The following is a 57,671-nucleotide window of genomic DNA, read 5'->3' on the forward strand; positions in this document are numbered from 1 at the left end:
CAGAACAAATAAATGCGTATTGCCGGAGCCTGAAATAAATCCTGATTTTTAAAGAACATCACCCGTTGAGTTTCGGGAGCCGCGCTTTTGACGTTTCGCGGGAACCTGCTGCTGTATTCCCTGTGGTATGAACTTCACCCGTTTGAGAACCTTCGCCGCAAGGGGCATCACTGCCACGGCCTGACGCACCTGTCCTGGGCAGAACGCAAAATTTTTTACCGGGTTTTGGGTAAAAAATTTTGTGGGCTGTTCATTTACCCTGGACAGTCAGTGCGGCAGGTTGTGGCTGTATCAGCCCCCGGCGACAGGGACTCATACGGGTGTGTGGCACCCGGCAGGCAATGAGCAGGGACCCGCCGCAACGACGTGAAGCGCGTGCGCGAAACGGCGTTGCGCCTTACATCCCGGTGTCTTTTTGCCGGGATGCCGGGAGCGCAGGCCACGGCGCGACAGAGGCGGCGCGACCGGAACGGTCGCTGCAAGCCAGGGTTTCGCGTCAGGGGTGGAAGCCCGCCAGGGCGGAGACAGCTCCGCTGGCTCCGTTCACGACAGCCCGCCCCGCCAGGGGGACGCCCGGGAAAGCCATAAACAGGAGAGGAACGGAAATAAGAAGAGGAAGAAGAAGAACAGTAACAGGCACGGTAACCACAGAAAAATAACATCAGAAAAAAACATTCCGGACACATCACAAACGGGAAGGGTAACGGGCGACGCGTCAGCGTAGCCCGCTTCCCTTCCGGCAGGCGTCAGCCTGCCAGGGGTTTTCGCGCGGGCTGACAGGCGGCCTCCACCGCCTGCCCTGTATCACCTGTGTCTGCTGCCCTGAAGGATGTACTGACCGCCCAGGAAAACCGCCTGCTGATTCGCCACAAAATCGCAGATTTCATCAACAATCTGCGCGGTGGTGAGTGGTTTCTGCCCCATCTCACGACGCCGCGCATTAATCACAGCTTTGTAATTGCACAGAATTTCGCGGGTTTCTGTGCTGATATTCATGACATGTGCTCCCCATCCAGCGCCTGTAACACAACATCCATTGCTTCGCGTTCTTCCCTGACGAATGCGTCACCGTCGCCCCCGTTCTCACTCCCGACGGCATACAGGCGCTTCATTTCACTGCCCGCCAGCGCCATTACTTTTTCCAGCATCACCGCCGGGACTGTCACCTGACGGCTGGCGCGCTTTTCTTCCATCAGTTCACGAACAACGTCGTGAACAATGCTGACATCCGCACCATATTCAAAGGCATCGTCCAGCCGCTGCATGACGGTTTCCAGCTCATCGTCTGTCAGACTCCAGTCCTGGGCTATGTGACGCACATCCCCACGGGTCAGCACCACGGCAAAAACGCATTCACTGTCCGGCACGTCTGTATCCAGCACTTCGCGGATGATTTCTTTAACAGTACAGTACATGTTCTCGTCTCCTTTACAGGGACGGCATTGCCGCCCCGTCCGTTAATCAATCCAGTGCCGCGTAAATCGCGTTACATTCAGGATGAAATTCGATATGGCTCCACAACTGCGCATCACGCATCCGGTACAGGTGTGTCAGTCCCGCATCACCGCTGTCGTGGTACAGCCACAACTGGCGGTTAATCACAAGGGAGGTCAGAATAATGCCTGCGGCATCGGCGCTGACCGTGCGGTCAAACCAGTTTTCACCGTTGTTCAGATGAAAACGGTCGCCGTCCGGCATCATGTAACCGCCACCGTCCGGCAGGCGGATGAAGTGCCAGAAGCCGCCTTCATATTCCGGCATCATTTTTTTCGCCAGCGCGTACACAGATGCCTCGGCATACAGAAAATCGTTGCCAAACAGATACGGCAGAAAGGAAAGGCGGTCGCACTCTTCTACGTTCAGAGTGACAGGTTTCGCATACTGCATGATGTTTTCCTCCGTTGTTCACATATTCCGCGACACCGGGCGGTGCCGTGCCTCCATAAAAGCCGGGCGATAAGGCGGGGATGCACAGGGCGCAAGGGAAGCCGCAGCCTGACGCACACGGCTGGCGGGAGTTGGAGGGTGAGACCGCGAAATCTGAGCGGGTGAACGACCGGAAAATCACGGCAGACGGGAAGGAGGGACCGGGTGACCGCAGCGGCGAAGCGTACCCTTGCATCCCTGCCAGCCCGGCTAAGATGGAGGCACGGCACAGCCCGCACACGACGCTGAGGCCACATAACTGAAAAACCACAAGGCCATGCCCTGCATGGCCGGGTAAAGCGGAGCCGGCGGCGACTTCCTTTGTGCTCTGTCCGGGGACCGGCAGGAAAAAGGCGGGGATTTACCCCGCCAACGTCATCATTTCCGGATTTTTGCCAGGGCATCCGCCATGCTGCGGATTTCGGCCCGGGCTTCCCGGACCACCTCCCGCAGAACACCACGGTCAAACCAGCGGCGGGGCGGTTCATCCGGTATACGCAGCACATCGCAGGCCAGCCCACTGGACAGGATATGCTCAATACAATCGCTGACCAGGTACATTTCCACCGACGAAAAACGTGCTCCCCGGTTCACGATGGCATCGAGCACCACGGGCAGGTTTTCGTCATCTTCATCGAGCCAGCAGGGGTGATCGCTTTCCTTCACGACCAGGCGAAAGCGGCGCGTCTGGCGGATCAGCAACGTCTGACCGGTGGTGGTCAGCGCCGCCCGGATACGCCGCGCATCTTCTGCCACCTGGTAACAGATGCTTCGTACCGCATCGTGCACCGCATCAAGAACTGCCCTGATTTCGTCTTCGGTCAGCCATTCACCCGCATACGGGAAAGACACCTGCGTTCCGTCTGCCGGAAGTACCGGCAGCGACTGCCACTGACTGCCGGACAGTACCAGTTCCGCCCCGGTTCCGGTCAGTTTGTGAATGGCGGAGGCCAGGTGCGGCGGCAGCACGCCATCGTGGCGGTTAACGAGTAACGTCGCCAGCCGGGGCGCATCCAGCCGCACGTAAATGCTGATCCAGCCCGGATAGTTCGGATTTCGCTGGTCAACATCCGTCTCTTCCGGCCAGCCCTGCGCCAGCAGCAGGTTACGGGCGTGGCGACAAATCAGTGCATTCAGCGTTTCGTTCATGATTCATGGTCTCCCTGAATCGCCACCCGCAGGCGGCGATAACATCAGTCGTTTTCGTGTGTGTTGTTTTTCCGCAGGGCGCGGGCCTGAATAACCACCGTCTGACGGCGGGTAATGCATTCCGGGCGGCCCATTCACGTTTCCACAGTGCCTGTTCAGCGGTCTGAATCAGGGACGCCAGCAGTTCAGCAGGGACGGTCACCTGGCGGTTTTCGCTCACGTTGCTGATAATCTCCATCGCCGCACCGGAAGAAATACCGGACTCAATCCGCTGGTCTTCCGGGATGTCCTCCAGGCGCGCCAGGACAGTCCTGATTTCATGATCGGTCAGGGAAATATCCATTCCGTCAGCCAGTGCCTGAATCTCTTCCGGGGACCAGACAACCAGCATCAGCGGCGTGTCTCCCGGATACTTTGCTACCAGCTCCCGGCAGAGTATTTCGCATGTCCGTACATACTCTCTCCCCTCAATCTTTGAAGCAGGAATCCAGTTCCAGAATTTCGGTATATGCTTCCATCAAGAGGCGGTTTGCGCGAAACAGCGTCTGACGCACCAGACGTTCCGGCAGGGTGTCGGCATTAAAGCTGTACCGCTGCTCCATCTCATTCATGGTTGTACGCAGGTCGCACATGGCACTGGCCACCTCCGCCACTTCGGCGCGAAGTTTTTCGTGTCCGGCATAATTCATTTACGCAGCCTCCGGCATAAACCAGTCATCATTCGCGGCCCCCTGCTGCATGGCCCGTTGAACGGCAGCCAGTCGTTGCTGTCCGGCACGGTGATACTGCTCAAGCAGCTCGATACCGATATACCGGCGTCCGGACCGGAGGGCGGCAACGCAGGTTGAGCCGCTGCCTGCAAAAGGGTCCAGCACAATAGCGTTCGGGTGTGTGAAGCTCTCAATCAGCGGTTGCAGGCTGCTAACAGGCTTTTCCGTCGGGTGATGACGATTGCCTGAATATTTCCAGCCCTGCACATCCGGTAAGGGTTTCTGAGGCAGCGCCGGACGCCCTTTTGCCAGGATGTAGGCGCATTCGTGGCGGTACGCGACATACGCAGATTTGGATGTGTAGTTTTTGGTGAACACAAGGTGCCCTACCACGCTGAATCCGGCGCGTTTCCAGGCCGCCATAAAGCGGTCAATACGGTTCCAGCCGTAGAAGCTGACCATCAGCGCGTCTTTTTTGAGCACGCGGTACATTTCATTGCAGGCTGGTTGAAGCCACTCGTCAGTTCTGTCACCGGCAAGAGTACGGCCGGAACGGTCGCAGAAACCGACCAGATAAGGTGGGTCGGTGATGATGAAATCGACAACATTGTCCGGAAACGTGGCCATAACTCGCACGCAGTCACCCAGAATAAAACGGGACATAACAGCACTCTCCTTCTCTTACAGAGGGCACCAGGAGGGCCCCCCTGTGGTGCCCGTTCCCCGCTGCCTGTGGGCTGTTCACCGCGTCCGGTAACGGGTCAGGCCGACCGTGGAATATCGCAGCCGTCGTCTTTTTGACGGCGAGAATATGCCGCGAAAGCGGCTTGAAGGGCGTTCATCAGAAAAGGGCGACAGGCTGGCGTACACTGTCACCGACGCCAGCCGGGAGCGGTAAAAGCGCCCGTCCCGTGCCCGCCGGACGCGGGACACTGACCACAGGCAGCGTTCCTGCCGCGCCGCGTCAGCCGGCGCAGTAAAAAGAGGAGCCCGGCGACATCTTTTGTTACTTGCCAAGAAAACCCCAAAATAACCCACAACAACCCCAAATAAACACCAAAAAAACACCATAAGGAGTTTTATAAATGTTGGTATTCATTGATGACGGTTCAACAAACATCAAACTACAGTGGCAGGAAAGCGACGGAACAATTAAACAGCACATTAGCCCGAACAGCTTCAAACGCGAGTGGGCAGTCTCTTTTGGTGATAAAAAGGTCTTTAACTACACACTGAACGGCGAACAGTATTCATTTGATCCAATCAGCCCGGATGCTGTAGTCACAACCAATATCGCATGGCAATACAGCGACGTTAATGTCGTTGCGGTGCATCACGCCTTACTGACCAGTGGTCTGCCGGTAAGCGAAGTGGATATTGTTTGCACACTTCCTCTGACAGAATATTACGACAGGAATAACCAACCCAATACGGAAAATATTGAGCGTAAGAAAGCAAACTTCCGGAAAAAAATTACATTAAATGGTGGGGATACATTCACAATAAAAGATGTAAAAGTCATGCCTGAATCTATACCAGCAGGTTATGAAGTTCTACAAGAACTGGATGAGTTAGATTCTTTATTAATTATAGACCTCGGGGGCACCACATTAGATATTTCTCAGGTAATGGGGAAATTATCAGGGATCAGTAAAATATACGGAGACTCATCTCTTGGTGTATCTCTGGTCACATCGGCAGTAAAAGATGCCCTTTCTCTTGCGAGAACAAAAGGAAGTAGCTATCTTGCTGACGATATAATTATTCACAGAAAAGACAACAACTATCTGAAGCAACGAATTAATGATGAGAACAAAATATCAATAGTCACCGAAGCAATGAATGAAGCACTTCGTAAACTTGAGCAACGTGTATTAAATACGCTCAATGAATTTTCTGGTTATACGCATGTTATGGTTATAGGCGGTGGCGCAGAATTAATATGCGATGCAGTAAAAAAACACACACAGATTCGTGATGAACGTTTTTTCAAAACCAATAACTCTCAATATGATTTAGTTAACGGTATGTATCTCATAGGTAATTAATGATGGACAAGCGCAGAACCATTGCATTCAAACTAAATCCAGATGTAAATCAAACAGATAAAATTGTTTGTGATACACTGGACAGTATCCCCCAAGGAGAACGTAGCCGACTTAACCGGGCCGCACTGACTGCAGGTCTGGCCTTATACAGGCAAGACCCCAGGACCCCATTCCTTTTATGTGAACTACTGACGAAAGAAACCACATTTTCGGATATCGTGAATATATTGAGATCGCTATTTCCAAAAGAGATGGCCAATTTAAATTTTTCAACAATCATTCAGTCCTCTTCACAACCGGAGCAAAAAAGTGATGAGGAGACAAAAAAGAATGCGATGAAGTTAATAAACTAATTAAATTATGATTGCGTTTCCTTTATCCACTATCAGGCTGGATAAAGGGAACTTAATCAAGTTATTTTCTTGCCAGTCATTACATAAAATAAACAGGGTCGTTATTATGAAATTATTCCACGGAACTTATGAAAAAGTGGCTCCAATAATCAAAATTGGTGAGTTCGCAATGTCTGGCAATAACGTTTTTGATGGGTTATTTGCCAGCCCGGAGCGCGATATTGCTGCCAGTCACGGAAACACCGTATTCATATACCATGTTGATGATGATAAAATAGCCAAATCCCGTGATCTTGATGCTCATTTTCAAGAGGTTTATGCCTTCTTACATAACGAACTGGATACTGCTGACGTAGAGGAAATAGCAGATCACGTCATGTGGGATAACAATTCAGATATCGAGGATTTTGCAGATATTCTCTCGCCACGCCTCGGCAGCGATATTAGGGGAGCATACTCATGGTAATTGCAACGCCTGCGTGGTCGTGTAGCCACTTACCTTGGATTTGATGCCATAGAAATGAACGATGAACACGGCACAAGTTACCTCATTGTGAATCCACAAATTAAAGGTGAATAAAATGAATTCCCGCATTAAAGGGACCAGATATTCTCCAGTTCCTCCTGTCCTGCAAGGCTATACGGTCTGTACAGCAATGAAAATGAGCTGTACGCGGTTGAAGGATTTACCCGCAGTCGGGCCGTGAGGGCCGCTTACGAACATGTATGACAGAGTTACATTTATACAATGTCCTGCAGGGCATAGAAGGGGCGAAAGAAAATACCTGGGCGAAGCCGCTGAACATCATTCTGGCGATTCCAATAAAGGTACTTGCTCGCGCTCTGTCATTTTCTGAAACTCTTCATGTTGCATTTCGATTTTCCTTCTAAGATCATAACGCGCATACCTGTTCTTTTTATGTATATCTATATCTATTTTTGTGACGAGTTCAAACCACAATGTTCGCACTCCCCATGCAGCGTTATGAAACATTTCCGCAACGGCTATAGAGTCTGTATTAACTGCTTCAGTCATATAGTCGCTAATACGTTCAGCGGTAATTTTCGTTATTTCATCGTAATTCATTTTATCTCCTACAAGATTATTTAATGGAATACAAAATATCTGGCCTGATAATAATTTTCCAGAATTAATATCTGCAGGCTATGTTAAGTTGTCCTCACACACAATCTACCTGTTTTCTCGTGTGTGCCACAGGCGCAATACATAAATAGTCTGACCAGTAAGTTCGTAACGGATTTCGTACTCACCAGCAAAAATCCGTCTGACCTCCCTGGGTTCAAACTGAAACAACTGTTCTCCCATACGTGGATGAGTTAACAGAATGATCGGTGCCTGTGTCAGGGACTGCACCGTTCTGGCTGCAGCTGGTTTACTGGCCAGCGCCAGAAAATCATATAACCGCGCCAAATCAGAAAGCGCCTTACTGGTCCACTTCAGTTCCATCAGCGAGGCACCGGTAACGAATTGTCAGTATCGAGGCTGTCCGCCCAGGCCTGTACAGCCTGATGGTCGATAACCCGTCCGGATGTCACATCGTCCAGTGCTTCCAGCGTCAGGCGATTACGCTCCTCCTCCTGGGCAATCCATGCAGAAAGCGCCTGTTTGATAATCCAGCCCCGGGACCGTTCCAGTCTGGCGGCCATCTGGTCGACTTTATCAGCCATAAGTAATGGCACATGCGCGGTAATTACTTTTGTTGCTTGTGCGGTATTGTTTTTCATTTGCATATCCGATTAGTTGTTAATCACATTTAATCATAGTGATTACATTCAGGCGGAACAAGGCAAATAATGCGCGCCAACGCATGTAAGGCGGCACTCCGTTGTTTCATATGGCACAGAAATAAAACCGCCGAAGCCCGGCGTAAGCCGGTACTGATTGACAGATTTAACCTTACCCACCCCATCCTGTTAAGCCATACCCACTTTCAGCCATGACAGAGCCTCTGTACGCGGTCGGAGTGGTCCCGACAAGGGTTTCCCGCAGTCGGGGCGTATCTCCGCGTTAGCGGACCGTGAGGGCCGCTTACGAGCGTGTATGAGAGACGTTGTCAACGCCACGATGTTTGACCGTTATGGGGATGCAGACGATTTCCTAGACTGCTTTATCATTCCAGCCCGCATTGTTGGCGGTACATTTTGGGGCTGACGGCACCCAGCGATAATTTTATACGCCGCTCGTTATACCATCTGAGTAAGCATCCACTTACTGCATGAACTTTTCTGGCGTGATGTCTGACCATTTACGCCCATAATACATTTCCATTTTCAGTCTGCCGAAAAAGCCTTCACATGCGGCATTATCAGGTGAACATCCTTTACGGGACATTGAGCGAATAAGACCTGCTGCATTCACTCTTTCCAGCCAGCCTGGCCAGCGATAATGCCCACCTCTGTCACTGTGTGTCACCGGTCGTTCGCCAGCATTTAACGTTTCGACCGCATTATCCAGCATGGTGTTGACCAGTTCAGCGTCGGGACGTGTACTGAGAGACCAGCTCACAACTTTTCCATCGAAGCAGTCCACGAGCGGTGATAGCTAGACTTTACCTGCAGGGAGCTGGAAATCCGTGATATCTGTCAGCCATTTCTGTTTTGAGACAGTTATGGAAATTAAAATCCTGCACAAGCAGGGAATGAGTAGCCGGGCGATTGCCAGAGAACTGGGGATCTCCCGCAATACCGTTAAACGTTATTTGCAGGCAAAATCTGAGCCGCCAAAATATACGCCGCGACCTGCTGTTGCTTCACTCCTGGATGAATACCGGGATTATATTCGTCAACGCATCGCCGATGCTCATCCTTACAAAATCCCGGCAACGGTAATCACTCGCGAGATCAGATACCTAGGATATCGTGGCGGAATGACCATTCTCAGGGCGTTCATTCGTTCTCTCTCGGTTTCTCAGGAGCAGGAGCCTGTTGTTCGGTTCGAAACTGAACCCGGACGACAGATGCAGGTTGACTGGGGCACTATGCGTAATGGTCGCTCACCGCTTCACGTGTTCGTTGCTGTTCCCGGATACAGCCGAATGCTGTACATCGAATTCACTGACAATATGCGTTATGACACGCTGGAGACCTGCCATCGTAATGCGTTCGCTTCTTTGGTGGTGTGCCGCGCGAAGTGTTGTATGACAATATGAAAACTGTGGTTCTGCAACGTGACGCATATCAGACCGGTCAGCACCGGTTCCATCCTTCGCTGTGGCAGTTCGGCAAGGAGATGGACTTCTCTCCCCGACTGTGTCGTCCCTTCAGGGCACAGACTAAAGGTAAGGTGGAACGGATGGTGCAGTACACCCGTAGCAGTTTTTATATCCCACTAATGACTCGCCTGCGCCCGATGGGGATCACTGTCGATGTTGAAACAGCCAACCGCCACGGTCTGCGCTGGCTGCACGATGTCGCTAACCAACGAAAGCATGAAACAATCCAGGCCCGTCCCTGCGATCGCTGGCTCGAAGAGCAGCAGTCCATGCTGGCACTGCCTCCGGAGAAAAAAGAGTATGACGTGCATCCTGGTGAAAATCTGGTGAACTTCGACAAATCCCCCCTGCATCATCCACTCTCCATCTACGACTCATTCTGCAGAGGAGTGGCGTGATGATGGAACTGCAACATCAACGACTGATGGCGCTCGCCGGGCAGTTGCAACTGGAAAGCCTTATAAGCGCAGCGCCTGCGCTGTCACAACAGGCAGTAGACCAGGAATGGAGTTATATGGACTTCCTGGAGCATCTGCTTCATGAAGAAAAACTGGCACGTCATCAACGTAAACAGGCGATGTATACCCGAATGGCAGCCTTCCCGGCGGTGAAAACGTTCGAAGAGTATGACTTCACATTCGCCACCGGAGCACCGCAGAAGCAACTCCAGTCATTACACTCATAGAACGTAATGAAAATATCGTATTACTGGGGCCATCAGGTGTGGGGAAAGCCCATCTGGCAATAGCGATGGGCTATGAAGCAGTCCGTGCAGGTATCAAGGTTCGCTTCACAACAGCAGCAGATCTGTTACTTCAGTTATCTACGGCACAACGTCAGGGCCGTTATAAAACGCCGCTTCAGCGTGGAGTCATGGCCCCCCGGTTGTTCATCATTGATGAAATAGGCTATCTGCCGTTCAGTCAGGAAGAAGCAAAGCTGTTCTTCCAGGCCATCGCTAAACGTTACGAAAAAAGCGCAATGATCCTGACATCCAATCTGCTGTTCGGGCTGTGGGATCAAACGTTCGCCGGTGATGCAGCCCTGACCTCAGCGATGCTGGACCGTATCTTACACCACTCACATGTCGTTCAGATCAAAGGAGAAAGCTATCGACTCAGACAGAAACGAAAGGCCGGGGTTATAGCAGAAGCTAATCCTGAATAAAACGGTGGATCAATATTGGGTCGTTGGTGGAGATATAAGTGGATCACTTTTCATCCGTCGTTGACACAATGGAACAAATTGCTGCCCATTGTGAGTCATATTCGCCCTGATTTTCCAGCACCATACGGGTCGCCCGCTGACGGACTTCGGGGGAAAACCAGTATTTTTAGTCATCCTGTTTACCTCCTTCTCAGAGAGTTTCATCTCCAGGATTCCCGGGACAGTTCACAGGAATTCTGCACTTTGATAATTTTGACGATGCCGTTAAGTGCTGCGCAGACCTGAATATTTCGTTCTTTGTGGATGTGGGAAACAAAAAGATGGTCTTCTGGTTTGTTCGTGTTGATGACGAAGGCTATCCGGAAATTGCCCGCTGTACGGAGTGGGTGTTTGCGACCATTCTTGCCGGTATCAGCGCCGGCGGTATGTACTGTCCGGAGTGCGGCACGGTTCACTGGCCGGACGGAGTCCCCCCCTTCTGATGCTTCCCCTTTTTGCCGACATTTTTCAGCAGGGAAACCGCTTCGTCAGAGGGGGAAGTCGCAGTGGTCACCCGACTCAGTACTTTAGTGTCAACCTCCGGTATCTAGTTGCTTCTCCTCTGCTCTATAAAATAAATCAACTATCATCACACTGCGAGTTCATATGTACCGCCAGTGACGCATCTGAAAAACGCGTCAATATGAGTTCACCGGAATATTACTTACCCCCGGAACATCACCAAAGGGAATGGAGGGAGAGGGGAGACTGATTTTGGCTAAAAGTTAATTGCCCATAAAATAATTTAACATTAAAATAACCATATTTTTTCATGTCTTAAGTTTAAGCTGGAGAAAAAATGGAGTTCAATCGGAGACAGTTCTTTCGAATCTGCGCGGGCGGTATGGCAGGAACAACTGTTGCATCTCTCGGATTCTTATCATCTTTTTCCGTTCACGCGGAAACCCGTCAATACAAACTCTTAAAAGCAAAAGAGACACGTAATAACTGCACATACTGCTCAGTAGGGTGCGGCATGCTGATGTACAGTCTTGGCGATACAGCTAAAAACGTCAAAGAAAGTATCTACCATATTGAGGGCGATCCGGATCATCCGGTGAGCCGTGGCTCGTTGTGTCCTAAAGGCGCTGGCGTGTTGGATTATATTCATAGTAAAAACCGTCTGCAGTATCCCGAATATCGAGCACCTGGGGCAGATAAATGGCAGCGTATTAGCTGGGATGATGCGATTAATCGTATTGCCCGACTCATGAAAGATGATCGTGATGCCAACTTTATTGAGAAAAACGCACAGGGCGTTACTGTCAACCGATGGGCCACTACAGGCATGCTATGTTCCTCAGCGGCAAGCAATGAAACCGGGATCCTTGACGGTAAATTTGCTCGTGGACTAGGTATGGTCGCTATCGACTGTCAAGCACGATTATGTCATGGCCCCACCGTTGCTGCTCTTGCACCAACATTTGGACGTGGTGCTATGACCAACAATTGGGTCGATATTAAAAATGCCAACGTAATACTTATTATGGGCGGCAATGCTGCTGAGGCACATCCGGTAGGCTTTAAATGGGTGGTCGAAGCGCAAACTAAAAACGACGCGACCGTGGTGGTGGTAGACCCGCGCTTTAACCGTAGCGCCGCCGTCGCCGATCTGTATGCGCCAATACGCGCTGGTTCAGACACAGTATTCCTGCTCGGAGTAATCCGTTATCTGCTGAAGAACAACCGGGTGCAGCACGACTATGTGCGCCATTACACGAACGCCAGCCTTATAATACGTGATGACTATCAGTTCAATGACGGTCTGTTTAGCGGCTATGACGACAAGAAACGTCAGTATGATAAATCAAGTTGGTTCTATCAGCTTGACGAACAGGGTAATGCCCTGCGTGATGATTCATTGAATCACCCACGCTGCGTGTGGAATTTGTTGAAAACTCACGTCGAGCGTTATACGCCAGAAATGGTTAACCGACTGTGTGGGACTACCGTGGCGGATTTCAATCGAATCTGCGAAATTCTCGCTAGTACCTGTGTTCCTGATCGCACCGCCACCATCCTGTACGCACTGGGTTGGACACACCACTCCAACGGGGCACAGATTATTCGCGCCGCTGCTATGCTCCAGTTACTACTGGGTAATATAGGTATGGCAGGCGGTGGTGTTAACGCCCTACGTGGCCATTCCAATATTCAGGGATATACCGATCTTGGCTTATTGTCGACAAACCTGCCGGGCTATATGCCGCTGCCGTCGGAAAAACAGCCAGACTATCAGACCTATATTTCGCAAATCACGCCACCTGCGTTAGGTGTGAATGAGGTCAATTACTGGAAAAATACTCCGAAATTCTTTGTTAGCATGATGAAAAGTTTCTGGGGCAATAATGCAACAGTGGAAAATAACTGGGGCTACGACTGGCTACCTAAATGGGATCGCCTGTATGACGTAATGACTCAGACCGAATTGATGCTCGAAGGGAAGCTCAATGGTTACATCGTTCAGGGATTTAACCCACTGGCGGCGTTTCCCGATAAAAACAAATCAATTCGGGCACTTTCCAAACTGAAATATATGGTGGTTATCGATCCACTGGCCACTGAGTCTTCCAATTTTTGGCAGAATCATGGCGAGATGAACGATGTAACCCCGGCAGATATTCAGACCGAAGTTTTCCGCCTGCCATCTTCCTGCTTTGCTGAAGAAAATGGTTCAATAGCTAACTCCGGGCGTTGGTTGCAGTGGCACTGGGCTGCGGCAGAACCACCAGGTGAAGCCTGGCATGACGGAAAGATCCTTGGCCACCTGTTTATGCGACTGCGTGAACTATATCAGCAGGAAGGCGGAGCGAATCCTCAACCCTTGTTGAATATTGCCTGGAATTATAAAGATCCATATGACCCACACCCAGAAGAGATTGCTCGTGAAGCAAATGGCCAGGCACTTGAAGACATTTATGATGATAAAGGCCAGCTTATTGCCCAGAATGGTCAGCAGCTCAGCAATTTTGCACAGTTACGCGATGACGGCTCTACCAGTTGTTTCTGCTGGGTCTACTGTGGAAGCTGGACAGAGCAAGGTAACCAGATGGCAAATCGTGATAATAGTGATCCATATGGTTTGGGCTGCACACCGGGCTGGGCGTGGTCATGGCCAGCCAACCGCCGTATTCTCTACAATCGCGCTTCGGCAGATCCATCAGGAAAACCGTGGGATCCAAAACGAGCTCTGCTGCATTGGGATGGCAGAAAATGGCTCGGTATGGATGTCGCAGACTATGATAAGGCAGAACCGGGCAGCAGTGTTGGTCCGTTTATCATGAATCCGGAAGGTGTAGCGCGTTTGTTCTCCATCGACAAAATGAACGACGGGCCATTCCCGGAACATTACGAACCCATTGAGTCGCCTATTGGTACTAACCCGCTGCACCCGGATGTTGTATCCAGCCCAGTTGCACGTATCTACAATGACGATATCACCAATATGGGTAAAGCGGATGCCTTCCCGTACATCGCAACAACTTACTCCATTACGGAACTGTTTCGCCACTGGACCAAACATGCTCTGCTCAACGCCATCGTTCAACCCGATCAATTCATCGAAATCGGTGAGGCGCTGGCGAGCAAAAAAGGCATTAAAGCTGGTGATACGGTGAAAGTGATGTCGAAACGCGGCTTTATAAAAGCAAAGGCGGTGGTCACCAAACGTCTGCAAACGCTGATGATCGATGGTAAGCAGGTCGATACAATCGGTATTCCTTGTCACTGGGGCTTTGAAGGTGCTACACGCAAAGGGTTCCTCGCCAATACGTTAACGCCATCGGTGGGTGATGCGAACTCGCAAACACCGGAGTATAAAGCATTTCTGGTCAACATAGAGCGAGCGTAAGGAAGGTGACTCATGGCTATGCAATCACAAGATATTATAAAACGCTCTGCGACGAACAACATCACGCCGCCGCCTCAGGCGCGGAATTACCGTGCAGAAGTGGCGAAACTAATTGATGTAACCACCTGTATTGGGTGTAAAGGCTGTCAGGTAGCATGCTCAGAGTGGAACGATATTCGTGATGAAGTGGGTTACTGCAACGGAGTCTATGACAACCCGACAGATCTCAGCGCTAAGTCTTGGACAGTGATGCGCTTTAGCGAAACCACCCAGAACGATAAGCTGGAATGGCTGATCCGCAAAGACGGTTGCATGCACTGCGCCGATCCTGGTTGTTTGAAAGCCTGTCCATCACCTGGAGCAATCATTCAGTATGCCAACGGGATTGTCGACTTTCAGTCCGAGCACTGCATTGGCTGTGGCTACTGCATTGCTGGCTGCCCATTCAATATTCCCCGGCTTAATCCTGAAGATAATCGGGTCTATAAATGTACGTTGTGCGTTGACCGGGTCAGCGTGGGTCAGGAACCTGCCTGCGTGAAAACTTGTCCGACCGGTGCTATCCAGTTTGGAACCAAAAAAGAGATGCTTAATGTAGCTGAAACTCGTGTGGCACAGTTGAAAAAACGTGGCTATGTCAACGCGGGTATTTACAACCCTCAAGGGATTGGCGGCACCCACGTGATGTATGTACTTCATCACGCGGATCAACCATCTCTTTACCACAATCTGCCAGATGACCCCAAAATCGCCGTACCAGTAAACTTCTGGAAGGGAATTTTAAAACCACTCTCCGCAGCCGGATTTATCGCCACTTTTGCCGGGCTGATTTACCACTACGTGGGAGTAGGCCCAAACAAAGAGACGGATGATGATGAAAAGGAAAACGGTCATGAGTAAAAGCAACATGATTCTGCGTACCAAATTTATCGACCGTGCTTGTCACTGGACGGTGGTAATAAGCTTCTTCCTGGTGTCACTTTCCGGTATTGCGCTTTTCTTCCCAACATTGCAATGGCTTACTGAAACCTTCGGTACACCGCAAATGGGACGAATTCTACATCCGTTTATCGGAGTGATGATTTTCATCATGCTGATGTTTATGTTCGTTCGTTTTGTATACCACAATATTCCCGATAAACAGGATCTTCCTTGGATTAAAGGGATCGTTGATGTACTTAAAGGCAATGAGCATAACGTCGCTGATGTGGGGAAATACAACGCAGGGCAGAAAATGATGTTTTGGAGCATCATGAGCCTGATTCTGGTATTACTGGTTACCGGCGTTATTATCTGGAGGCCATACTTTGCCCATTATTTCTCAATTAACATAGTTCGTTGGTGTTTGTTAATCCACGCGACAGCAGCTATTGTACTGATTCACGCCATTCTGATTCATATATACATGGCGTTTTGGGTAAAAGGTTCAATTAAAGGTATGATTGAAGGGAAAGTTAGTCGACGCTGGGCGAAGAAACACCATCCTCGCTGGTATCGTGAGGTTGAATCTACTGAAAAAGAAACAACGGAATTACAGTCTAAGTAAAAGATCACCTCCTAAGGAGCTGGTTTCAGATTGCAGACAAAGTCCTAAATAACTGCTCCTAATACCGCTACACTGTAAGCGTCAACGGAGCACCGTATTGACGCTTATTTATTGGTGAGAACTACGTTCCATGGCAGGAGTTCGTCAACACGGTTGGAGGGCCATTCCGGCAGTACGCTCAGAATATGGCGCAGATACGCTTCCGGATCGATACCGTTCAGACGGCAGGTGTCGTTCAGCCCGTACAGCAGTGCACCACGCTCGCCGCCGTGATCGCTACCGAAGAACACGTAATTTTTCTTTCCGAGCCAGACAGCACGAAGCGCTCTTTCCGCTGTGTTATTGTCCGCCTCCGCCAGACCGTCATCACTGTAATAACAGAGGACGTCCCACTGATTCAGTACATAGCTGAACGCTTCGCCCAGTCTGGAGTTTTTCGACAGCGTGCCATTCTTCTCCACCATCCATTCATGCAGCGACGTCAGTAACGCTTTGCTTCGCTGCTGCCTGACTGCTATTTACCGGAAAGGGGCCAGTCAGTGAATACCTAGTGAAATCGCTTCACCAGAGAAAAAATAGCGGTTTTGCTGACACCAGTCTGCGCAGAAATGCGCGGGTACGACAGTGACTCGTCAAATCTCAGCTGTAGCACACGCGGGATTAATTCCGGATTATCTGCCAGTACCGCCTTTCGTGCATTCATCTTAAATGTCCTTTTACTGCGAAAATGGACATTGGTATCGGAAACAGGAAAGGGAGGCGAAAGACGGTGAAGCGCTTACCATCAAGGCCAAGGGCGGTTAAGATATCAAAGTGAAATGAGTGCCGCTCCGATTAAGTGAACGGTATTTCACTGGTATCATTTTTTATTGCCTCATCCGGCGAAAAGATGCTTGATAAAGAATTAATCTCGTGAATATATATCACGAGTATATACTTTATCTCTGACATCCATTAATTCATCTGTAATTCTGTTCGCGAGTATAATGTCTGACTTTTTTTTGAATACAGGCAATTCATTGACTAATATTAAATCACTTACTGTTTTATTTTGCAATATTGGTTCATATATAATAATAGATATGTCTCTTGACTTTAGTTGACGGATGATATCCATAACGGCAGACTCACGGAAGTTATCTGAACCATTTTTCATAATAATTCGATAAAAACCCACTACTTTATGTTTTTTTTCCAATACTCTCTGTACAATAAAAGATTTACGTGTATCGTTTGCTCTCACTGTAGCAGTAATAATATCGCAGTGTATATTTAGTTTATCATAGTTTGCTTTCAGTTGTTTCGTATCTTTTGGCAGACAATATCCACCATAACCAAATGATGGGTTATTATAATAATCACCAATTCTTCTATCCAGACAGACACCTCTGATTATATCTTTAGTGTTCAGCCCCGTAATTTCAGCATAGGTATCAAGTTCATTGAAAAATGCCACTCTTGTAGCGAGAAAAGCATTGGAAAATAGTTTTATTGCTTCAGCTTCTGCAGGCTCTGTGAACAAAACGGGTACATCCCTTTTCATTGCGGCATTTTTCATAATACTGGCAAAATGCCTCGCGCACTCTGAACGCTCTCCGATAATAATTCGAGATGGATAGAGATTATCATATAGTGCTTTCCCTTCACGTAAGAATTCTGGTGAAAATATTATTTTGTCAGTGCAATATTTATGTCTGACTTTTTTTGTAAATCCAACAGGGATCGTTGATTTAATGATTATCACTGCCTGTGGATTAAATTTTACCACATCTTCTATAACTGACTCCACAGAAGCAGTATCAAAGAATCCTGTATTAGGATCATAATCAGTTGGAGTAGCAATTATAACATAATCAGCATCTAGGTAAGCTTCACTTTTATGCGTGGTTGCTTTAAAACAAATATTCCCAGTTTGGAATACCTCCCGTATTTCATCATCATCAAGCGGTGAAATTCGTTTGTTCAACTGCTCAACCCTAATGGCATCAATATCAAATGCCGTCACATTATGATAACGTGCAAGAAGTAGTGCATTGGATAACCCAACGTATCCAGTTCCTGAAACGGTAATATTCATATTTCACACCATAAAAATAACGATTATTCAGTTAAATTTTTATTTCTACTTCTAGACCGACTGAATATGCAGGGGAACTGCGGGGAGAATTTTCAGTAGATGATGCCCGAAAACGCTCTGATGGCATAAACATCCCTAGCAATAGCTCAGTTTTTATATTTTTACTAAATTCGTAGCCCCATATAAGATCTATTTCACTCCCGAGATCCAGAGTAGAACTATTGTCATAACGGGACTTCAGGTCTGGATCATGAGAAGATAAAAAATCCCTGTCTGATTGTCTATAATAATGATATACAAGATCCAGTGAACTGCTTGGGGATATATCCATTCCAGTGCCAACCGTCAGGATACGTATATTTGTCAACTCTGGAGATAATGTATTACCATAAATACTGAATTTAGTATTTCCACCAAAGCTGGCTTCATTCGACTGCAATCCGGTCTGATGATATTTTTTACTGGCTATGGCGTAACCTAGAGTAAAGCGGCTGCGCGATGGACTGTTATGAATCCAAGTAAGCCCTGCATCAATTACCCTCCCCTGATATTTTTTTTCGGATTTTTCTGCATACATTCCTCCGACCTCCAGCCAGTGCCGCCATCCCGTATCCGATGTACTGTGGGAACGTATCCCGTAAAAAGACTGACGCTCATATACATCATGCGTGTTTTTATTTACAGCAAAATAAATACCGGTATCCCAGTCCTTTTCCACACTGTACTGCAAAAATGCAGATTGTACGGATATCACATTTTTGTTACGTGTTGTATCATCAAGCAAATCTCGCTGCCAGTAATTCACACGTCCTGCCACCATCTCCACCTGCCAGTCATCTTTTTTCCAGCGCCCCCATATACCATCAAGATTTTCATCAAAAAGCCATTCTCTGACATCGCGGTACAGCCACCGCCCGGCTCGAATTTCTGCTCCTACTTCACGCAAACTTCCCCCTATATATCCCTGAGTCAGTTCCAGTCGGGTTTTATGTTCTTCTGGTTTACCGGAATCCCTCCTAGTTTTGTTTTTCAGTTCAGCTTCCGCCACACCATACAGAGAAGACTTTCTGGCAATCTCAATTCTTAAACGATATTGTGGCTCAAATTCATGTCGGTTTTCCTGCTTTTGTCCCTTCCTTAATGTTCTGTTCCGCCAGCTCTCGCCTTCCAGCTTCATTGTAGAATGAAACCGTATCAGTTGTTCCCGGTTACTTCTGTCCCCGGACAGACTGTTTTTTTTCGGACGAAATAACTCATTGTCAACAGACTCTGAAGCCTGTACAGGAACTACTCCACAAACAAAAAACAGAAGAAAATAACCACAGAATCGACCGGAACCGTTTCTGAACATAATTAAAAATACTCCATGCACTTTTCACAATAAGCAAGCAAAAGTAGGGTGGTATGCTTCCGCCCCGGAATTCGGGTACTCAAAAAAATATGCCGGGCCAGTGATAACAACCGGAACCCTTCCGTTTCTTTCACTGTTACCCCGGACATGTGGCTGAGCCATGACTCCACAAATGCTGTTTCATGTGCATGGAATATCCGGTAATCCCCCTTATAGCGGATCCCCAGTTCACAGACATGGGCCAGCCAGTTACCAGCATCCAGAGCGGAAGGCCCGGTACAACTCAGGTCAAAATCAAGAAGGGTCAGACAGCGTCTGTCATTTCGGTTACTGATAATCTGATCAGGGTAAAAATCACGATGAAGGCAGCTTTTCCGTGTACCCGAAAGAACAGCAGCCACTTCACGCAGCCCTTTCATCAACGCATCGATACGTTTATAAAGGGCAACGTTTTCCTCTCCTGCTATTGTCAGTCCCTGCTCAAGTACAGACAGTTCATCTGTCAGAGTCCACTGCCGTCCATTCACGACCCGGGCCAGTTCACCATGCTGCTGAAGGGCAGAAAGTGCGTATCCGACAGCTGTGCCAATACTTATCTGCTCGTGCCTAGAAAACACATTTGAAATCAGTACGTCTGTCAGCAAAAGACCATCAACATGACGCTGCAGCCACATTCTCTTTTCCGGCAAAATCATCAACGGTTCCGGCACACTGATCCGGTTCTGCCGATGAAAACCATCAGACCACAATGCCTGCTGACAGCAGTATGAAAATTTATCAACCCCCTTTTCACGATACTTCCCAACAATCAGCAGAGGAGAAGAACTCCCTCGTCTCCCAAAATGGTATTCAATCAGAGCCCTACGCCCAGGCTTCTGCCGTAATAACCGGGTACTAATAAGTTGACTATCTGCTGTCACACAAGGGAGTTTGAGGAGAAAAGATTGCATTTCATGGACAGAACAAAGCTCCTGCAACGTTGCCTGCCACTCAGGAGATAGGTGTAGCTGACGCACAGATATCCTCCACTCTGTTCAGTAACAGTTCTGCTTTTTTCGGCCAGTAGGCATCCCGTTTACGAAAAGGCTCCACAACCAGACACATCAGCGCTTTTGCGGTATACCATTCGATATCAAAAGCATTGATCTTTCGTTCCATTTTGTATCCGGCAAGCAGTGCGTCATGAATTCCTCTTGCCTGAGCAGCGGTGAGCTCTCCGTTAATGACATCCATTTCAGTCCGGGCAATAAAGCTGCCGGGATCGCCAGCAGGATGACCATATACACAACGATCCCAGTCGATGATATTCACACTCCGGCCATCCTCTGCAACGATAACCTGATCAGCAGAAAAATCTCCGTGCAAAAGAACCTGCTCATGGCTCAGCCATTCAGATAACGCCTTCAGACGAAGAATACAATGACTAAAACGTTCCGCGAGCTCTGGATAAAGTGCAGTCACCATGCCATGTTCCTGCCAGAGCTGCTGGAGCGCCTCCCGGCAGGTTTGTTTCTCTGGCAGGAAATAAGGCTCATTATGGATCTTGGCCAGTGACTTTCCAGTCAGCGTGACCAAACTGAGATATTCCTGACCATGCAGAAAATAATCCAGACTTTTTCCCGCTATCCATCGGGTAGCGATCAGTCTGTCTGTTTCATTCACCCCCAGAAGTTCAATATGAGCCAGAGAGGATCCGGCCTGGCTTCCCCGTAACTGACGAAAAAACTCTTTTTCTGCCGCACAACGAATGACCGCAAAAGGATGTTCATCTCTATAAACACCAATGACACAACGACGCCCGGGTTTGTAACGCAAAAAATGCCAGCGTTCCCGCCCTTGTCCGGTGACTGAGCCTCGTGCATTCTGCAGCAGTGCTGTATATTTATTATTATACAGTGCGGCCAGGCATAACTTGCGATCCAGTTGTGGTGAAGAAATAAATGCAGCCAGTTCATCAAGTAATACAGGGGTTTCAGGCCAGTCACTGGTGTTTTTCCCGTCAGAAACTAATCGACTGCGATAAGATATAAATCTGGAGCGCGTCAGCGCTCTGACAAAACAAAAATACGGTATCTCATCAGCAATATAGAGCGTCACCCCCACTACACAACTGGTTTTAGGTTTGTAACGGATGTAGGTAACGCTTACACGCTTCAGGGATAAAAAAGGCTTTTGCTGTCGCAGAACGCCAGTCAGCACCGTTTCGTCAAGTAGTGCAGCAAGCCCGGGCAGCATGGAATCCCGGCTAACAAGAGCGCGCTCAACATCATTCAGCATTCCCTTTTCCCTCCTTCTGCAGTAACCACAGTTCTGCATAGCGTCCCTGTCGTGCCATCAGAGAATGGTGATTGCCTCGCTCCGTTATTTTTCCCTGCTCCATGAAAATAACTTCATCAGCCTGAGCGGCCAGAGATAAATCATGTGTGATAATCAGTGCTGTTTTATTCTTGAGGAGTCTTTTCAGCTCTGTAAAGACCGCCAGTTCATTTATACTATCCAGCCCTACACCTGGTTCATCAAGCAGAATAAAAGGCGTATTCAGGAGAATCACCCGGGCAATTGCTATGCGCTGTCGCTGCCCTCCGGAAAGCGTATTTCCACGTTCTCCTACTATAGTATTATATCCCTGTGGTAGCCCGCTGATGAACTCATGTGCATTGGCCTGTCTGGCCGCTGCAATTATTTCATCATCACTGAAGGTCTTTCCTGCTCCCAGCGTAATATTATCCCGAATACTGTATCCGAATAACAGGGGCTCCTGAGGTAGATATCCAATCCTCTGACGCAGAGATGTCACACAAAACTCGTGCAACTCATTCTTTCCCAAAAGGATACGACCAGAATCCGGCTCATATAACCGTAACAATAAACGGCTGAGCGTGGATTTTCCAGCCCCCGAGGGTCCGGTCACTGCCAGAGTATGACCCGACGGGAGATGGAAACTGACATTATGAAGAGTTCTACCGCACTCTCCATTCTTTCCCTCTCGGTAAGTGAAACTAACATTTTCAAAGCGAATATCCGGCATCTCTGATAACGGCAGTTTTTTTCCCTCAACAGAGTATTCTACTGGCAGATAATGCAGTAACCCTGCAACCCTTTCTCCAGCTGTAAATGCCCTGATCAGACGCGTACTGTATCTTGCAAACTCACGTACAGGACGGAACATATTTTTCAGGTAGGATAAAAAAACCAGTAATTCTCCGGCTGACATTTTTCCGCTCAGAACACTTCTGGCTCCCAGCAGTAATACCATAGCTGTGATCCCCGCAATCAACAGTTCAATCAGACACTCTAGCCCAACAGCCTGTTTTCTGGCTTTCACATTCTGTTGTAGACTCTGTCGTTCCGGTCCCTCAAATGCCCTTATGGCATCTTTCTCCAGTGCCATGGCCTGAACTGTTGCTATCGCAGTCATGAACTCTGCTGAACGGGCAGCAAGTTCCCCTTCATGCTGTCTCTGAACCCGGTTGACATCTCTGATCCGTCTTCCTCTCCAGACTGTCACCAGCACAAGAAGTGGAACCGGAAGCAATGCCACCACTGTCAGTTGCCAGTTCAGCCAGAGCATGATGCCGGCCATACCAGTGAACACAGTAAGGCTAGATAACAGAGGCATTACAGCTGTCACCATCGCATCACGCATCATTCCGATATCATTTATCAGTCTCATAGTCAGATCACCGGCTCTCAACTCCTGATGAGCTGAAAGGGGTAATCTTAGCAGATGTGTAAACAGTGACTTCCGGATAATGCTCAGGATCCTGCTTCCGGCCAAGGCCATTCTGGTTGCGGTGAAATAGCCACATAATCCCTTTAGCACAGCTATAGCAATAACACCCAGAGCACATCCCGGTAACAGATAGTCTTGGATAGTGTCATTCCCGACCGAAAACCAAGAAAAGTCATCATATCTGGCTTTTCCCAGAACAAAATCCACAGCAAGTGCTAATGGCCAGGGTTCCAGTAACCGGATAATACTGGTCAGAAGTAATGTCAGAAATACACTTGACAACAGCATTTTCTGTGTCCGAATGGCCGGCCAGAACGTTCGTAATACCTGCTGATGTTCAGACTTCATCCAATCCTCCAGTCAGCAGCGTAATATCGGCATATAACCAGATTTTCCTCAGCACATTCTCCCAGCTATTCTGTTTCACATATAGACCTCCGGCTTCCCCCATTTTCCGGCACAACGAAGGGGAGTCAGCCAAAGTGATAATTGCATCAGATAGTGCTGACGGTGATTCTGGTGGGATCAGAAGTCCGGTTTTTTCATGCTTTACAATGCTATCAAGATCCCCGGTTCGAGATGTGATTACTGGCAATTCTGCCGCCATATATTCATAAATTTTAAGAGGCGAAAAATAAAAATCATCGAAATGCGGATAGGGAGCAACCCCCGCATCAGCATAAGCAAGCAATGCAGGAACATCACAATGAGCAACACCACCATGAAATACCACTGCGTTATCTACACCAGCACTCCGGAAAGCATTCTCCAGTGCTGGACGCTCCGGTCCATCCCCGATGATAGAAAGACTAATATCTGTTCTCTGACGACGCAGTAAAATAAACGCTTCTGCCAAGGTATCCATCCCGTGCCAGGGCTTCAGGGTTCCGGAAAATACCACAGTAAAAACGCTACCCCGCGCCATGTTTTTTTTATAAAAAGAAGCCGGATTCACGCCGTTTCGGACAACATGGACTTTTCCTTCTGTTGCAGGTAATGTCTCCAACCAACGACGGATACCGGGCGAAACTGCTATCACCGTACTGGCATGCTCCAGTACAAGCTCCAGTACTTGATAAGCTTCATGCTCCATCACCATCTTGCGCCAGCGTTTCTGCTCCAGTGGAAGGGGAGCATTAACCTCCAGTATGCCCGGGATCCCTTCATTCCGGGCATATTCCATCCCGGCAAAACTCCAGAGAGAATAGCGCTCATAAACAACATCAAAAGGACCGGCAGACACCAACCTACTCTTCAGTTCTTGATTTCCCCTGAGTGCTTGACTGGCTTTTTCCTCATCTGAATCTGTTTCGGATAAATCAAAAAGAGGGACAACCCTGACAGCACGAAATTCTTCCGGTACTGGCGAAAATCCCCGGCAGGTAAACAATGTCACATCCATACCGGCGTTCAGCATTTCCCTGAGCATTCCCTGGATATGAATGGAAGCACCTTTATATCCAAAAACAGGAATACCAGGATCTGCACAAACATAGGCCACTCTCACTGAACTCTCTCCTGTATTCCTGCCTGAATTGCATCCTCAAATATTTCACGCAGTCGCCGGGTGTTACGATCAATATCAAATGCATCTTCAATTCGTTTTCTCGCATTCAGCGCCAGATACTTCCTCAGCACAGCATCACCAGCCATTCTTTCAATGGCATCAGCCATTACACCCGGTTTTTCAGGATCAATACAGAATCCAGTGTGGCCGTCAGTCACCAGTTCAGGGATCCCGGCAACCCGGGTAGAAATAACAGGCAATCCCTGCGCCATGGCCTCCAGTAATACTGTCGGCAACCCATCCCGGTCCCCATCACTACTGATAATGCAGGGAGCAACCAGCATCGTGGCCCGGTGCATAGCCATTTTCACATATCCCTGAGGTTGGGCTCCGGTCAGTGTGATGACAGACGACAGACCACTCTCTTCAACCTGTCGCCTCAGCGTCTCTTTTAGAGGACCATCTCCCACTAAAGTGCAGTGAAAATTCATTCCCCGACAATACAACAAACGCAGCGCTTCAATCAGCGTACTGAAGCCCTTTTTAACGACCAAACGTCCCACCGCTAATATTTCAGTGTTTTCCGGCCCTATGAGATTGTCGCGACACAGGTATTGTTGTAAATCAATACCGTTATAAAGCCTCTCCAGTGAAGCCAGATTTCCACCATACTTTTTCTGTAACCAGGCACAATTATAATCTGATACAGTAATCACCCGGCTCGCATCCCGGAGCTTCAGGGAAATTGCAGAGTCTTCAGGATAATCAAAATAAATATCTTTCGCATGTGCGGTAAAGCTGTACGTGATCCCTGCGAGTTTTGCTGCCAAGCGAGCGACTGTGGTCGCTTTTGTAGCAAAATGTGCATGAAGATGCCTGATCCCTCTTTCCTGTACAGTTACTGCCAACATCACTGCCTGAGCAAATTCGTGTACATGATTATATCCGGGATCGGAAAAACATCCGGAAAGTTCCGGTAGTAACGGAAAAGAACGGCGCAGTAAATCATGATAATATTCAGCATTATATTGCCTAGAATTAAAACGAGTTACCGGTGCTTTTACCCGGGAAATAGATTCCTGAAAAAAAGCCTCCTGAACATCTCCAAGGGCGAAAATATCCAGCTTCATTCCGGCTCGTTCATGAGCGAGAATTTCATTGACAATAAATGTTTCTGAAAAGCGGGGATAGCGTTTAACCACATATCCGACATAAGGGTGTTTATTATCCATTACACTCTCCATGCCATTGATTTTAATTATTTTCTCTCCGCGCTGTAAATATCGCGTTCATTTTTTCTGTAAAGGAATGCAGCCCATTCAGACTGAGATAAAGTCGTGGATCTGAAGGACACCAGTCGGAAATCAGCCAATCAGTTATTGACTGTGGCGTCAGACTGTCCGGATGCAAACATGTAACCAGATTCTTTTCTGCCATCCGTGAAGCACGTATCCATTGCTCAAGACGAGGAACAATACGGGGAATAATCAATGCCCGTTTCCGTAATGAAAGAATTTCCCGTAAGGTGTTATATCCCCCCATTGCCACCACGCTGTGCGTATGCTGTAGAAGAAAAAGAGGATCAGATACAAAACGAATAATATGTAAATCATTACGCATGGACGCAATACGCTGTAATGATGTCACTTCCTCCCGAGCCATCTGGCTACCGGTAAGAATAACACCGTCCATCCCTGGCGGTAACAATGTCTCTGCAAATACAGATGCAAGGTGGTAGCCATCCTGCCCTCCCCCTGTAAGACATAATACGAATGGACGAGAAATCAGAGACTGAAATTGCTCATCCTGTAACACCGATGGAGATAATGGAACATCCGGATATCCAAGAAAACTGATTTTTCGGTATACTGATGGTTCCGGAGCAAGATCAAGCGACAAATCATAGAATGAACGATCGCCATAAATCCATATATCAGAATAATACTGACGGACAATCGTATAATTATCTGCAGCATGCCATTGATGACGAACAACTGATGGTTCATCAATAATATCCCTGAGTCCAAGAATCAGATGCACATTATCATCAACCAATTCCGGAAGCACCGGCAGCAGTTCTGATAACGCCCCAGCAGGTACATTATCCACAACCATTACATCCGGACAATATTCACTCAATGCAGCTCGAATTATCTGTCTCCGAAGGCTAACCAATTTCCGGGTATTATTGCCCAGTGACCGGGGGTGATATTTGCCGCACAACGTTTTGGCATAGGCTGGTAACGTAAGAATATCTGAGCGTTCAGGTAGTGTAAATAATCCGGATTCACGGGCACTGTTAATAATCAAAATTTCAGTATCAGAAAACCTTTTCTGAACTGCTCCTGCAAGCAAAAGATTTCGCCGTAAATGCCCAAGCCCCATCGTATCATGAGAATAAAACACCAGTTTCATATCATCAATAAATTTAAAAGGTCAATATTTCTATCATTTTTAAATAGCTACCGCACTAATTATAACAATTAGCATTAAACTTTTTAACCCATTTTGTTTTTAGATTTAATGTTTTAAATACTGGCAGATACTCAGCAATTTTCCCAACGAAATAAAATGATATTATTTTTTTAACATCCTTTTACACCCCTCAGTACCCAAGGATATAAAATTAATAATAAGTCATCTTTCTAAATAATTTTAACTAATTGTGTACTCCTCTTTAAAATGTGCACAATTAGTTAAAATTTGGCTTCTACATTCTCTAAATAGCTGCGCGGAATAGTAGATCACTTTGAGGGAACTCAGCCCGGATTGTGCGATCTGATCAATCGCCAAAAAGAAAAAATCACCAACCGGACTGAGCGATGCCGATCATAGCACCAATCCCCAGAACCGAACGACGCCTGATGCAGAAAACTATCCATAAAACAAAGGACAAAAACCACGCCCGGCGGCTCACCGCCATGCTGATGCTGCATCGTGGTGACACCGTCAGTTATGTTGCCAGAACGCTCTGCTGTGCCCGTTCATCGATTGGTCGCTGGATTAACTGGTTCACGCTGTCGGGTGTTGAAGGCCTGAAGTCATTGCCGTCAGGACGTAGGAGGCGCTGGCCGTTCGAACATATTTGCGCATTGCTGCGTGAGCTTGTTAAGCATTCTCACGGCGATTTCGGTTATCAGCGTTCCCGCTGGAGTACCGAACTTCTGGCGATAAAAATCCGTGATGTCACCGGTTGCCCGCTACATGCTTCAACCATCCGGCGATGGTTACCTGCTGCCGGACTGGTATGGCGCAGAGCCGCGCCGACACTGCGTATCCGTGACCCACACAAAGAAGAAAAAATGGCCGCTATTCATGAAGCGCTGGCGAAATGCAGTGCGGAAAACCCCGTGTTTTACGAAGATGAAGTGGATATTCATCTCAACCCGAAAATCGGTGCTGACTGGCAGTTACGCGGGCAGAAAAAGCGCGTTGTCACACCGGGCCAGAATGAAAAGTATTATCTTGCCGGTGCACTGCACAGCGGTACGGGTAAAGTCAGCTACATTGGTGGAAACAGTAAAGGTTCATCCTTATTTATCAGACTGTTAAAACATCTGAAGGCGACATACCGGCGGGCAAAGACGATTACGCTCATTGTCGATAACTACATCATCCACAAAAGCCGTGAAACGTTGCGCTGGCTGAAAGCAAACCCGAAGTTCAGGGTGATTTATCAGCCAGTTTACTCGCCGTGGGTGAATCATGTCGAACGGTTGTGGCAGGCGCTTCATGAGACAATAACCCGAAATCACCAGTGCCGTTCAATGTGGCAGTTGTTGAAAAAGGTTCGTCACTTTATGGATACCGTCAGCCCATTCCCCGGTGGAAAACATGGGCTGGCTAAAGTGTAGCGGCATTAGGATCAGTTATTTAGGTATCTGATCTCGCGAGTGATTACCGTTGCCGGGATTTTGTAAGGATGAGCATCGGCGATGCGTTGACGAATATAATCCCAGTATTCATCCAGGAGTGAAGCAACTGCAGGTCGCGGCGTATATTTTGGCGGCTCAGATTTTGCCTGCAAATAACGTTTAACGGTATTGCGGGAGATCCCCAGTTCTCTGACAATCGCCCGGCTACTCATTCCCTGCTTGTGCAGGATTTTAATTTCCATAACTGTCTCAAAACAGAAATGGCTGACAGATATCACGGAGTTCCAGCTCCCTGCAGGTAAAGTCTGGCTGTCACCGGTGGTGGACTGCTTCGATGGAAAAGTTGTGAGCTGGTCTCTCAGTACACGCCCCGATGCTGAACTGGTCAACACTATGCTGGATAGCGCTGTCGAAACGTTAAATGCTGGCGAACGACCGGTGATACACAGTGACAGAGGTGGGCATTATCGCTGGCCAGGCTGGCTGGAAAGAGTGAATGCAGCAGGTCTTATTCGCTCAATGTCCCGTAAAGGATGTTCACCTGATAATGCCGCATGCGAAGGCTTTTTCGGCAGACTGAAAACGGAAATGTATTATGGGCGTAAATGGTCGGGCATCACGCCAGAAAAGTTCATGCAGCAAGTGGATGCTTACATCAGATGGTATAACGAGCGGCGTATAAAATTATCGCTGGGTGCCGTCAGCCCCAAAATGTACCGCCAACAATGCGGGCTGGAATGATAAAGCAGTCTAGGAAATCGTCTGCATCCCCATAACGGTCAAACATCGTGGCGTTGACAACGTCTCTCATACACGCTCGTAAGCGGCCCTCACGGTCCGCTAACGCGGAGATACGCCCCGACTGCGGGAAACCCTTGTCGGGACCACTCCGACCGCGTACAGAGGCTCTGTCATGGCTGAAAGTGGGTATGGCTTAACAGGATGGGGTGGGTAAGGTTAAATCTGTCAATCAGTACCGGCTTACGCCGGGCTTCGGCGGTTTTATTTCTGTGCCATATGAAACAACAGTATGCCGCCTTACATGCCGCTGACGCGGCATCTGTTACTCGTCAATACGTTTGTCATTACATCTGTTCGCATTGATGAAGAAATGTTATATAAGTGATTACTGCAGGGAAACAAGAGCGACATAACGTTTATAATATCGCCAGTAACGAATGAAATAATAGGGGCAGCTTGACGTATAGTAAATTAAAAAAACAAGCGATACCGCTGTCCGCGACTTACATGACTCTGTTTTATCTGTCACAAACTGGCTTTTATTAGCATTAATAATTATAACTCTTTAACAGCGAATCAATATCTTCTCGCACTTTTAGGTTATTAATTCGAAGCACTGCGACTTCTAACTGAGATATATGGCTTTTGATCTGTTCCAGCTCTTTTATCTTTCTGTCATTTTCTGTATAAATTTCAAGTAAATACTTTAGTTTATCTTCTAGCATTACTTTCTTGCTCTGTCACTAGAGTTTTAATCGTCATGAAATATAAGGTCATTATTAAAATATTCTGACCATATAATATAAAGCGTTGTTTTTAGTATGATTTTCTTAGCGCCAGCACATATAATATAGAGGGAATCAGAATAAAGATTCCCTCTATGATTTTAATAACATCCAGCACAGGCAGGATTACAACAAAGTTCACAGCAGTAAAATGTGTTATTCATATTTTCTGATTTTTTTTTTTTCACTGTTGTTTTTACAACATTACACTTTTAGTGTCTAATGTAATTTTCTCTTTTGAAGAGTCAACTGATTCAGCTTTCTGGCTAAAAGAGGGAAAAGATAATACAGAGATAAAAATTGCCAACATTAGCTTTTTCATGTTACCTCCCGTCATGTTGTTTCACGGATATTTGAGATTAGTTAAACGGGCTTTGCAAATTTTTTATTTTTTTTTTTTGTGAGTTGCATCATGTTATATGTCGAGGTGCACTCGCTTTTTATATTATTTTTATAGTGTTATATATGTTAATTGACTGGCCGTCTGGATTTTTTTACTATTAATACCATGTTAAGTAATGGTTTTATACTTTTCTTGTTCATCGACAGGAATTTAAAACCCCAAAAGATTAAAAAACACCAGAAAGCGAATTCCCGGGCGACATGTCTCGCGCCTTATCTTATTTATATTGTCGATTAAACAGGATGGATTGATTTCTTCAGAGTATCTCTGATGTTTTTTTGCTCCATTTCCCTGAAAATGGACGCAACTTCCCCTCTGCCGCCTCTCAGCCGCACCACTTCATACGGGCCAGCGGCTCATCTCTGCCAGTAACCAGCGGTTGTGGAACACCAGAGACCAGTACTGGCAGGGAAGCGTGAACACTATATGCTGCCATGGGCAGTCGGGGACCAGACTCAGCAGATACTGTATCCGCTGTGCACCCGCTTTCACCCCGCAGTGTGGGCAGGAGCGGCTTTTACACCGGAAACAGACCTTCTTTGTATGGCAACAGTCCGGTGATGAACAACACCACTGCGTGTAGCCCATCAGGGTAGTCCCGCACGCCATGATTTTTGTCACCGACTCAATCACCACCGGACGCACTGAACCTTCCAGTTGTTTCTCCAGCCAGTTAAACCAGCGGTTTCCCTGCTGAAAAATGTCGGCAAAACGGGGAAAGCATCAGAAGGGCGGGGTGACTCCGTCTGACCAGTGAACCATGCCACACTCCGGGCAGTACATGCCGCCGGCGCTGATACCGGCAAAAATGGTTGCAAATTCCCGCTCCGTGCAGCGGGCTATTTCCGGATACCCTTCGTCATCAACACGTACAAACCAGAAGATCAGCTTTTTGTTTCCCGCATCCACAAAGAACGGAATACCCAGGTCAGCGCAGCACTCAACGGCATCGTCAAAATTATCAAAGCGCAGAACTTCTGTGTCTTCTTCGTCAAAGAAGTCATCGTCGTGAAGCTTCACGACATAGCGGGGAAGTTTGCTTCTTTGAAGAGCGGGTTTTCGTTTACGAGGTTTAGCTGAACGGGACATATAACTACCTGAAAGAAAATGACATTATCTGTTTTTATAACGGTAATTTCAGGCCATGACAAGCCGCAGCCGCCAGGCGGCCTACTCGATGGGGTTCACGGGGTTCCGACAGTGGAGCAGGGAAAATGGCTGCGTTACGTCATTGAGCATATTCAGGACTGGCCGACAAACTGGGTACGTGATCTGTTACCCTGGAAAGTTTAGCTGACCACTCAGTAAATATAATTCGGTTCTGGTGCTGGTGAGCTGCTTACGAATGGAAAACAAATTTATCTACCTATTAAGAATGCAGGTTCTTATTTAAATGTGATGGAGGTTGTCAGCTTATCTTCAAAATCGGTGTTACTAAAACGGGAGTGGCCATAGATTATGTTTTTCGGGTAAACTCCGGTTACCGTCCTGAATCACCAGCACTGACAATGGTGTGAGAGCGGGTGTTTGTCACTATTATTTATGAGTCAGTAAGTCAGAAAAAACATTGGCAAGTGGGGACGTTAAGAAGAAATAACTTCGCAGATGTTTGTATAACGTGAAAATGTTGCACGCAACGTATTAAATCTGCCGTACTTCGCCTCAATGTTCAGGGTAAGATTTATGCTCAGTGCGGCAGATATACAAATGAACTCAGCTTTAAGGTTTCAGCTCACAAATCTTAGCATTTGATATTGTATCTTGTTGAAAATGTTGTACTGAATGTATATAAAAACTAAGGACACATTATTCTGACTGAATCATTCCTTACCCCTCTGCATGCTCTCAGAGGGATTTTTTTATTTCCTGAATGAATAATAAAATGAAGGTGCGACTCCGGTACCACCATTTACATCATTACCCCTGATATACAGTACCGGAATCGCATTAATATCATGTTACATGTTTTTATGCCCAGAATAATGGGGAAGCTTCTGTTGCGAAATAATATGCAAATCATGTCTTCTGGTGTTTGTTTTTAACTTATTGTCTTACTTGTGCTTTGCTTATAGTGCCTGATAACTCTTCGGTTTGTTGTGAGTATAAAAACCCCGGTAACACAGGGGTAAGAGAACAAATGGATGCTCAGTTTGTGTGACACTTTAAACTAATGGAACTATAGAGTGGAGGTTGTTACATTTCCACTTATAAATCACCCACTCCTTTTTTGCAATAGATTAATATTAATTGTAAAAAATTTTGCGATGTTGATTAGGGTATTTTTAGTTATTTATTGACCATGGACTCTGCCATGGTTTCTGCGTATCAACTGATAAGAGATAAGCTTTTGTTTTGAGTTTTTATTAAAAATGCGATTTATCTCACAAAAAAAATCATCATAAAACATGAAGGAGTTAATGGATAAATGCATATATCTTTAAAGTATTGTGCAGATGGTTATTCTTGTTTTTGTTTACTCGAATAGTTGTTTTGTCTGATGTGAGTTTATTGATGCGTATTAATTATACGCCAGAAGCTTAAGTTAAGTATTGAAATCAGTGGGCTGTACGGTTAAATTTTTGTTTCAGCATAGCTGATTCATCGTTATTCGAATATGACCAACGCACCTGTAATTGTTGTTTCTCTTGGAGCCCCCACTTTTTTGTGGGGATTTTTTTATTCCGTGTGTCGTTAAAGGGATACGCCCGGAAAACGTAATTGTTCCACACTAAGAAGAATTAAGCTGAGCAAGTTATTGCATCCTGTCTTGTACAGAACTGTTCGATTTCAGACACAAAAACAGAACAGTTCTGGTGAAGTCTCATCAGCGAACTGGATAAAAAGCATCCTCAGTGTGGTTTGTTTTCCAGACACCTGATCTTACCCAGCAATAGTGGACACGCAGCTAAGTGAGTAAACTTTCAGTCAGAGGTGACTCACATGACAAAAACAGTATCAACCAGAAAAAACACGTAAACAGCATTCGCCTGAATTTCGCAGTGAAGCCCTGAAACTTGCTGAACGCATCGGTGTTGCTGCCGCAGCCCGTGAACTCAGCCTGTATGAATCTCAGCTCTATGCGTGGCGCAGAAAACTGCAGCAACAGATGACCTCGTCTGAACGTGAAAGTGAACTGGCCGCTGAAAATGCCCGCCTGAAGCGGCAACTGGCGGAGCAGGCAGAGGAACTGGCTATCCTCCAAAAGGCCGCGGCATGCTTCGCGAAGCGCCTGAAATGAAGTATGTCTTTATTGAAAAACATCAGGCTGAGTTCAGCATCAAGGCTATGTGCCGCGTGCTCCGTGTGGCCCGCAGCGGCTGGTATACATGGTGTCAGTGGCGTACAAGGATAAGCAAGCGTCAGCACTGCGACAGCGTTGTCCGTGAGGCTTTTACCCGATAAAAACAGCGTTACGGTGCACCACGCCTGACGGATGAACTGCCTGCTCAGGGTTACCACTTTAACGTAAAAACCGTGGCGGAAAGCCTGCGCCGTCAGGGGCTGAGGGCAAAGGCCTCCCGGAAGTTCAGCCCGATCAGTTACCGCGCACATGGCCTGCCTGTGTCAGAAAATCTGCTGGAGCAGGATTTTTACGCCAGTGGTCCGAACCAGAAGTGGGCGGGAGACATCACTTACTTAGGGGTTCCGCGCCCATTTCCTCCAAAAGTTCCACCATTTGAATTAAACTGTATATTAATCATTGTGTTAGTGTAATTTTTTGATGATGAGGTTTAAGACCGTTGTTTTTCACCATCTCATATGTTGTGAAATCTGAGACTGCATTTATTGGTCTGAAATGAGGTATCTAATATCGTTTTGGTGTTATTTTGATAGCACTTATCCTCAAAAACGACTTTTGATACCAGTCAGGACGCATTTTTCTAAAATGCCAACCGTAGAAGTTCGCAACAGATATCCGGTTTGACGGTAAAAAACAAAAGCTGGCAGGAAATTATATTTAATTCATATAGATAATCAACATTCCTGGAACTTTTGGATGAAATGGGCGCGGAATCCCTTACTGGAAGAAGTGGTGTACATCATAACGGAGACAGTGAAAAAACGGCGATGCAAATCAGGTGGAGAGGGAAGTATCAGCAGTTACTGAAGGTTGACCCGCTGAAGTGCATCCTGTGCGGGAGTCAGATGCATTTTACGGGGCTGAAGCGGGGCTATCGTTACAGATGCATGAGCCGCTGGCGCGAATGTGGGTGTGCGGCTGAGGGGCGCAGAGGGGAAGTTGCGTCCATTTTGAGGGAAATGGAGCGAAAAATCGCCACCGATACCCTGAATCAATCAATGCCAGCAATTAAATTGGTGATACTTATTACGTGACGTTCTGGCGGTGTTGAATAACCATCCATTTTTGGGTGTTTTTTTAATCTTTTTGGGGTTTGAATTCCTATCGTTCGAGTTAGGTGACCGCTTGGACGGTCACTTCTGAGAAAAGGCATTTACACAGAATCCTAAACAGGCTCTTTCAAGGGGCCGGTTCATAAGCACTTTGCTTCAATATTCAAGATAAGATTTATGTTCAGTACGGCAGATATATAAAATGAAACTCAGCTTTAAGGTTTCAGTTCACAAACTTTATGATGTGATATGGTATCTTATTGAAAAATATTGTGTTAAATAAGAATAATGTTATTCTGACCTAATCATTCCTTACCCCCTCTGTACTCTCAGAGATTTTTTATTTCCACAAGAAATAATAAAATAAAAATGCGATTCCGGCACCACTATTGACATCATTATCCCTGCCATACAGTACCGGAATCGCATTAATATCATATTACATTTTTTATATCTGGAATAATGGGGAAAAATTCTGTTGCGAAATAATATGTAAATCGTGTCTTCTGATGTTTTTTGTTATGAGTATAAAAATGGTAACACAGGGGATATAAATTACCGACTTTCTCCTATTCTATCATGAATTAAAAAATCTATAAATCTACTTAAGGCATACGTGAGTGGAATATTATTTCGCCAGAACACACCGACGCTGCCTTTCTGTTCTATCTTTGGCAGGTTGAGTATCACCAGTTGTCCCTGGCTGGCATAACGTTGCGCCAGGCGTAATGACAAAATAGAGATCATATCGCTGCTTTGTAACAGGTTGGTACTGACGTTCATCGACGCCGACTCAATCGTGTTTTCTGGCAGCATTACGCCGTGGTCTACCAACGCATTATCAATACTGATGCGAATGGGGGTACCCGTCGGCCAGACTATCCAGCGCCAGTTGGCAAGATCATTCCAGCTGAGGGTGGCGTATTTCGCCAGTGGGTGCTCTGGGCGGGCGACAAAGCATACTGGCTCGGTGTACAGCACCTGATAATTCAGTGGCAGCTGCAATGCGCGGCCGCCTATTCGCCCAACGACCACATCGACAGAACCTGCCAACAGATCTTGCAGCAATGGAGTCATCACCTTCTCTTCAATATTCAGGTGTAGAGTTGGCATCTCCGTAAGCAAATGCAAAATCGCCTGGGATACGCAGTCAGTGGCGACAGGAGAACAGCCAATTTTCAGACTGCCGACCAGTCCATCTTGTTTAAAACGGGCCAGTTCATATTGTGATCGCTCCATGTCATTGATTAACCGTTGGGCATGTTGCAATAACAATTTGCCGCCTTCAGTCGGACGTAAGCCTTTGCTGTGCCGCTCAAAAAGTGTGATTCCAATATCATCTTCGAGTTGTGACAACCATTTCGAAAGCGCGGGTTGGGTGATATTCATCATCCGTGCGACGTGGGTCAGATTACCCTGTTCACCCAGCGCAACCAGCATTTGCAGGTGATGTAGTTTTATTTTTTGCGCCCATTTTGCCATTTTACCATAACCTCCAGGTTATCTTTCTGCCCAAAATGCCATTGTACATCCCATCTCTTTAATCACATTATCGCAACATATACAAAAGAAACATCTACCTTACCTGCACTGAGGCATTTACTATGACTCAACGACGTGATTTACAAGCACTTATCGATGCAGCTCCGATCGGCAAGATGCAGTGGTGCGTTATCATCTGCTGTTTTCTGGTGGTAATGCTCGATGGTTTTGACACCGCGGCTATCGGCTTTATCGCCCCTGATATCCGTTCTCACTGGCAACTCACCGCAGGCGCTCTTGCCCCGCTTTTTGGTGCGGGTCTGCTGGGATTAACGGCAGGCGCACTGCTTTGTGGCCCGTTGTCCGACCGCTTTGGTCGCAAACGGGTGATCGAGCTGTGCGTCTTTTTATTTGGCGCGTTAAGTCTCGCCTCAGCGTTCTCGCCGGATCTGCAAACGCTGATATTCCTGCGTTTTCTCACCGGCCTGGGACTGGGCGGCGCGATGCCGAACACCATCACCATGACCTCGGAATATCTGCCTGCTCGCCGCCGCGGCGCGCTGGTGACGCTGATGTTTTGCGGCTTTACGCTGGGTTCGGCGTTTGGCGGGATTGTCAGTGCGCAGCTGGTGCCGGTGATAGGCTGGCACGGGATTCTGGTGTTGGGTGGCGTATTACCGCTGATGCTGTTTGTCGCACTGCTGGTGATTTTGCCGGAATCTCCACGCTGGCAGGTACGCCGCCAGTTACCGCAGGCGGTGATTGCAAGAACCGTGAGCGCCATTACCCGTGAATGTTATCCTGATACTCATTTTTATCTCAACGAATCAGTCGCAACTGCTAATAGCAGTATTCGTCAGTTATTCGCAGGGCGCCAACTAGCCATTACGTTGATGCTGTGGGTAGTGTTCTTTATGAGCCTGCTGATTATTTACCTGCTTTCAAGCTGGATGCCGACGCTACTGAGCCATCGTGGTATCGATCTGCAACATGCGTCCTGGGTCACCGCCGCGTTCCAGATTGGCGGTACGTTGGGCGCGCTGGCGCTGGGCATGTTGATGGACAAGTTCAATCCTTTCTACGTTCTGGCCCTGAGCTATGCCACAGGCGCTGGATGCATCGTGATGATTGGTTTAAGCCAGGATGGATTATGGCTGATGGCGCTGGCGATTTTTGGCACCGGTATTGGCATTAGCGGATCGCAGGTGGGGCTGAATGCGCTGACCGCAACGCTCTACCCAACGCAAAGCCGCGCCACGGGCGTGAGCTGGTCAAATGCTATCGGCCGCTGCGGCGCGATTGTTGGTTCGCTGTCTGGCGGCGTGATGATGGCGATGAATTTCTCTTTCGACACCCTGTTTTTTATTATCGCTGTGCCCGCGGTGATCAGTGCGGTGATGTTAACCCTGCTGATCATCGTGGTTCGCCAGTCGACCTCTGTCCCTGACTCACTGCCTCACGCAGGCGTAGTGAACGAATAAGGAGCATCCATGACTGATAGCAATCAAAATAGCCGCGAGCAATTTTATCAGCATATTTCCGGGCAAAACCTGACCCCGCTGTGGGAGTCACTGCACCACCTGGTGCCCAAAACGCCCAACGCTACCTGTGCGCCAGCGTACTGGAATTATCAGGAGATCCGCCCGCTGCTGCTGAAGAGCGGCAGCCTGATTGGCGCGAAAGAAGCTGTGCGTCGTGTGCTGGTACTGGAAAACCCGGCGCTGCGCGGGCAGTCTTCCATTACCGCGACTTTATATGCCGGTTTGCAACTGATCATGCCGGGCGAAGTGGCCCCCAGCCATCGCCATAACCAGTCGGCGCTGCGTTTTATTGTTGAAGGCAAAGGGGCATTCACTGCCGTTGACGGTGAACGCACGCCAATGAATGAGGGCGATTTTATCCTGACTCCGCAGTGGTGCTGGCACGATCACGGTAACCCTGGAGAGGAGTCGGTTATCTGGCTCGATGGACTGGATCTGCCATTAGTGAACACGCTGGGCTGCGGTTTTGCCGAAGATTACCCGGAAGAGCAACAACCGGTAACACGTAAAGAGGGCGATTACCTGCCGCGTTATGCCGCCAATATGTTGCCGCTGCGCTATCAGACGGGGAACTCCTCGCCGATCTTTAACTACCGTTATGACCGCAGCCGCGAAGTGCTGCACGATTTAACCCGTCTGGGCGATGCCGACGAATGGGATGGCTACAAAATGCGCTACGTCAACCCGGTCACTGGTGGCTATCCGATGCCGTCGATAGGCGCTTTCCTGCAACTGTTACCAAAAGGATTTACTTCACGTGTGGCGCGTACGACTGACAGCACCATCTATCATGTGGTGGAAGGTGGCGGTCAGGTGAGCATCGGCAATGAAACCTTCAGCTTTAGTGCAAAAGATATCTTCGTGGTGCCGTCCTGGCACGGTGTGTCGTTCCAGACCACGCAAGATACCGTTTTATTTAGTTTTTCGGACAGACCGGTACAAGAAGCCCTGGGGCTGTTTCGCGAAGCGCGTTATTAATTTGGGAGAGAAAAAATGACTCAATACGTATTCGAACCTCAAGCGCCCGTTACCGTACCGGTTGTTGGCAGTGATGAACAATTCCCCGTGCGCCGCGTTTACTGCGTCGGGCGTAACTATGCCGCCCATGCCCGCGAAATGGGCTTTGATCCGGATCGTGAACCGCCATTCTTCTTCTGCAAACCGGCGGATGCCGTTGTTCCGGTTGCCGCAGGCGAAACGCTGGCGCTGCCGTATCCGGCGCAGACCGATAACTACCATTACGAAATTGAACTGGTGGTGGCCATTGGTAAAAAGGGCAGTGATATCCCGCTGGAAAACGCCCATGAATATGTCTGGGGTTATGCCACGGGTCTTGATATGACTCGCCGTGACCGTCAGATGGAAATGCGTCAGATGGGCCGCCCGTGGGAAATCGGTAAAGCGTTTGATCTCTCAGCGCCCATCGCGCCGCTGCACAAAGCCAGCGATATCGGCGGTATTGATAATGCGCCAATCTGGTTACAGGTTAACGGCGAAGATCATCAGCGCAGCGATATTCGTCATCTTATCTGGTCAGTGAATGAAACCATCAGCTACCTGTCTGGTTTCTTTGAACTGCAACCGGGTGATCTGATCTTTACCGGTACGCCGGAAGGGGTTGGCCCGGTAGTGAAAGGTGATGTGATCACGGGTAACGTCGAGGGCTTAACCCCTATCGCGGTGAAGATTGTCTGAGGTGCATGATGAAGCTGTACAGTTTTTTTAATAGTTCAGCATCGTACCGGGTACGCATTGCGCTGGCGCTGAAAGGCATTAATTACCAGACCGAAGGGGTGAATATCCGCATTGGTCAGCAAAATGAACTGGCCTATCGGCGGATGAATCCGGTCGGGCTGGTGCCGACGCTGCTGACTGACGAGGGTGAGTCACTCGGTCAGTCGCTGGCGATTATTGACTGGCTGGAGAGGCACTACCCGCAAGTTCCGCTGGTGCCGCAGGAAGAACCGGCCCGCAACAAGGTGCTGGAAATTGTCTATGCCATCGCTTGTGATATTCATCCATTGAATAACCTGCGCGTGCTGCGCTACCTGACCGAAGAACTGAACGTCAGTGAAGAAGAAAAAAAACGTTGGTATGCGCACTGGATCCAGCAAGGGTTAAGCGCGGTGGAACAACTGTTGCGCCAGAACCAGTCGGGGCAATTTTGTGTGGGCGAGACGCCGACGCTGGCAGATTGCTGCCTTGTCCCGCAGTGGGCGAACGCGCTACGCATGAACTGCGATTTGAGCGGGTATCCACGCTGCAAAGCGGTGTACGACGCCTGCACACAGCTGCCAGCGTTCATTGCTGCAGCGCCAGAAAATCAACAAGATAAAATTTCAGCCTGACCAGGAGAACTATAATGACGAAAGTGACACGCGCAGTAATTGTGGGAGGCGGGATCGGTGGTGCGGCAACTGCGCTGTCACTGGCCCGCCTGGGGATCAAAGTGGTGCTGCTGGAAAAGGCGCATGAGATCGGTGAGATTGGCGCGGGCATCCAGTTGGGGCCAAATGCGTTTTCGGCGCTGGACAGCCTCGGCGTCGGCGAAGTTGCCCGCCAGCGCGCGGTGTTTACCGATCACATTACCATGATGGACGCGGTGAATGCCGAAGAAGTGGTGCGCATTGAAACCGGGCAGGCCTTTCGTGACCATTTCGGCGGCCCTTACGCGGTGATCCACCGGGTTGATATTCACGCCTCGGTGTGGGAAGCGGTACTGACGCATCCGGACGTGGAATATCACACCTCCACCAACGTCGTGGATATTCGCGAGACGGAAGACGATGTCACCGTGTTTGACGATCGCGGCAATAGCTGGACCGGCGATATTCTGATTGGCTGTGACGGCGTGAAGTCAGTGGTGCGCCAGAGCTTATTGGGCGATGCGCCGCGTGTCACCGGACATGTTGTCTACCGTGCGGTTATCGATTGTGCCGATATGCCGGAAGATTTGCGCATTAACGCACCGGTACTGTGGGCGGGGCCGCATTGTCACCTGGTGCATTACCCTTTGCGCGGCGGCAAGCAGTATAACCTGGTGGTAACATTCCACAGCCGCCAGCAGGAAGAGTGGGGCGTGAAGGATGGCAGTAAAGAGGAAGTGCTCTCTTACTTTGAAGGGATTCACCCCCGTCCGCGCCAGATGTTGGATAAACCGACTTCATGGCGACGCTGGTCAACCGCTGACCGTGAACCGGTGGCGAAGTGGGGAACGAAGCGCATAACGCTGGTTGGCGATGCGGCCCATCCGGTAGCGCAATATATGGCGCAGGGAGCCTGTATGGCGCTGGAAGATGCAGTAACGCTGGGTAAGGCGCTGGCGCAGTGTGAGGGTGATGCGGCGCAAGCCTTTGCGCTGTATGAGTCGGTACGAATTCCGCGCACCGCGCGCATCGTCTGGTCGACCCGTGAAATGGGGCGGGTTTACCACGCCGCAGGGGTAGAACGCCAGGTACGTAATCTGCTGTGGAAAGGGAAATCGCAGGTAGATTTTTATCGGAGTATGGAGTGGCTGTACGGCTGGAAAGAAGACAACTGTCTGCAACCAAGATAATACGACATAGAATTCGTTAAATACCATGGAGCCTGTACATAGATTTGTGTAATTGCCTGATTTTGATATGTTCAATCCAGCATCAAATGAAGGTTAATTTATGGACGACAAACAGTTACAGGCTCTGGCTAACGAACTGGCCAAAAACCTCAAAACCCCTGAAGACCTCAGTCAGTTTGATCGGCTGCTGAAAAAGCTCAGCGTTGAAGCCGCTCTCAATGCAGAGATGACACACCATCTTGGGTATGAGAAAAATCAGTCCAGACCAGGAGCTAACTCCCGCAACGGTTATTCCACAAAGACCGTTATCACAGGCGACGGTCCACTGGAACTGCGTACTCCGCGCGATCGTGACGGTACCTTCGAACCACAAATGGTAAAGAAAAATCAGACCCGTATTACCGGGATGGATAACCAGCTCCTCTCGTTGTATGCCAAAGGGATGACCACCCGTGAGATAGCCGCTGCGTTCAAAGAACTGTATGACGCAGATGTTTCACCGGCACTGATATCAAAGGTTACCGATGCCGTGATGGAGCAGGTTGTAGAATGGCAAAACCGACCACTGGATGCTGTTTACCCCATTGTTTATCTTGACTGTATCGTCCTGAAAGTTCGGCATGACAGTCGCGTCATCAACAAATCGGTGTTCCTGGCACTGGGCATCAATATCGAAGGTCAGAAAGAACTGCCAGGTATGTGGCTGGCCGAAAATGAAGGCGAAGTTCTGGCTCAATGTGCTGACTGAACTGAAAAACCGCGGTCTGAACGATATCCTCATCGCCTGTGTGGATGGCCTGAAAGGCTTCCCGGATGCCATCAACACAGTATATCCGAAGGCCCGCATCCAGTTATGCATCGTGCATATGGTGCGCAACAGCCTGCGCTTCGTGTCATGGAAGGACTACAAAGCCGTCACTCGCGACCTGAAAGCGATTTATCAGGCACCCACGGAAGAGGCAGGCCAGCAGGCACTGGAAGCGTTCGCTGCGGCCTGGGACAGTCGCTATCCTCAGATAAGCCGAAGCTGGCAGGCTAACTGGCCGAATCTTGCCACGTTCTTCGCTTATCCAACGGACATCCGCAAAGTGCTCTATACGACGAATGCCATCGAGTCGCTAAACAGCGTGATCCGCCATGCGATCAAAAAGCGTAAAGTGTTCCCGACAGACGACTCGGTGAAAAAGTGGTGTGGCTGGCAATCCAGTCTGCGTCCCAGAAATGGACGATGCCGTTGAAGGACTGGCGAATGGCAATGAGCCGCTTTATTATCGAGTTCGGTGACCGCCTGGACGGTCACTTCTGAGAAAGGCATTTACACAGAATCCTAAACAGGCTCTATAAAAGGCCGCAACGGTCGTGTGGAAGGTACCCGGGAACTGGCTATTCACCCGCATTTTGTTCTGGTTTATGAGGTCGATAGCCAGTGGGGAAAAGTGTATATCCTGCGCGTATCGCATACCGCACAGAAGTGGCCATAGAGGGGCTGTCCGGATATAAAAACGTCTGACGGAGATGCAATAACCATGAATAATGATGATCTGGCTACCAAACGTGCGCAGACTATTGCTTAAGATCGCCGGATTTTTGTTTGCGAGGTTTAGCTGAACGGACCGTATAACTCACTGAAAGACAATGACATTGTCTGTTTTTATAACGGTAATCTCAGGCCATGACAAGCCGCAGCCGTCAGGCTGCCTACTCGATTTCTTTTCTGATTCATCTGAAAAGAAAACAGGTAATTTTTATTTTCAAAAGCAAGCCGGTAATTATAGCTGTCCTGTCCGGGGAAGTATTCCTTCATATAAGTTAATGCAGGCCACAGATAATATTCCTGAGGACATTACTTTTAAAGCATATTACCTGTCCTACAAAAAGAATAATGTTACATCCCTGTCACTGGAATTAAATTCAGATTTTAATTATTTCTTTACAGATATACTGGATGGCTGTTCAGTTGGAATACGCACATAGGAACTTGTAACCCGCGTATACCATGCTAATGCCTTCAGGTATGGTGAGTTTTTATACCGCAAAGAGAAGATGAATTGCAGTTTTGCATTACGACGACAGGTAAGTATGCAGAATAATATGATTAAAAATTTAGCAGGGAATGATGCAAAAATTATATCCCCGTGGCACTATGGACATTATGGTGAAAATGCTATGTTTTATAAAACATTCTTTTTCGGATACAGAGAAAGTCTCTCCGGAAGCTGTGTTTTTTACGTCAGACATATGATATCCGTAACATGGAAAACTCATGGTTCCGGTAATTATGTGGATGAGATATAATCTGTGATTATTTTGAGTAACGAAGAGCGCACCTGAACGGATGAGATATTATATCTGAATGGAAAAAGGGTCAGGTTAAGAACGTGTAGCCATGTTTTTCTGAGCATCTTGCTGTTATCAGCCATGGTCGGTATACTCCACTTTTGCCCCATGTATCTGCATCAGTCAACCGGATGGACATATCCGTTCACTGGTATGTAAGGCATGGAGAGACGATTTCTAATCATAATGTCATTCAGCTTAATTCTTCTTATGTGGAACAATTACGTATTCCGGGTGTATCCCTTTAACGACACATGGAATAAAAAAATCCCCACAAAAAAGTGGGGCTCCAAGAGAAACAACAATTACAGGTGCGTTGGTCATATTCGAATAACGATGAATCAGCTATGCTGAAACAAAAATTTAACCGTACAGCCCACTGATTTCAATACTTAACTTAAGCTTCTGGCGTATAATTAATACGCATCAATAAACTCACATCAGACAAAACAACTATTCGAGTAAACAAAAACAAGAATAACCATCTGCACAATACTTTAAAGATATATGCATTTATCCATTAACTCCTTCATGTTTATATGATTATTTTTTGTGAGATAAATCGCATTTTTAATAAAAACTCAAAACAAAAGCTTATCTCTTATCAGTTGATACGCAGAAACCATGGCAGAGTCCATGGTCAATAAATAACTAAAAATACCCTAATCAACATCGCAAAAATTTTACAATTAATATTAATCTATTGCAAAAAAGGAGTGGGTGATTTATAAGTGGAAATGTAACAACCTCCTCTATAGTTCCATTAGTTTAAAGTGCAACATAAACTGAGCATTCATTTGTTCTCTTACCCCTGTGTTACCAGGGGTTTTTTATACTCACAACAAACCGAAGAGTTATCAGGCACTATAAGCAAAGCACAAGTAAGACAATAAGTTAAAAAACAAACACCAGAAGACATGATTTGCATATTATTTCGCAACAGAAGCTTCCCCCATTATTCTGGGCATAAAAAACATGTAACATGATATTAATGCGATTCCGGTACTGTATATCAGGGGTAATGATGTAAATGGTGGTACCGGAGTCGCACCTTCATTTTATTATTCATTCAGGAAATAAAAAAATCCCTCTGAGAGCATGCAGAGGGGTAAGGAATGATTCAGTCAGAATAATGTGTCCTTAGTTTTTATATACATTCAGTACAACATTTTCAACAAGATACAATATCAAATGCTAAGATTTGTGAGCTGAAACCTTAAAGCTGAGTTCATTTGTATATCTGCCGCACTGAGCATAAATCTTACCCTGAACATTGAGGCGAAGTACGGCAGATTTAATACGTTGCGTGTAGCATTTTTACGTTATACAAATATCTGCGAAGTTATTTCTTCTTAACGTCCCCACTTGCCAATGTTTTTTCTGACTTACTGACTAATAAATAATAGTGACAAACACCCGCTCTCACACCATTGTCAGTGCTGGTGATTCAGGACGGTAACCGGAGTTTACCCGAAAAATGTAATCTATGGTCACTCCCGTTTTAGTAACACCGGTTTTGAAGATAAGCTGACAACCTGTATCTGTCGTGGTAAAGATGAAATCTGGTAAACCATGTCAGGTGGATTTGTCCCTATATTTCTAGGCACCTGTTATCATTAACTCATTACTGGTCCGCTGCCGCAGATATTCCCGTGGCGAGCGATACCCCAGCGCACTATGCAGATGCCATTCGTTATAATACCCGAACGCCTCTGCAAGGTTCTTTACTGCAAAGCTCAATGGCGCGAATTTTTTGTTCTTCAGTAAACATGTTTCATCTCCTGATGAGTCCAGGAAATCGTCCGCATCCCCATAACGGTCAAATATCGTGGCGTTGACATATTCAGCCCGGCATCTTCAATAAGAGACTTGAGTAAACGGGAAAGGCGCGGACGTTTCTTGCGAACGGAGGAGCGCTCACCATCATGGTAAGCAGAGCGAGCCTGCAGTCTGATAACGGAATTACGGTCATCAGGTGGTAAAAAGTTTCTGTAATTTATACGGGAGCACGGGATGCCGGTCTGCTCCGGAGGAGGTTTCCTCTTCATTTCCGGAAAACTGACGATACATGGGGCATTCAGGCGCATGCTCATGGTTAAAACTGGACAGATAAAGAGTTCCCGTGTTTCTCGATGTCTTTTTTTCTTTGAACTACTATTCGATGACCTTCGGACGACATCCAGACAGCCGCAAGCAAAAAACATGGTCTGGCAGTGATAAGGGGTCGCTGACATTGAGAACGACAAGTTCAATCCTGTGTGTAATCGCCAGCTTCATTGCTGCCGGAAAAAATCAAATCTCAATCACTGAACTGGTTATCCTGTCCGGTATTAGTCGACAGAGTGTTAAGTGGGCAATTCAGACGCTGGAACAGGCAGGGCAAATCACCGTTACCAGAACAACCACCAACGGCAGGCATGAAGCCAACGCCTACTACCTGCCTGACCAGGATTCGAGAGGTAGTTGCAGCTGCCGCTGTTTCAACGCCACTGTCTTTGATAGTTGCCATTTTCATGCCCGCTAATGTCTGTCATACACGCTCGTAAGCGGCCCTCACGGTCCGCTAACGCGGAGATACGCCCCGACTGCGGGAAACCCTTGTCGGGACCACTCCGACCGCGTACAGAGGCTCTGTCATGGCTGAAAGTGGGTATGGCTTAACAGGATGGGGTGGGTAAGGTTAAATCTGTCAATCAGTACCGGCTTACGCCGGGCTTCGGCGGTTTTATTTCTGTGCCATATGAAACAACAGTATGCCGCCTTACATGCCGCTGACGCGGCATCTGTTACTCGTCAATACGTTTGTCATTACATCTGTTCGCATTGATGAAGAAATGTTATATAAGTGATTACGGCAGGGAAACAAGAGCGACATAACGTTTATAATATCGCCAGTAACGAATGAAATAATAGGGGCAGCTTGACGTATAGTAAATTAAAAAAACAAGCGATACCGCTGTCCGCGACTTACATGACTCTGTTTTATCTGTCACAAACTGGCTTTTATTAGCATTAATAATTATAACTCTTTAACAGCGAATCAATATCTTCTCGCACTTTTAGGTTATTAATTCGAAGCACTGCGACTTCTAACTGAGATATATGGCTTTTGATCTGTTCCAGCTCTTTTATCTTTCTTTCATTTTCTCTATAAATTTCAAGCAAATACTTTAGTTTATCTTCTCGCATTACTTTCTTGCTCTGTCACTAGAATTTTAATCGTCGTAAAATATAAGGTCATTATTAAAATATTCTGGCCATATAATATAAAAGCGTTGTTTTTTAGTATGATTTTCTTAGCACCAGTACATATAATATAGAGGGAATCAGAATAAAGATTCCCTCTATGATTTTAATAACATCCAGCACAGGCTGGATTACAACAAAGTTCACAGCAGTAAAATGTGTTATTCATATTTTCTGATTTTTTTTCACTGTTGTTTTTTACAACATTACACTTTTTAGTGTCTAATGTAATTTTCTCTTTTGAAGAGTCAACTGATTCAGCTTTCTGGCTAAAAGAGGGGAAAGATAATACAGAAATAAAAATTGCCAACATTAGCTTTTTCATGTTACCTCCCGTCATGTTGTTTCACGGATATTTGAGATTAGTTAAACGGTCTTTGCAATTTTTTTTATTTTTTTTGTGAGTTGCATCATGTTATATGTCGAGGTGTACTCGCTTTTTTATATTATTTTTATAGTGTTATATATGTTAATTGACTGGTCGTCTGGATTTTTTTACTATTAATATCATGTTAAGTAATGGTTTTATACTTTTCTTGTTCATCGACAGGAATTTAAATCCCAAAAAGATTAAAAAAACATCACGAAACGGATGTTTCTTCGACATTCCTTGTACACCATATGAAAGGAAACGACTATCGAACGGGGCGATACTGATTGATACAAAGCATAAGTGGCGGTTTTTTGCTCCATTTCCCTGAAAATGGACGCAACTTCCCCTCTGCGGCTTTCAGCTGCATACCCACATTCGCGCCAGTGGCTCATGCATCACAACCAGATCTGCCAGACGGTAACCCCGCTTCAGCCCCGTAAAATGCATCTGACTCCCGCACAGGATGCACTTCAGCGGGGCAACTTTCAGTAACTGCTGATACATCCCTCTCCACCTGATTTTTGTCACCGACTCAATCACCACCGGACGCACTGAACCTTCCGGCTGCTTCTCCAGCCAGTTAAGCCAGAGGTTTCCCTGCTGAAAAATATCGGCAAAACGGGGAAACATCAGAAGGGCGGGGTGACTCCGTCCGGCCAGTGAACCGTGCCGCACTCCGGACAGTACATGCCGCCGGCGCTGATACCGGCAAAAATGGTTGCAAATTCCCGCTCCGTGCAGCGGGCTATTTCCGGATACCCTTCGTCATCAACACGTACAAACCAGAAGACCAGCTTTTTGTTTCCCGCATCCACAAAGAACGGAATACCCAGGTCAGCGCAGCACTCAACGGCATCGTCAAAATTATCAAAGCGCAGAACTTCTGTGTCTTCTTCGTCAAAGAAGTCATCGTCGTGAAGCTTCACGACATAGCGGGGAAGTTTGCTTCTTTGAGGTGCAGGTTTTCGTTTACGGGGTTTAGCTGAACGGGCCATATAACCACCTGAAAGACAATAACATTGTCTGTTTTTATAGCGGTAATGGCAGACCATGACAAGTTGCAGCCGTCAGGCTGCCTACTCGATACCACAACCACAGCAGAGCTGAGGCCTTCAATTCACTGATGCACCTGGCGCTCTGGCTGTCCAGCCCACATTCACGGATATTTTTTTCCGCTATTCGGGTTAGTTGCTCATAGCTGAGTGAAAACACCCTTTCTTCATCCATCCTGCACGCTCCATCTGATAATATTCTGACAGGTAAAAATCATATCTGATATGATTTTATGTAAGTTGCTTAATCATCATATTTCCTGCCCGTTCCCCGCCGCGCAGATCCGGTTTCCGGCTTATCCGGAAAACCAATGCTCCCCTCGTAAGTGATACCGTAATCTTTACCGTAAATATGAAACTGGTGCAGGTGGTCATCACCCCAGCCCTGAATGATCTGGATAATAAAATGGAGTGCAGCCAGTGATGTATCGGCTGCAATCCTCAGCCGACGCCAGACCATAGGACTGACACCACGAACAGCAATTTTAATGACGTAAACCTTCATAACTAACAGAGGCATCATTATGAAATTATGCAGGTTATTTTACCGCTGCTGGTCCCTCATTCAGTGACTGCCCCGGGGTTAATGGATGCCGGTGGTGGGTTACGTAAGCTTCAGCGAGGCAGCTCACGCCATAACGGACTATATCGTTGGATATTACAGCGCACTAAGACCGCACGAATATAACGGTGGGTTATCCCCAAACGAATCGGAAAATCGATACTGGAAAAACTCTAACGCGGTGACCAGTTTTTGTTGACCACTTCAATGCTGGATGAGAATACCTTCAGTATGAAACTTGAGTGGGTTTTCTTTGGTAACTGTAACCAAATGGTTTGCTGTAATCTGTCTGATACCTCTTTAATAAAGTTTTTGTAGCAGGGGACTCATATGAAAATCATTTGTTATCTTACAAAACAATCATCTGAGTATTATAATATAACTCATCTGTAATATGCATAAGAGTTGTAGCCAATATATTATAGTTGTTTGTGTTAGGAGGGGAGCTCCTTGCGGTAGCTTTTTGTTTTTAGATGTTTATTTTTCAAATAATATGATTTCTGTGTCTTTATTTTAATTTCTTTACCATTCTTGAATTTTATACATCTTTAAATATTATGAAATCTAATGTCTTTGATGTCATGGGAAAGGTTGCATGGTTATGGGCCTGTTCTCCGCTGCATAGAAAATGGCCTCTGTCTGTTTTTGCTATTAATGTCATACCTGCCATTCAGACAAATCAATTTGCTTTGCTGACAAAGGATGACCTTCCTGTAGCTTTTTGTAGCTGGGCCAGTTTAGATCTGGAATGCGAGGTGAAATATATAAATGATGTAACATCTTTGTATGCAAAGGACTGGATATCGGGAGAAAGGAAGTGGTTTATTGACTGGATAGCGCCATTTGGACACAACATGGACTTATATAAACACATGAGGAAAAAGTATCCTTATGAGTTATTCAGAGCAATAAGGTTAGATGAGTATGGTAAAACAGGGAAAATAGCTGAGTTTCATGGTGGGGGGATAGATAAAAAATTGGCATCAAAAATATTCAGGCAATACCATCATGAACTTATGTCTGAAGTAAAAAATAGACAAGATTTTAATTTTAATATTGAGAAAGCAAACTAATATGACAGTAAATAAAATAAAGAACATTTTCAGCAATGCGACATCGACTACAAAATCAGCATTTAATACAGCATCATCAAACGTACGTACCGCTGGAAAAAAACTCATATTATTAATACCTGATGATTATGAAGCTCAGGGCGTGGGTATTAATGAGTTGGTCAAAGCTGCTGATGAGCTTGGAATAGAAATACACCGTACTGAACGAGATGATACAGCGATTGCAAACCAGTTTTTTGGTACAGCAGAAAAAGTTTTAGGATTAACTGAACGTGGTGTTGCAATATTCGCACCACAACTTGATAAACTTCTGCAGAAGTATCAGAACGTTGGGAGTAAAATAGGCGGAACCGCTGAGAATGTAGGTAATAATCTGGGAAAAGCCGGAACAGTTCTTTCAGCACTACATAATTTTACGGGGATTGCCTTATCAGGCATGGCTCTTGATGAATTGCTGAGAAAACAACGGGGAGGAGAGGATATAAGTCAGAATGATATTGCCAAAAGTAGTATTGAACTTATTAATCACCTTGTAGATACAGTATCAAGTATAAACAGTACTGTTGATTCATTTTCTGAGCAGCTTAACCAGCTTGGCTCATTTTTATCCAGTAAACCTCGCTTAAGTTCTGTTGGTGGAAAATTACAAAATTTACCTGACCTGGGCCCCTTGGGGGATGGGCTGGATGTTATCTCTGGAATTCTTTCAGCTGTATCAGCAAGCTTTATTCTGGGAAACAGTGACGCACATACAGGAACAAAAGCAGCAGCAGGTATCGAACTGACAACTCAGGTTCTGGGAAATGTTGGTAAAGCTGTTTCACAATATATTCTGGCTCAGAGAATGGCACAGGGCTTATCGACAACAGCTGCAAGTGCGGGTCTGATCACATCGGCTGTTATGCTGGCTATCAGTCCTCTTTCTTTCCTGGCTATTGCAGATAAATTTGAGCGAGCTAAGCAGCTTGAAGCATATTCTGAACGATTTAAAAAATTGAATTATGAAGGGGATGCTTTACTTGCAGCCTTTCATAAAGAAACCGGAGCTATAGATGCAGCCCTGACAACAATAAATACTGTTCTGAGTTCTGTATCTGCGGGAGTTAGTGCAGCCTCCAGTGCATCCCTCATAGGGGCCCCGATAAGCATGCTAGTGAGTGCATTAACCGGTACGATATCTGGCATTCTGGAAGCATCAAAACAGGCTATGTTTGAGCACGTTGCAGATAAATTCGCTGCTCGGATCAATGAATGGGAAAAGGAGCATGGCAAAAATTATTTTGAGAATGGCTATGATGCAAGACATGCTGCATTTTTAGAAGACTCTCTGTCTTTGCTTGCAGATTTTTCTCGTCAGCATGCAGTAGAAAGAGCTGTCGCAATAACTCAGCAACATTGGGATGAGAAGATCGGTGAACTTGCAGGTATAACCCGTAATGCTGATCGTAGTCAGAGTGGTAAGGCATATATTAATTATCTGGAGAATGGAGGGCTTTTAGAGGATCAACCGAAGGAGTTTACACAACAAGTTTTTGATCCTCAAAAAGGGACCATAGACCTTTCAACAGGTAATGTATCAAGTGTTTTGACATTTGTAACACCAACATTTACCCCAGGAGAAGAAGTCAGAGAAAGAAAACAGAGTGGTAAATATGAATATATGACATCTCTTATTGTAAATGGTAAGGATACATGGTCTGTAAAAGGATTAAAAAGTCATAAAGGTGTATATGATTATTCAAATCTGATTCAGTTTGTTGAAAAGGATAATAAATACCATCAGGCGAAAATAATTTCTGAGCTCGGAGATAAAAATGATATTGTTTATTCTGGCTCAGGCTCGTCAGAAGTATTTGCTGGAGAAGGCCATGACACCGTATCTTATAATAAGACGGATGCTGGCAAACTAACAATTGATGCAACAGGAGCATCGAAACCTGGTGAGTATATAGTTTCAAAAAATATGTATGGTGACGTGAAGGTATTGCAGGAAGTCGTTAATGAACAGGAGGTGTCAGTGGGAAAGCGAACAGAGAAAATACAATATCGTGATTTTGAATTCAGAGCCGGTGGAATTTCTTATGATGTGATAGATAAGCTACATTCTGTTGAAGAACTCATCGGCGGAAAACATGATGATGAATTCAAAGGCGGTAAGTTTAATGATATATTCCATGGCGCAGATGGGAACGATTATATCGAAGGTAATTATGGTAATGATCGACTATACGGCGATGATGGGGATGATTATATATCCGGAGGACAGGGCGACGACCAGTTATTTGGTGGTAGTGGAAACGATAAATTGAGTGGAGGGGATGGTAATAATTATCTGACAGGAGGAAGCGGTAATGATGAGCTTCAGGCACACGGAGCTTATAATATTCTGTCAGGTGGCACTGGTGATGATAAACTTTATGGTGGTGGTATTGACCTTCTGGATGGAGGGGAAGGTAATGACTATCTGAATGGCGGTTTTGGTAATGATATTTATGTTTATCGGCAAAACTATGGTCATCATACAATTGCAGATGAAGGAGGTAAAGGAGATCGCCTGCACTTATCTGATATTAGCTTTGATGATATCGCATTTAAGAAAGTGGGAAATGATCTTATCATGAATAAAGCCATTAATGGTGTACTATCATTTAATGAGTCAAATGATGTCAATGGGATAACATTTAAAAACTGGTTTGCGAAAGATGCCTCAGGAGCAGATAATCATCTTGTTGAGATTATAACAGATAAAGATGGTCGTGAAATTAAATCTGATAACATACCTCATAAAAATAATGATTGGTCAGGTTATATAAAAGCTAGTTCTATAGCATCAGAAAAAAATATGGTTAATATCACCAGTGTTGCCAATGATATTAACAAAATTATTTCTTCAGTTTCAGGGTTAGATTCAGGTGATGAACGATTAGCATCTTTATATAATTTAGCCTTACATCAAAATAACACACACTCAACAATTTTAACGACAACTGTCTGAGACTAAAAGCGGAGGTGATGCCCATTCCAGGAGGAATGGGCATCGTTTTATCATGAGTAAATGTAGTTCTCATAGTAGCTTGTATACACTGATATTGCTTGCACAATATCATAATATAACTGTCAATGCTGAAACTATAAGGCATCAGTTTAATACCCACACACAAGATTTTGGGGTGACTGAATGGTTACTGGCAGCGAAATCCATTGGCTTAAAAGCAAAATATGTAGAAAAACATTTTGCCAGATTATCAATGATTCCATTACCTGCGTTGATATGGCGGGATGACGGTAAGCATTATATATTATCTCGTGTAACTAAAGATTCATCACGCTATCTTGTTTATGATCCTGAACAGCATCAGTCACAAACTTTTAGCCGGGATGAGTTCGAAAAACTGTATCAGGGAAAAGTTATTCTGGTTACGTCAAGAGCAACAGTAGTCGGAGAGTTAGCTAAATTTGATTTTTCCTGGTTTATCCCCTCTGTTGTGAAATACAGGAAGATTTTACTTGAGGTGTTAACTGTTTCTGCTTTTATTCAGTTTCTTGCGTTAATAACACCTCTTTTTTTTCAGGTTGTAATGGATAAGGTTTTAGTTCATCGGGGGTTTTCAACGTTAAATATTATTACAATGGCATTTATTATAGTGATAATTTTTGAAGTGATATTAACCGGAGCCAGAACTTATATTTTCTCTCATACGACAAGTCGTATTGACGTTGAACTGGGTGCTAAGTTATTCAGACATTTGCTTGCATTACCTGTTTCATATTTTGAAAATCGCAGGGTCGGAGAGACCGTTGCCAGAGTAAGGGAACTGGAACAAATTCGTAATTTTTTAACCGGACAAGCGTTGACATCAGTTCTTGATCTATTTTTTTCTGTAATATTTTTTTGTGTCATGTGGTATTACAGCCCTCAATTAACACTGGTTATATTATTGTCACTACCTTGTTATGTTATATGGTCATTGTTTATATCACCCTTATTACGTCGACGTCTTGATGATAAATTTCTCAGGAATGCAGAAAATCAAGCTTTTCTTGTCGAGATGGTAACAGCAATAAATACAATTAAATCCATGGCAGTATCGCCACAAATGATTGCTACATGGGATAAACAACTGGCCGGGTATGTTGCTTCCAGTTTCAGGGTAAATCTGGTTGCAATGACAGGGCAGCAGGGTATACAGCTGATACAGAAAAGTGTAATGGTAATTAGTCTCTGGATGGGAGCACATCTTGTCATATCGGGAGAGATAAGCATCGGGCAGTTAATCGCGTTTAATATGCTTGCAGGTCAGGTCATTGCTCCTGTTATCAGACTGGCTCATCTTTGGCAGGATTTTCAGCAAGTTGGTATTTCTGTTGAGCGCCTTGGAGATGTATTAAATACACCGGTAGAGAAAAAGTCAGGCAGAAATATACTGCCGGAAATTCAGGGGGATATCGAATTTAAAAATGTTAGGTTTCGGTATTCTTCTGACGGCAATGTTATTTTAAATAATATTAATTTATACATATCGAAGGGGGATGTTATCGGTATAGTTGGCCGTTCTGGTTCAGGAAAAAGTACATTAACAAAACTGCTTCAGCGCTTTTATATACCAGAGACAGGACAGATTTTAATTGATGGGCATGATTTATCACTTTCTGATCCAGAATGGTTACGACGCCAGATTGGTGTTGTATTGCAGGAAAATACTCTATTAAATCGTAGTATTATCGATAATATTACATTAGCTTCTCCGACTGTATCTATGGAGCAGGCAATTGAGGCAGCCAGACTTGCAGGTGCCCATGATTTTATTACGGAACTAAAAGAAGGGTACAATACTATTGTTGGAGAACAGGGCGTTGGTCTTTCAGGAGGGCAGCGTCAACGGATCGCAATAGCCCGGGCTCTTGTTACAAATCCTCGAATTCTTATTTTTGATGAAGCAACAAGTGCTCTTGATTATGAGTCGGAAAATATAATAATGAAAAATATGTCAAGAATATGTAAGAACAGAACCGTAATTATTATTGCACACAGGTTGTCCACTGTAAAAAATGCAAAAAGAATAATTGTTATGGATAATGGTATTATTTCTGAAGATGGCACACATAAAGAGCTTATCTCCAAAAAAGACAGTTTATATGCATATTTATATCATTTGCAGGCATAATGTATGCGCTTTTACATGAAAAGTTTATGGGATTTGATTTGCCGTTATAAGGCGGTTTTTTCTGATGTCTGGAAAATTCGTCACACACTTGACGCTCCTGTCAGAGAAAAAGATGAGTATGCATTTCTTCCTGCTCACCTTGAACTCATTGAAACACCAGTATCCAGACGTTCTCATTTTGTTATATGGAGTATTTTATTATTTGTAATTATATCTCTTCTCTTATCTGTCCTTGGGAAAGTAGAAATAGTCTCAGTAGCAAATGGTAAGTTTACTCATAGTGGAAGAAGCAAAGAAATAAAACCGATAGAGAATGCAATTGTAGAAAAAATAATGGTAAAAGATGGCGCTTTTGTAAAAAAAAATGATCCATTAGTTGAATTGACAGTGCCTGGTGTTGAATCTGATATTTCAAAATCAGAAGCATCTTTGTTGTATGAAAAAACAGAACAATATCGCTACGCAATTCTTTCTGAATCAATTCAAAAGAATGAGCTTCCAGAAATAAGGATAACAGATTTTCCTGGTGGAGAAGATAATGCGGGAGGTGAACATTTTCTGAGGGTTAGCTCATTAATAAAAGAACAATTCATGACATGGCAGAACAGAAAAAATCAAAAGCAGCTTACATTAAATAAAAAAGTAGTTGAACGGGATGCAGCGCTTGCTCGTGTTAGCCTGTATGAGCATCAGGTATCACATGAAGAAAAAAAACTCAATGATTTTAAGTATTTGTTGAATAAAAAAGCTGTTTCTCAACATTCAGTTATGGAGCAGGAAAATAAGTATATTCAGGCAAAAAATGAACATGCAGTCTGGCTTGCACAGGTTTCTCAACTTGAAAAAGAAATAGAACTTGTGCGGGAAGAACTGGCACTGGAGACGAATATTTTCAGAAGTGAAATTATCGAGAAGCACAGAAAATCAACAGATAACATTGTGTTACTGGAGCATGAGCTTGAAAAAAACAGGCAGAGAAAAGCGTCATCTTTTATTAAAGCTCCTGTTAGTGGTACTGTTCAGGAGTTAAATATACATACAGAAGGTGGAGTTGTCACAACAGCAGAAACGCTGATGATGATTGTCCCTGATAATGACATTCTCGAAGTTACAGCGTCTGTACTTAACAAGGATATCGGTTTTATACAACCTGGACAGGAGGTAGTTATTAAAGTAGATGCATATCCATATACACGCTATGGTTACCTTACGGGGAAAGTAAAAAATATAACTGCAGATTCTGTTTCTGTTCCGGATACAGGACTTGTATTTAACGTGATTATATCTATTGATCGGAATGATATACAGGGAGAAAGAAAAAAAATTCCTGTTACAGCTGGAATGACGGTTATGGCAGAAATAAAAACAGGAGTGCGTAGTGTTATCAGCTATCTTCTTAGTCCATTAAATGAAACTATTAATGAAAGTTTACGTGAACGTTAGTATATAAATAATATATTGGCTTTTTATATGATATAGATTTCTGCAATAATCTTGTAACGATTATCTATGTTATTTAAACAAACTATGGTACAGTTTTTTATCTTTAAAAAAGAGTTAATGGAATGGATAGTATTAAATTACTTGATAAAGCTATTATCTATCAACAACAGAATGAGCAATCATATCCAGGTCAGGAATTTCTTCTTTTACAACTTTGTATGCGAGTTACCAAAAACTTACTGATAATATTAATGCCTTCCTGAAGGGGGATGGAATAAATGATACAACGCTTATGCTTCTGGCCCTGTTATCCAGTGCTGATAATTTTGGCTTATCTTCGAATGAACTCAGTGAAAGATTAGATATTTCCAGAACATATATCACCAGAGCTTGTGATTCTCTGGAAAAATTTGGTTTTATTAAACGTATGGAAAATAGGGAAGATCGACGTAGTAAAAATATTTATCTGACTCCAGAAGGTAATTTGTATTTACAGCGGATCACAAGCATATATGGATACTATCTAAAAAATATGGAGCAACCTTGCAGATGATGAAATTAAGATATTTAAAATAATCAGCAAAAGACTTTATCTCAAGATATTTATCGGTAATAATACATGTAATCATGTATATAAATCCTGAGTTCTGATTTTTATAATTTTTTATTCTGCAATTGTGTAGGGGGGATAGATACTGGTTATACCCCCTCTTTTTCTGGTAAGGAAAATCAGAGTTGCGCTATGTGGATTTTGAACGTATTTCAGGTGCATAAATCAGTCAGAATATACACAGCGCATTTTTCAGCTTTCAATTGTCACTGGATTTGCCCCTATATTTCCAGACATCTGTTATCACTTAACCCATTACAAGCCTGCTGCCGCAGATATTCCCGTGGCGAGCGATAACCCAGCGCACTATGCGGATGCCATTCGTTATAATGCTCGAACGCCTCTGCAAGGTTCTTTGCTGCCGTTAACCCGTCTGGTTTGGGCA

General features: G+C 45.9%; 45 protein-coding genes and 25 pseudogenes (1 of these 70 cut by a window edge). 33 read left to right on the forward strand and 37 right to left on the reverse strand.

The features are described 5' to 3' along the window. Positions 1-341: 341 nt before the first annotated feature. Positions 342-635 (forward strand): annotated as a pseudogene (locus tag QUF14_RS29150) (hypothetical protein); the annotation flags it as partial. 169 nt (positions 636-804) lie between these two features. On the opposite strand, the gene QUF14_RS27835 reads toward QUF14_RS29150, so the two are convergent. The 8 genes and pseudogenes from QUF14_RS27835 to QUF14_RS27870 form a co-directional block, all read right to left on the reverse strand. After that, positions 805-996: a hypothetical protein gene (locus QUF14_RS27835; RefSeq protein ID WP_047088977.1), complete on the reverse strand. Its 192-nt coding sequence runs from the start codon at positions 994-996 to the stop codon at positions 805-807. Further along, positions 993-1,415, reverse strand: a complete 423-nt coding sequence (locus QUF14_RS27840) for a DUF1380 family protein (protein WP_032167172.1) — start codon at positions 1,413-1,415, stop codon at positions 993-995. Before QUF14_RS27840 ends, QUF14_RS27835 begins: the two co-directional genes overlap by 4 nt. Before the next feature lie 46 nt (positions 1,416-1,461). Then, on the reverse strand, positions 1,462-1,887 hold the full coding sequence (locus QUF14_RS27845; RefSeq protein WP_047088978.1) for an antirestriction protein: 426 nt from the start codon (positions 1,885-1,887) through the stop codon (positions 1,462-1,464). A gap of 417 nt (positions 1,888-2,304) precedes the next feature. Next, a complete protein-coding gene (locus QUF14_RS27850; protein WP_001006223.1) occupies positions 2,305-3,075 on the reverse strand; it encodes a YubG family protein in 771 nt (256 codons plus the stop codon). A 44-nt stretch (positions 3,076-3,119) separates the two neighbouring features. Beyond that, positions 3,120-3,547 (reverse strand): annotated as a pseudogene (locus QUF14_RS27855) (DUF1380 family protein). Continuing rightward, positions 3,543-3,764 (reverse strand): YubE family protein, encoded by a 222-nt coding sequence (locus QUF14_RS27860; protein WP_001104895.1) that lies wholly within the window; start codon positions 3,762-3,764, stop codon positions 3,543-3,545. The pseudogene QUF14_RS27855 and the gene QUF14_RS27860 overlap by 5 nt, the downstream one beginning before the upstream one ends. Then, positions 3,765-4,448: a DNA methylase gene (locus tag QUF14_RS27865; RefSeq protein ID WP_000085877.1), complete on the reverse strand. Its 684-nt coding sequence runs from the start codon at positions 4,446-4,448 to the stop codon at positions 3,765-3,767. 78 nt (positions 4,449-4,526) lie between these two features. After that, complete coding sequence (locus QUF14_RS27870) at positions 4,527-4,856, reverse strand: hypothetical protein (protein ID WP_047088698.1); 330 nt, start codon at positions 4,854-4,856, stop codon at positions 4,527-4,529. Between the two features lie 14 nt (positions 4,857-4,870). On the opposite strand from QUF14_RS27870, the gene parM reads away from it, so the two are divergent. The 3 genes and pseudogenes from parM (at position 4,871) to QUF14_RS27885 (ending at position 6,766) form a co-directional block, all read left to right on the forward strand. Beyond that, positions 4,871-5,833, forward strand: a complete 963-nt coding sequence (parM, locus tag QUF14_RS27875) for a plasmid segregation protein ParM (protein ID WP_000959884.1) — start codon at positions 4,871-4,873, stop codon at positions 5,831-5,833. Positions 5,834-5,835: 2 nt separating this feature from the next. Then, a complete protein-coding gene (locus QUF14_RS27880) occupies positions 5,836-6,186 on the forward strand; it encodes a plasmid partitioning/stability family protein (RefSeq protein WP_024166183.1) in 351 nt (116 codons plus the stop codon). Positions 6,187-6,292: 106 nt separating this feature from the next. Beyond that, positions 6,293-6,766: pseudogene (locus tag QUF14_RS27885) on the forward strand (AcrIF11 family anti-CRISPR ADP-ribosyltransferase). 303 nt (positions 6,767-7,069) lie between these two features. Here the strand turns inward: QUF14_RS27885 and QUF14_RS27890 are convergent. The 5 genes and pseudogenes from QUF14_RS27890 to QUF14_RS27905 form a co-directional block, all read right to left on the reverse strand. Then, a pseudogene (locus tag QUF14_RS27890) lies at positions 7,070-7,273 on the reverse strand (hypothetical protein); the annotation flags it as partial. Positions 7,274-7,378: 105 nt separating this feature from the next. Further along, positions 7,379-7,654, reverse strand: a complete 276-nt coding sequence (locus QUF14_RS27895; protein WP_000421249.1) for a type II toxin-antitoxin system RelE/ParE family toxin — start codon at positions 7,652-7,654, stop codon at positions 7,379-7,381. Next, complete coding sequence (locus tag QUF14_RS27900; protein ID WP_001355337.1) at positions 7,654-7,938, reverse strand: CopG family ribbon-helix-helix protein; 285 nt, start codon at positions 7,936-7,938, stop codon at positions 7,654-7,656. The genes QUF14_RS27895 and QUF14_RS27900 overlap by 1 nt, the downstream gene beginning before the upstream one ends. A gap of 200 nt (positions 7,939-8,138) precedes the next feature. Further along, a pseudogene (locus QUF14_RS29155) lies at positions 8,139-8,195 on the reverse strand (hypothetical protein); the annotation flags it as partial. 123 nt (positions 8,196-8,318) lie between these two features. Then, positions 8,319-8,803, reverse strand: a pseudogene (locus tag QUF14_RS27905) (IS3 family transposase); the annotation flags it as partial. A gap of 13 nt (positions 8,804-8,816) precedes the next feature. Between QUF14_RS27905 and istA the strand changes: the two are divergent. From istA to fdnI, 6 genes and pseudogenes are all read left to right on the forward strand, one after another. After that, positions 8,817-9,817, forward strand: a pseudogene (gene istA / locus QUF14_RS27910) (IS21 family transposase). Continuing rightward, a pseudogene (istB, locus tag QUF14_RS27915) lies at positions 9,814-10,586 on the forward strand (IS21-like element helper ATPase IstB). Before istA ends, istB begins: the two co-directional pseudogenes overlap by 4 nt. 305 nt (positions 10,587-10,891) lie before the next feature. Continuing rightward, complete coding sequence (locus tag QUF14_RS27920) at positions 10,892-11,068, forward strand: hypothetical protein (protein ID WP_157839835.1); 177 nt, start codon at positions 10,892-10,894, stop codon at positions 11,066-11,068. A gap of 356 nt (positions 11,069-11,424) precedes the next feature. Then, positions 11,425-14,475, forward strand: coding sequence for a formate dehydrogenase-N subunit alpha (fdnG, locus tag QUF14_RS27925; RefSeq protein ID WP_000395613.1), 3,051 nt, complete (start codon positions 11,425-11,427; stop codon positions 14,473-14,475). Positions 14,476-14,487: 12 nt separating this feature from the next. Next, on the forward strand, positions 14,488-15,375 hold the full coding sequence (fdxH, locus tag QUF14_RS27930) for a formate dehydrogenase subunit beta (RefSeq protein ID WP_001251453.1): 888 nt from the start codon (positions 14,488-14,490) through the stop codon (positions 15,373-15,375). Further along, a complete protein-coding gene (gene fdnI, locus QUF14_RS27935; protein WP_000045939.1) occupies positions 15,368-16,021 on the forward strand; it encodes a formate dehydrogenase-N subunit gamma in 654 nt (217 codons plus the stop codon). Before fdxH ends, fdnI begins: the two co-directional genes overlap by 8 nt. A 104-nt stretch (positions 16,022-16,125) precedes the next feature. On the opposite strand, the pseudogene QUF14_RS27940 reads toward fdnI, so the two are convergent. The 10 genes and pseudogenes from QUF14_RS27940 to QUF14_RS27985 form a co-directional block, all read right to left on the reverse strand. Then, positions 16,126-16,539: pseudogene (locus QUF14_RS27940) on the reverse strand (IS66 family transposase); the annotation flags it as partial. A gap of 32 nt (positions 16,540-16,571) precedes the next feature. Beyond that, positions 16,572-16,724 (reverse strand): annotated as a pseudogene (locus QUF14_RS27945) (IS66-like element accessory protein TnpA); the annotation flags it as partial. 201 nt (positions 16,725-16,925) lie between these two features. Then, a complete protein-coding gene (locus QUF14_RS27950; protein WP_001028042.1) occupies positions 16,926-18,098 on the reverse strand; it encodes a nucleotide sugar dehydrogenase in 1,173 nt (390 codons plus the stop codon). A gap of 31 nt (positions 18,099-18,129) precedes the next feature. Continuing rightward, positions 18,130-19,275: an alginate export family protein gene (locus QUF14_RS27955; protein WP_236927345.1), complete on the reverse strand. Its 1,146-nt coding sequence runs from the start codon at positions 19,273-19,275 to the stop codon at positions 18,130-18,132. A 176-nt stretch (positions 19,276-19,451) separates the two neighbouring features. Then, complete coding sequence (locus QUF14_RS27960; RefSeq protein ID WP_024212282.1) at positions 19,452-20,465, reverse strand: phosphotransferase; 1,014 nt, start codon at positions 20,463-20,465, stop codon at positions 19,452-19,454. Next, positions 20,440-21,726, reverse strand: a complete 1,287-nt coding sequence (locus QUF14_RS27965; protein WP_000930904.1) for an aminoglycoside phosphotransferase family protein — start codon at positions 21,724-21,726, stop codon at positions 20,440-20,442. The genes QUF14_RS27960 and QUF14_RS27965 overlap by 26 nt, the downstream gene beginning before the upstream one ends. Next, positions 21,716-23,530 carry an ABC transporter ATP-binding protein gene (locus QUF14_RS27970; protein WP_000834219.1) on the reverse strand — a complete coding sequence of 605 codons (1,815 nt, stop codon included), beginning with the start codon at positions 23,528-23,530 and terminating at the stop codon, positions 21,716-21,718. Before QUF14_RS27970 ends, QUF14_RS27965 begins: the two co-directional genes overlap by 11 nt. Beyond that, positions 23,520-24,689 carry a glycosyltransferase family 4 protein gene (locus QUF14_RS27975; RefSeq protein ID WP_040091237.1) on the reverse strand — a complete coding sequence of 390 codons (1,170 nt, stop codon included), beginning with the start codon at positions 24,687-24,689 and terminating at the stop codon, positions 23,520-23,522. The genes QUF14_RS27970 and QUF14_RS27975 overlap by 11 nt, the downstream gene beginning before the upstream one ends. Continuing rightward, positions 24,686-25,921: a glycosyltransferase family 4 protein gene (locus tag QUF14_RS27980; RefSeq protein WP_000368917.1), complete on the reverse strand. Its 1,236-nt coding sequence runs from the start codon at positions 25,919-25,921 to the stop codon at positions 24,686-24,688. Before QUF14_RS27980 ends, QUF14_RS27975 begins: the two co-directional genes overlap by 4 nt. A gap of 22 nt (positions 25,922-25,943) precedes the next feature. After that, positions 25,944-27,104: a glycosyltransferase family protein gene (locus QUF14_RS27985; RefSeq protein ID WP_050545202.1), complete on the reverse strand. Its 1,161-nt coding sequence runs from the start codon at positions 27,102-27,104 to the stop codon at positions 25,944-25,946. A gap of 407 nt (positions 27,105-27,511) precedes the next feature. Here QUF14_RS27985 and QUF14_RS27990 point away from each other — a divergent pair, with 407 nt between their 5' ends. Next, positions 27,512-28,543, forward strand: a complete 1,032-nt coding sequence (locus tag QUF14_RS27990; RefSeq protein ID WP_286333546.1) for an IS630 family transposase — start codon at positions 27,512-27,514, stop codon at positions 28,541-28,543. An 11-nt stretch (positions 28,544-28,554) separates the two neighbouring features. Here QUF14_RS27990 and QUF14_RS27995 read toward each other — a convergent pair whose 3' ends face one another. After that, positions 28,555-28,806 (reverse strand): helix-turn-helix domain-containing protein, encoded by a 252-nt coding sequence (locus QUF14_RS27995; RefSeq protein WP_502877382.1) that lies wholly within the window; start codon positions 28,804-28,806, stop codon positions 28,555-28,557. Between QUF14_RS27995 and QUF14_RS28000 the strand changes: the two genes are divergently transcribed. Both QUF14_RS28000 and QUF14_RS29160 read left to right on the forward strand, forming a co-directional pair. Beyond that, positions 28,784-29,305 carry an IS3 family transposase gene (locus tag QUF14_RS28000; protein WP_502877383.1) on the forward strand — a complete coding sequence of 174 codons (522 nt, stop codon included), beginning with the start codon at positions 28,784-28,786 and terminating at the stop codon, positions 29,303-29,305. The genes QUF14_RS27995 and QUF14_RS28000 overlap by 23 nt on opposite strands. Positions 29,306-29,374: 69 nt before the next feature. Beyond that, positions 29,375-29,496: pseudogene (locus QUF14_RS29160) on the forward strand (replication-associated protein RepA4); the annotation flags it as partial. Positions 29,497-30,191: 695 nt separating this feature from the next. Here the strand turns inward: QUF14_RS29160 and QUF14_RS28005 are convergent. The 3 genes and pseudogenes from QUF14_RS28005 to QUF14_RS28015 form a co-directional block, all read right to left on the reverse strand. Beyond that, positions 30,192-30,412, reverse strand: a pseudogene (locus tag QUF14_RS28005) (ST-I family heat-stable enterotoxin). Positions 30,413-30,844: 432 nt separating this feature from the next. After that, positions 30,845-31,195 (reverse strand): annotated as a pseudogene (locus tag QUF14_RS28010) (IS91 family transposase); the annotation flags it as partial. A 21-nt stretch (positions 31,196-31,216) separates the two neighbouring features. Next, complete coding sequence (locus QUF14_RS28015; RefSeq protein WP_040091292.1) at positions 31,217-31,582, reverse strand: hypothetical protein; 366 nt, start codon at positions 31,580-31,582, stop codon at positions 31,217-31,219. A gap of 18 nt (positions 31,583-31,600) precedes the next feature. Between QUF14_RS28015 and QUF14_RS28020 the strand changes: the two genes are divergently transcribed. From QUF14_RS28020 to QUF14_RS28030, 3 genes and pseudogenes are all read left to right on the forward strand, one after another. Further along, positions 31,601-31,786 carry a hypothetical protein gene (locus QUF14_RS28020; RefSeq protein ID WP_077782133.1) on the forward strand — a complete coding sequence of 62 codons (186 nt, stop codon included), beginning with the start codon at positions 31,601-31,603 and terminating at the stop codon, positions 31,784-31,786. Positions 31,787-33,433: 1,647 nt separating this feature from the next. Then, positions 33,434-34,132 (forward strand): annotated as a pseudogene (locus tag QUF14_RS28025) (IS3 family transposase); the annotation flags it as partial. Between the two features lie 367 nt (positions 34,133-34,499). Then, positions 34,500-34,716: pseudogene (locus tag QUF14_RS28030) on the forward strand (IS91 family transposase); the annotation flags it as partial. A 685-nt stretch (positions 34,717-35,401) separates the two neighbouring features. Here the strand turns inward: QUF14_RS28030 and QUF14_RS28035 are convergent. Continuing rightward, complete coding sequence (locus QUF14_RS28035) at positions 35,402-36,328, reverse strand: LysR substrate-binding domain-containing protein (protein ID WP_001151754.1); 927 nt, start codon at positions 36,326-36,328, stop codon at positions 35,402-35,404. Between the two features lie 122 nt (positions 36,329-36,450). Here QUF14_RS28035 and mhbT point away from each other — a divergent pair, with 122 nt between their 5' ends. The 8 genes and pseudogenes from mhbT to QUF14_RS28975 all read left to right on the forward strand — a co-directional run bounded on the left by mhbT (position 36,451) and on the right by QUF14_RS28975 (position 43,701). Then, positions 36,451-37,809, forward strand: coding sequence for a 3-hydroxybenzoate transporter MhbT (gene mhbT / locus QUF14_RS28040; RefSeq protein ID WP_000194204.1), 1,359 nt, complete (start codon positions 36,451-36,453; stop codon positions 37,807-37,809). A gap of 9 nt (positions 37,810-37,818) precedes the next feature. Further along, a complete protein-coding gene (gene gtdA, locus QUF14_RS28045) occupies positions 37,819-38,847 on the forward strand; it encodes a gentisate 1,2-dioxygenase (protein WP_040090911.1) in 1,029 nt (342 codons plus the stop codon). A gap of 15 nt (positions 38,848-38,862) precedes the next feature. Next, complete coding sequence (locus tag QUF14_RS28050; RefSeq protein ID WP_038988647.1) at positions 38,863-39,564, forward strand: fumarylacetoacetate hydrolase family protein; 702 nt, start codon at positions 38,863-38,865, stop codon at positions 39,562-39,564. Between the two features lie 8 nt (positions 39,565-39,572). After that, the gene (maiA, locus tag QUF14_RS28055; RefSeq protein ID WP_000781198.1) at positions 39,573-40,217 is read left to right on the forward strand and encodes a maleylacetoacetate isomerase; all 645 of its coding nucleotides are present in this window, start codon (positions 39,573-39,575) and stop codon (positions 40,215-40,217) included. A gap of 14 nt (positions 40,218-40,231) precedes the next feature. Continuing rightward, positions 40,232-41,425 (forward strand): 3-hydroxybenzoate 6-monooxygenase, encoded by a 1,194-nt coding sequence (locus QUF14_RS28060; protein WP_000170150.1) that lies wholly within the window; start codon positions 40,232-40,234, stop codon positions 41,423-41,425. Between the two features lie 100 nt (positions 41,426-41,525). Beyond that, positions 41,526-42,731, forward strand: a pseudogene (locus QUF14_RS28065) (IS256 family transposase). A gap of 37 nt (positions 42,732-42,768) precedes the next feature. Next, positions 42,769-42,906: pseudogene (gene yacB / locus QUF14_RS28070) on the forward strand (type II toxin-antitoxin system toxin YacB); the annotation flags it as partial. A gap of 331 nt (positions 42,907-43,237) precedes the next feature. Beyond that, positions 43,238-43,701 (forward strand): annotated as a pseudogene (locus QUF14_RS28975) (hypothetical protein). A 1,652-nt stretch (positions 43,702-45,353) separates the two neighbouring features. Here QUF14_RS28975 and QUF14_RS28080 read toward each other — a convergent pair. The 3 genes and pseudogenes from QUF14_RS28080 to QUF14_RS28090 all read right to left on the reverse strand — a co-directional run. After that, positions 45,354-45,493: pseudogene (locus tag QUF14_RS28080) on the reverse strand (IS3 family transposase); the annotation flags it as partial. Between the two features lie 86 nt (positions 45,494-45,579). Beyond that, positions 45,580-45,889 (reverse strand): annotated as a pseudogene (locus QUF14_RS28085) (hypothetical protein); the annotation flags it as partial. 172 nt (positions 45,890-46,061) lie between these two features. Continuing rightward, the gene (locus QUF14_RS28090; protein WP_157839841.1) at positions 46,062-46,271 is read right to left on the reverse strand and encodes a hypothetical protein; all 210 of its coding nucleotides are present in this window, start codon (positions 46,269-46,271) and stop codon (positions 46,062-46,064) included. Positions 46,272-46,295: 24 nt separating this feature from the next. Here QUF14_RS28090 and QUF14_RS29165 point away from each other — a divergent pair. Next, a pseudogene (locus QUF14_RS29165) lies at positions 46,296-46,417 on the forward strand (replication-associated protein RepA4); the annotation flags it as partial. A 697-nt stretch (positions 46,418-47,114) separates the two neighbouring features. Here QUF14_RS29165 and sta1 read toward each other — a convergent pair. The 5 genes and pseudogenes from sta1 to QUF14_RS28115 all read right to left on the reverse strand — a co-directional run bounded on the left by sta1 (position 47,115) and on the right by QUF14_RS28115 (position 48,956). Next, entirely contained in the window at positions 47,115-47,333 is a 219-nt protein-coding gene (gene sta1 / locus QUF14_RS28095) for a heat-stable enterotoxin ST-I group a (protein WP_001355425.1), read from the reverse strand. Between the two features lie 405 nt (positions 47,334-47,738). Continuing rightward, positions 47,739-47,900, reverse strand: a pseudogene (locus QUF14_RS28100) (IS91 family transposase); the annotation flags it as partial. A 110-nt stretch (positions 47,901-48,010) separates the two neighbouring features. After that, on the reverse strand, positions 48,011-48,376 hold the full coding sequence (locus tag QUF14_RS28105) for a hypothetical protein (RefSeq protein WP_000124091.1): 366 nt from the start codon (positions 48,374-48,376) through the stop codon (positions 48,011-48,013). Positions 48,377-48,410: 34 nt separating this feature from the next. Further along, complete coding sequence (locus tag QUF14_RS28110; RefSeq protein ID WP_001355426.1) at positions 48,411-48,608, reverse strand: hypothetical protein; 198 nt, start codon at positions 48,606-48,608, stop codon at positions 48,411-48,413. Positions 48,609-48,677: 69 nt separating this feature from the next. Next, complete coding sequence (locus QUF14_RS28115; protein ID WP_000982737.1) at positions 48,678-48,956, reverse strand: plasmid pRiA4b ORF-3 family protein; 279 nt, start codon at positions 48,954-48,956, stop codon at positions 48,678-48,680. A 64-nt stretch (positions 48,957-49,020) separates the two neighbouring features. On the opposite strand from QUF14_RS28115, the pseudogene QUF14_RS28120 reads away from it, so the two are divergent. From QUF14_RS28120 to QUF14_RS28155, 8 genes and pseudogenes are all read left to right on the forward strand, one after another. Next, positions 49,021-49,194: pseudogene (locus QUF14_RS28120) on the forward strand (IS3 family transposase); the annotation flags it as partial. 358 nt (positions 49,195-49,552) lie between these two features. Beyond that, a complete protein-coding gene (gene ehxC, locus QUF14_RS28125) occupies positions 49,553-50,068 on the forward strand; it encodes an enterohemolysin-activating lysine-acyltransferase EhxC (protein WP_001355427.1) in 516 nt (171 codons plus the stop codon). 1 nt (position 50,069) lies between these two features. After that, positions 50,070-53,063: an enterohemolysin EhxA gene (gene ehxA / locus QUF14_RS28130; protein ID WP_000217752.1), complete on the forward strand. Its 2,994-nt coding sequence runs from the start codon at positions 50,070-50,072 to the stop codon at positions 53,061-53,063. A 49-nt stretch (positions 53,064-53,112) separates the two neighbouring features. Next, positions 53,113-55,233: an enterohemolysin T1SS ABC transporter permease/ATPase EhxB gene (gene ehxB / locus QUF14_RS28135; RefSeq protein WP_072097151.1), complete on the forward strand. Its 2,121-nt coding sequence runs from the start codon at positions 53,113-53,115 to the stop codon at positions 55,231-55,233. Positions 55,234-55,236: 3 nt separating this feature from the next. Beyond that, entirely contained in the window at positions 55,237-56,676 is a 1,440-nt protein-coding gene (gene ehxD, locus QUF14_RS28140) for an enterohemolysin T1SS ABC transporter subunit EhxD (RefSeq protein WP_001213548.1), read from the forward strand. A 66-nt stretch (positions 56,677-56,742) separates the two neighbouring features. Continuing rightward, a pseudogene (locus tag QUF14_RS28145) lies at positions 56,743-56,939 on the forward strand (transcriptional regulator). A gap of 29 nt (positions 56,940-56,968) precedes the next feature. Next, complete coding sequence (locus QUF14_RS28150) at positions 56,969-57,229, forward strand: MarR family transcriptional regulator (RefSeq protein ID WP_236927344.1); 261 nt, start codon at positions 56,969-56,971, stop codon at positions 57,227-57,229. 135 nt (positions 57,230-57,364) lie between these two features. Further along, positions 57,365-57,532, forward strand: a pseudogene (locus tag QUF14_RS28155) (hypothetical protein); the annotation flags it as partial. On the opposite strand, the gene QUF14_RS28160 reads toward QUF14_RS28155, so the two are convergent. After that, the gene (locus QUF14_RS28160; RefSeq protein WP_097494069.1) for an IS3-like element IS2 family transposase occupies positions 57,508-57,671 on the reverse strand (it continues 1,065 nt past the right edge of the window). Within the gene, positions 57,508-57,671 belong to an annotated coding region that runs on past the window's edge; the region does not span the whole gene. The pseudogene QUF14_RS28155 and the gene QUF14_RS28160 sit on opposite strands and share 25 nt — an antisense overlap.

This window comes from Escherichia sp. HH091_1A (assembly GCF_030295175.1).
GTDB lineage: Bacteria > Pseudomonadota > Gammaproteobacteria > Enterobacterales > Enterobacteriaceae > Escherichia > Escherichia coli_F.

What these genes read in the sequence shown, in the direction of transcription:
- QUF14_RS27840 (WP_032167172.1), bottom strand. Translation starts at nt 1,415, where the DNA reads ATGTACTGTACTGTTAAAGAAATCATCCGCGAAGTGCTGGATACAGAC.
- QUF14_RS27955 (WP_236927345.1), bottom strand. Translation starts at nt 19,275, where the DNA reads ATGAAGCTGGAAGGCGAGAGCTGGCGGAACAGAACATTAAGGAAGGGA.
- QUF14_RS27835 (WP_047088977.1), bottom strand. Translation starts at nt 996, where the DNA reads ATGAATATCAGCACAGAAACCCGCGAAATTCTGTGCAATTACAAAGCT.
- sta1 (WP_001355425.1), bottom strand. Translation starts at nt 47,333, where the DNA reads ATGAAAAAGCTAATGTTGGCAATTTTTATTTCTGTATTATCTTTCCCC.
- QUF14_RS27895 (WP_000421249.1), bottom strand. Translation starts at nt 7,654, where the DNA reads ATGGAACTGAAGTGGACCAGTAAGGCGCTTTCTGATTTGGCGCGGTTA.
- QUF14_RS28115 (WP_000982737.1), bottom strand. Translation starts at nt 48,956, where the DNA reads ATGATGCCTCTGTTAGTTATGAAGGTTTACGTCATTAAAATTGCTGTT.
- QUF14_RS27990 (WP_286333546.1), top strand. Translation starts at nt 27,512, where the DNA reads ATGCCGATCATAGCACCAATCCCCAGAACCGAACGACGCCTGATGCAG.
- QUF14_RS27950 (WP_001028042.1), bottom strand. Translation starts at nt 18,098, where the DNA reads ATGAATATTACCGTTTCAGGAACTGGATACGTTGGGTTATCCAATGCA.
- fdnI (WP_000045939.1), top strand. Translation starts at nt 15,368, where the DNA reads ATGAGTAAAAGCAACATGATTCTGCGTACCAAATTTATCGACCGTGCT.
- QUF14_RS27850 (WP_001006223.1), bottom strand. Translation starts at nt 3,075, where the DNA reads ATGAACGAAACGCTGAATGCACTGATTTGTCGCCACGCCCGTAACCTG.
- ehxA (WP_000217752.1), top strand. Translation starts at nt 50,070, where the DNA reads ATGACAGTAAATAAAATAAAGAACATTTTCAGCAATGCGACATCGACT.
- gtdA (WP_040090911.1), top strand. Translation starts at nt 37,819, where the DNA reads ATGACTGATAGCAATCAAAATAGCCGCGAGCAATTTTATCAGCATATT.
- QUF14_RS27980 (WP_000368917.1), bottom strand. Translation starts at nt 25,921, where the DNA reads ATGGATAATAAACACCCTTATGTCGGATATGTGGTTAAACGCTATCCC.
- QUF14_RS27900 (WP_001355337.1), bottom strand. Translation starts at nt 7,938, where the DNA reads ATGCAAATGAAAAACAATACCGCACAAGCAACAAAAGTAATTACCGCG.
- QUF14_RS27870 (WP_047088698.1), bottom strand. Translation starts at nt 4,856, where the DNA reads ATGGTGTTTTTTTGGTGTTTATTTGGGGTTGTTGTGGGTTATTTTGGG.
- ehxD (WP_001213548.1), top strand. Translation starts at nt 55,237, where the DNA reads ATGCGCTTTTACATGAAAAGTTTATGGGATTTGATTTGCCGTTATAAG.
- QUF14_RS27985 (WP_050545202.1), bottom strand. Translation starts at nt 27,104, where the DNA reads ATGAAACTGGTGTTTTATTCTCATGATACGATGGGGCTTGGGCATTTA.
- fdxH (WP_001251453.1), top strand. Translation starts at nt 14,488, where the DNA reads ATGGCTATGCAATCACAAGATATTATAAAACGCTCTGCGACGAACAAC.
- maiA (WP_000781198.1), top strand. Translation starts at nt 39,573, where the DNA reads ATGAAGCTGTACAGTTTTTTTAATAGTTCAGCATCGTACCGGGTACGC.
- QUF14_RS28020 (WP_077782133.1), top strand. Translation starts at nt 31,601, where the DNA reads ATGACATTATCTGTTTTTATAACGGTAATTTCAGGCCATGACAAGCCG.
- QUF14_RS28090 (WP_157839841.1), bottom strand. Translation starts at nt 46,271, where the DNA reads ATGGCAACTATCAAAGACAGTGGCGTTGAAACAGCGGCAGCTGCAACT.
- QUF14_RS27845 (WP_047088978.1), bottom strand. Translation starts at nt 1,887, where the DNA reads ATGCAGTATGCGAAACCTGTCACTCTGAACGTAGAAGAGTGCGACCGC.
- QUF14_RS27965 (WP_000930904.1), bottom strand. Translation starts at nt 21,726, where the DNA reads ATGCTGAATGATGTTGAGCGCGCTCTTGTTAGCCGGGATTCCATGCTG.
- QUF14_RS28110 (WP_001355426.1), bottom strand. Translation starts at nt 48,608, where the DNA reads ATGGATGAAGAAAGGGTGTTTTCACTCAGCTATGAGCAACTAACCCGA.
- QUF14_RS27865 (WP_000085877.1), bottom strand. Translation starts at nt 4,448, where the DNA reads ATGTCCCGTTTTATTCTGGGTGACTGCGTGCGAGTTATGGCCACGTTT.
- QUF14_RS28015 (WP_040091292.1), bottom strand. Translation starts at nt 31,582, where the DNA reads ATGTCCCGTTCAGCTAAACCTCGTAAACGAAAACCCGCTCTTCAAAGA.
- QUF14_RS27860 (WP_001104895.1), bottom strand. Translation starts at nt 3,764, where the DNA reads ATGAATTATGCCGGACACGAAAAACTTCGCGCCGAAGTGGCGGAGGTG.
- QUF14_RS28060 (WP_000170150.1), top strand. Translation starts at nt 40,232, where the DNA reads ATGACGAAAGTGACACGCGCAGTAATTGTGGGAGGCGGGATCGGTGGT.
- QUF14_RS28050 (WP_038988647.1), top strand. Translation starts at nt 38,863, where the DNA reads ATGACTCAATACGTATTCGAACCTCAAGCGCCCGTTACCGTACCGGTT.
- QUF14_RS28105 (WP_000124091.1), bottom strand. Translation starts at nt 48,376, where the DNA reads ATGGCCCGTTCAGCTAAACCCCGTAAACGAAAACCTGCACCTCAAAGA.
- mhbT (WP_000194204.1), top strand. Translation starts at nt 36,451, where the DNA reads ATGACTCAACGACGTGATTTACAAGCACTTATCGATGCAGCTCCGATC.
- parM (WP_000959884.1), top strand. Translation starts at nt 4,871, where the DNA reads ATGTTGGTATTCATTGATGACGGTTCAACAAACATCAAACTACAGTGG.
- QUF14_RS28035 (WP_001151754.1), bottom strand. Translation starts at nt 36,328, where the DNA reads ATGGCAAAATGGGCGCAAAAAATAAAACTACATCACCTGCAAATGCTG.
- QUF14_RS27995 (WP_502877382.1), bottom strand. Translation starts at nt 28,806, where the DNA reads ATGGAAATTAAAATCCTGCACAAGCAGGGAATGAGTAGCCGGGCGATT.
- QUF14_RS28150 (WP_236927344.1), top strand. Translation starts at nt 56,969, where the DNA reads ATGCTTCTGGCCCTGTTATCCAGTGCTGATAATTTTGGCTTATCTTCG.
- QUF14_RS27970 (WP_000834219.1), bottom strand. Translation starts at nt 23,530, where the DNA reads ATGAAGTCTGAACATCAGCAGGTATTACGAACGTTCTGGCCGGCCATT.
- ehxC (WP_001355427.1), top strand. Translation starts at nt 49,553, where the DNA reads ATGAAATCTAATGTCTTTGATGTCATGGGAAAGGTTGCATGGTTATGG.
- QUF14_RS27880 (WP_024166183.1), top strand. Translation starts at nt 5,836, where the DNA reads ATGGACAAGCGCAGAACCATTGCATTCAAACTAAATCCAGATGTAAAT.
- fdnG (WP_000395613.1), top strand. Translation starts at nt 11,425, where the DNA reads ATGGAGTTCAATCGGAGACAGTTCTTTCGAATCTGCGCGGGCGGTATG.